The 57,671-nt window shown below is 56.3% G+C and carries 51 protein-coding genes and 1 tRNA gene (1 of these 52 running past the window's edge); 29 read left to right on the top strand and 23 right to left on the bottom strand.

The genetic code is table 11. From position 1 onward, the window contains the following. Both ACODR9_RS11430 and ACODR9_RS11425 read right to left on the bottom strand, forming a co-directional pair. Window positions 1–397: the start of a nuclease-related domain-containing protein gene (locus tag ACODR9_RS11430; protein WP_488809393.1), read on the bottom strand. Its footprint begins 506 nt before the window's first position; the window shows 397 of its 903 coding nt (coding positions 1–397); the start codon lies at window positions 395–397; its stop codon lies off the left edge, out of view. Window positions 398–685: 288 nt separating this feature from the next. Then, the gene (locus ACODR9_RS11425; RefSeq protein ID WP_488809392.1) at window positions 686–1,552 is read right to left on the bottom strand and encodes an AraC family transcriptional regulator; all 867 of its coding nucleotides are present in this window, start codon (window positions 1,550–1,552) and stop codon (window positions 686–688) included. 400 nt (window positions 1,553–1,952) lie between these two features. Here ACODR9_RS11425 and ACODR9_RS11420 point away from each other — a divergent pair, with 400 nt between their 5' ends. The 6 genes from ACODR9_RS11420 (at window position 1,953) to ACODR9_RS11395 (ending at window position 9,493) form a co-directional block, all read left to right on the top strand. Continuing rightward, window positions 1,953–4,640 carry a type VI secretion system Vgr family protein gene (locus ACODR9_RS11420; protein ID WP_488809493.1) on the top strand — a complete coding sequence of 896 codons (2,688 nt, stop codon included), beginning with the start codon at window positions 1,953–1,955 and terminating at the stop codon, window positions 4,638–4,640. Continuing rightward, complete coding sequence (locus tag ACODR9_RS11415; protein ID WP_488809391.1) at window positions 4,640–6,364, top strand: esterase/lipase family protein; 1,725 nt, start codon at window positions 4,640–4,642, stop codon at window positions 6,362–6,364. The genes ACODR9_RS11420 and ACODR9_RS11415 overlap by 1 nt, the downstream gene beginning before the upstream one ends. An 84-nt stretch (window positions 6,365–6,448) precedes the next feature. Beyond that, a complete protein-coding gene (locus tag ACODR9_RS11410; RefSeq protein WP_488809390.1) occupies window positions 6,449–7,363 on the top strand; it encodes a T6SS immunity protein Tli4 family protein in 915 nt (304 codons plus the stop codon). 120 nt (window positions 7,364–7,483) lie between these two features. Beyond that, window positions 7,484–7,663 (top strand): hypothetical protein, encoded by a 180-nt coding sequence (locus ACODR9_RS11405; RefSeq protein WP_488809389.1) that lies wholly within the window; start codon window positions 7,484–7,486, stop codon window positions 7,661–7,663. Window positions 7,664–7,879: 216 nt separating this feature from the next. Next, window positions 7,880–8,086 (top strand): hypothetical protein, encoded by a 207-nt coding sequence (locus tag ACODR9_RS11400; RefSeq protein WP_488809388.1) that lies wholly within the window; start codon window positions 7,880–7,882, stop codon window positions 8,084–8,086. A gap of 225 nt (window positions 8,087–8,311) precedes the next feature. Continuing rightward, window positions 8,312–9,493, top strand: a complete 1,182-nt coding sequence (locus tag ACODR9_RS11395) for a type VI immunity family protein (RefSeq protein WP_488809387.1) — start codon at window positions 8,312–8,314, stop codon at window positions 9,491–9,493. A 95-nt stretch (window positions 9,494–9,588) separates the two neighbouring features. Here the strand turns inward: ACODR9_RS11395 and ACODR9_RS11390 are convergent, their stop codons facing one another. Both ACODR9_RS11390 and ACODR9_RS11385 read right to left on the bottom strand, forming a co-directional pair. Continuing rightward, the gene (locus ACODR9_RS11390; RefSeq protein WP_488809386.1) at window positions 9,589–10,473 is read right to left on the bottom strand and encodes a GTPase family protein; all 885 of its coding nucleotides are present in this window, start codon (window positions 10,471–10,473) and stop codon (window positions 9,589–9,591) included. Between the two features lie 81 nt (window positions 10,474–10,554). Further along, the gene (locus ACODR9_RS11385) at window positions 10,555–11,220 is read right to left on the bottom strand and encodes a hypothetical protein (protein ID WP_488809385.1); all 666 of its coding nucleotides are present in this window, start codon (window positions 11,218–11,220) and stop codon (window positions 10,555–10,557) included. A gap of 131 nt (window positions 11,221–11,351) precedes the next feature. Between ACODR9_RS11385 and ACODR9_RS11380 the strand changes: the two genes are divergently transcribed. After that, complete coding sequence (locus tag ACODR9_RS11380) at window positions 11,352–11,702, top strand: helix-turn-helix domain-containing protein (protein WP_488809384.1); 351 nt, start codon at window positions 11,352–11,354, stop codon at window positions 11,700–11,702. On the opposite strand, the gene ACODR9_RS11375 is transcribed toward ACODR9_RS11380, so the two are convergent. The 4 genes from ACODR9_RS11375 to ACODR9_RS11360 all read right to left on the bottom strand — a co-directional run bounded on the left by ACODR9_RS11375 (window position 11,689) and on the right by ACODR9_RS11360 (window position 15,169). Beyond that, window positions 11,689–12,588: a recombination directionality factor gene (locus ACODR9_RS11375; protein WP_488809382.1), complete on the bottom strand. Its 900-nt coding sequence runs from the start codon at window positions 12,586–12,588 to the stop codon at window positions 11,689–11,691. The genes ACODR9_RS11380 and ACODR9_RS11375 overlap by 14 nt on opposite strands. After that, entirely contained in the window at window positions 12,585–13,568 is a 984-nt protein-coding gene (locus ACODR9_RS11370) for a YqaJ viral recombinase family nuclease (RefSeq protein ID WP_488809380.1), read from the bottom strand. Before ACODR9_RS11370 ends, ACODR9_RS11375 begins: the two co-directional genes overlap by 4 nt. 178 nt (window positions 13,569–13,746) lie before the next feature. Then, a complete protein-coding gene (locus tag ACODR9_RS11365) occupies window positions 13,747–14,208 on the bottom strand; it encodes a hypothetical protein (RefSeq protein ID WP_488809379.1) in 462 nt (153 codons plus the stop codon). Window positions 14,209–14,212: 4 nt separating this feature from the next. After that, the gene (locus tag ACODR9_RS11360; RefSeq protein WP_488809378.1) at window positions 14,213–15,169 is read right to left on the bottom strand and encodes a DUF932 domain-containing protein; all 957 of its coding nucleotides are present in this window, start codon (window positions 15,167–15,169) and stop codon (window positions 14,213–14,215) included. 1,424 nt (window positions 15,170–16,593) lie between these two features. On the opposite strand from ACODR9_RS11360, the gene ACODR9_RS11355 reads away from it, so the two are divergent. The 4 genes from ACODR9_RS11355 (at window position 16,594) to ACODR9_RS11340 (ending at window position 18,999) form a co-directional block, all read left to right on the top strand. Beyond that, entirely contained in the window at window positions 16,594–17,142 is a 549-nt protein-coding gene (locus ACODR9_RS11355) for a hypothetical protein (RefSeq protein ID WP_488809377.1), read from the top strand. A 427-nt stretch (window positions 17,143–17,569) separates the two neighbouring features. Next, window positions 17,570–17,788 (top strand): DUF6500 family protein, encoded by a 219-nt coding sequence (locus ACODR9_RS11350; RefSeq protein WP_488809376.1) that lies wholly within the window; start codon window positions 17,570–17,572, stop codon window positions 17,786–17,788. A 175-nt stretch (window positions 17,789–17,963) separates the two neighbouring features. Then, window positions 17,964–18,404: a GNAT family N-acetyltransferase gene (locus tag ACODR9_RS11345; protein WP_488809375.1), complete on the top strand. Its 441-nt coding sequence runs from the start codon at window positions 17,964–17,966 to the stop codon at window positions 18,402–18,404. Between the two features lie 145 nt (window positions 18,405–18,549). Then, window positions 18,550–18,999 carry a RidA family protein gene (locus ACODR9_RS11340; RefSeq protein ID WP_488809374.1) on the top strand — a complete coding sequence of 150 codons (450 nt, stop codon included), beginning with the start codon at window positions 18,550–18,552 and terminating at the stop codon, window positions 18,997–18,999. Between the two features lie 235 nt (window positions 19,000–19,234). On the opposite strand, the gene ACODR9_RS11335 is transcribed toward ACODR9_RS11340, so the two are convergent. The 3 genes from ACODR9_RS11335 to ispB all read right to left on the bottom strand — a co-directional run bounded on the left by ACODR9_RS11335 (window position 19,235) and on the right by ispB (window position 21,668). Continuing rightward, the gene (locus tag ACODR9_RS11335; RefSeq protein WP_488809373.1) at window positions 19,235–20,437 is read right to left on the bottom strand and encodes a tyrosine-type recombinase/integrase; all 1,203 of its coding nucleotides are present in this window, start codon (window positions 20,435–20,437) and stop codon (window positions 19,235–19,237) included. 176 nt (window positions 20,438–20,613) lie between these two features. Next, a tRNA-Arg gene (locus tag ACODR9_RS11330) sits at window positions 20,614–20,688 on the bottom strand. Window positions 20,689–20,699: 11 nt separating this feature from the next. Further along, window positions 20,700–21,668, bottom strand: a complete 969-nt coding sequence (gene ispB, locus ACODR9_RS11325; protein WP_488809372.1) for an octaprenyl diphosphate synthase — start codon at window positions 21,666–21,668, stop codon at window positions 20,700–20,702. 193 nt (window positions 21,669–21,861) lie between these two features. Here ispB and rplU point away from each other — a divergent pair, with 193 nt between their 5' ends. The 7 genes from rplU (at window position 21,862) to ACODR9_RS11290 (ending at window position 27,414) form a co-directional block, all read left to right on the top strand. Beyond that, entirely contained in the window at window positions 21,862–22,173 is a 312-nt protein-coding gene (gene rplU, locus ACODR9_RS11320; protein ID WP_059284477.1) for a 50S ribosomal protein L21, read from the top strand. Window positions 22,174–22,185: 12 nt separating this feature from the next. Beyond that, complete coding sequence (gene rpmA, locus ACODR9_RS11315; RefSeq protein WP_181835277.1) at window positions 22,186–22,461, top strand: 50S ribosomal protein L27; 276 nt, start codon at window positions 22,186–22,188, stop codon at window positions 22,459–22,461. Between the two features lie 149 nt (window positions 22,462–22,610). Continuing rightward, window positions 22,611–23,813 (top strand): GTPase ObgE, encoded by a 1,203-nt coding sequence (obgE, locus tag ACODR9_RS11310; RefSeq protein WP_488809371.1) that lies wholly within the window; start codon window positions 22,611–22,613, stop codon window positions 23,811–23,813. A 406-nt stretch (window positions 23,814–24,219) separates the two neighbouring features. After that, window positions 24,220–24,999 carry an ABC transporter substrate-binding protein gene (locus ACODR9_RS11305; protein WP_199103945.1) on the top strand — a complete coding sequence of 260 codons (780 nt, stop codon included), beginning with the start codon at window positions 24,220–24,222 and terminating at the stop codon, window positions 24,997–24,999. A gap of 227 nt (window positions 25,000–25,226) precedes the next feature. After that, window positions 25,227–25,916, top strand: a complete 690-nt coding sequence (locus ACODR9_RS11300) for an ABC transporter permease (RefSeq protein WP_488809370.1) — start codon at window positions 25,227–25,229, stop codon at window positions 25,914–25,916. Further along, the gene (locus tag ACODR9_RS11295; protein ID WP_488809368.1) at window positions 25,913–26,626 is read left to right on the top strand and encodes an ABC transporter permease; all 714 of its coding nucleotides are present in this window, start codon (window positions 25,913–25,915) and stop codon (window positions 26,624–26,626) included. The genes ACODR9_RS11300 and ACODR9_RS11295 overlap by 4 nt, the downstream gene beginning before the upstream one ends. 20 nt (window positions 26,627–26,646) lie before the next feature. After that, window positions 26,647–27,414 carry an ABC transporter ATP-binding protein gene (locus ACODR9_RS11290; protein WP_488809367.1) on the top strand — a complete coding sequence of 256 codons (768 nt, stop codon included), beginning with the start codon at window positions 26,647–26,649 and terminating at the stop codon, window positions 27,412–27,414. Window positions 27,415–27,479: 65 nt separating this feature from the next. On the opposite strand, the gene ACODR9_RS11285 is transcribed toward ACODR9_RS11290, so the two are convergent. The 6 genes from ACODR9_RS11285 to ACODR9_RS11260 all read right to left on the bottom strand — a co-directional run bounded on the left by ACODR9_RS11285 (window position 27,480) and on the right by ACODR9_RS11260 (window position 35,066). Beyond that, window positions 27,480–27,794: a hypothetical protein gene (locus ACODR9_RS11285; RefSeq protein ID WP_488809366.1), complete on the bottom strand. Its 315-nt coding sequence runs from the start codon at window positions 27,792–27,794 to the stop codon at window positions 27,480–27,482. 414 nt (window positions 27,795–28,208) lie between these two features. After that, entirely contained in the window at window positions 28,209–28,628 is a 420-nt protein-coding gene (locus ACODR9_RS11280; RefSeq protein WP_488809365.1) for a hypothetical protein, read from the bottom strand. A 307-nt stretch (window positions 28,629–28,935) separates the two neighbouring features. Further along, on the bottom strand, window positions 28,936–30,195 hold the full coding sequence (locus ACODR9_RS11275) for a hypothetical protein (RefSeq protein ID WP_488809364.1): 1,260 nt from the start codon (window positions 30,193–30,195) through the stop codon (window positions 28,936–28,938). Beyond that, entirely contained in the window at window positions 30,192–31,400 is a 1,209-nt protein-coding gene (locus tag ACODR9_RS11270) for a DUF2515 family protein (protein WP_488809363.1), read from the bottom strand. The genes ACODR9_RS11275 and ACODR9_RS11270 overlap by 4 nt, the downstream gene beginning before the upstream one ends. Then, window positions 31,397–33,934 (bottom strand): type VI secretion system Vgr family protein, encoded by a 2,538-nt coding sequence (locus ACODR9_RS11265; RefSeq protein ID WP_488809362.1) that lies wholly within the window; start codon window positions 33,932–33,934, stop codon window positions 31,397–31,399. The genes ACODR9_RS11270 and ACODR9_RS11265 overlap by 4 nt, the downstream gene beginning before the upstream one ends. Window positions 33,935–34,160: 226 nt before the next feature. Further along, window positions 34,161–35,066, bottom strand: coding sequence for a LysR family transcriptional regulator (locus tag ACODR9_RS11260; RefSeq protein WP_488809360.1), 906 nt, complete (start codon window positions 35,064–35,066; stop codon window positions 34,161–34,163). 121 nt (window positions 35,067–35,187) lie between these two features. On the opposite strand from ACODR9_RS11260, the gene ACODR9_RS11255 reads away from it, so the two are divergent. Beyond that, complete coding sequence (locus tag ACODR9_RS11255) at window positions 35,188–36,627, top strand: M20 family metallopeptidase (RefSeq protein WP_488809358.1); 1,440 nt, start codon at window positions 35,188–35,190, stop codon at window positions 36,625–36,627. Beyond that, the gene (locus tag ACODR9_RS11250) at window positions 36,620–37,897 is read left to right on the top strand and encodes an MFS transporter (protein WP_488809357.1); all 1,278 of its coding nucleotides are present in this window, start codon (window positions 36,620–36,622) and stop codon (window positions 37,895–37,897) included. The genes ACODR9_RS11255 and ACODR9_RS11250 overlap by 8 nt, the downstream gene beginning before the upstream one ends. A 272-nt stretch (window positions 37,898–38,169) precedes the next feature. On the opposite strand, the gene ACODR9_RS11245 is transcribed toward ACODR9_RS11250, so the two are convergent. Next, window positions 38,170–38,751, bottom strand: a complete 582-nt coding sequence (locus ACODR9_RS11245; protein WP_488809356.1) for a phosphatase PAP2 family protein — start codon at window positions 38,749–38,751, stop codon at window positions 38,170–38,172. 494 nt (window positions 38,752–39,245) lie between these two features. On the opposite strand from ACODR9_RS11245, the gene ACODR9_RS11240 reads away from it, so the two are divergent. The 9 genes from ACODR9_RS11240 to tpx all read left to right on the top strand — a co-directional run bounded on the left by ACODR9_RS11240 (window position 39,246) and on the right by tpx (window position 50,441). Then, window positions 39,246–40,529, top strand: coding sequence for a hypothetical protein (locus tag ACODR9_RS11240; RefSeq protein WP_488809355.1), 1,284 nt, complete (start codon window positions 39,246–39,248; stop codon window positions 40,527–40,529). 3 nt (window positions 40,530–40,532) lie between these two features. Continuing rightward, window positions 40,533–41,312, top strand: a complete 780-nt coding sequence (locus tag ACODR9_RS11235; protein WP_488809354.1) for a hypothetical protein — start codon at window positions 40,533–40,535, stop codon at window positions 41,310–41,312. Next, on the top strand, window positions 41,312–44,131 hold the full coding sequence (locus ACODR9_RS11230; protein ID WP_488809353.1) for an ATP-binding protein: 2,820 nt from the start codon (window positions 41,312–41,314) through the stop codon (window positions 44,129–44,131). Before ACODR9_RS11235 ends, ACODR9_RS11230 begins: the two co-directional genes overlap by 1 nt. A gap of 74 nt (window positions 44,132–44,205) precedes the next feature. Beyond that, entirely contained in the window at window positions 44,206–45,435 is a 1,230-nt protein-coding gene (locus ACODR9_RS11225; RefSeq protein WP_488809352.1) for a DUF2399 domain-containing protein, read from the top strand. A 79-nt stretch (window positions 45,436–45,514) separates the two neighbouring features. Beyond that, window positions 45,515–46,378 (top strand): MBL fold metallo-hydrolase, encoded by an 864-nt coding sequence (locus tag ACODR9_RS11220; RefSeq protein WP_488809350.1) that lies wholly within the window; start codon window positions 45,515–45,517, stop codon window positions 46,376–46,378. A gap of 1,026 nt (window positions 46,379–47,404) precedes the next feature. Then, on the top strand, window positions 47,405–48,307 hold the full coding sequence (locus tag ACODR9_RS11215) for a DMT family transporter (RefSeq protein ID WP_488809349.1): 903 nt from the start codon (window positions 47,405–47,407) through the stop codon (window positions 48,305–48,307). A gap of 42 nt (window positions 48,308–48,349) precedes the next feature. Next, window positions 48,350–49,408: a histidinol-phosphate transaminase gene (hisC, locus tag ACODR9_RS11210; protein WP_488809348.1), complete on the top strand. Its 1,059-nt coding sequence runs from the start codon at window positions 48,350–48,352 to the stop codon at window positions 49,406–49,408. Between the two features lie 37 nt (window positions 49,409–49,445). Next, entirely contained in the window at window positions 49,446–49,835 is a 390-nt protein-coding gene (locus tag ACODR9_RS11205) for a carboxymuconolactone decarboxylase family protein (protein ID WP_488809347.1), read from the top strand. A 108-nt stretch (window positions 49,836–49,943) separates the two neighbouring features. After that, complete coding sequence (gene tpx / locus ACODR9_RS11200; RefSeq protein WP_159874800.1) at window positions 49,944–50,441, top strand: thiol peroxidase; 498 nt, start codon at window positions 49,944–49,946, stop codon at window positions 50,439–50,441. A gap of 95 nt (window positions 50,442–50,536) precedes the next feature. Here the strand turns inward: tpx and ACODR9_RS11195 are convergent, their stop codons facing one another. The 5 genes from ACODR9_RS11195 to ACODR9_RS11175 all read right to left on the bottom strand — a co-directional run. Continuing rightward, window positions 50,537–52,123, bottom strand: a complete 1,587-nt coding sequence (locus tag ACODR9_RS11195; protein ID WP_488809345.1) for a methyl-accepting chemotaxis protein — start codon at window positions 52,121–52,123, stop codon at window positions 50,537–50,539. A 180-nt stretch (window positions 52,124–52,303) separates the two neighbouring features. Next, window positions 52,304–55,552, bottom strand: a complete 3,249-nt coding sequence (locus tag ACODR9_RS11190) for an ImcF-related family protein (protein WP_488809344.1) — start codon at window positions 55,550–55,552, stop codon at window positions 52,304–52,306. Window positions 55,553–55,582: 30 nt separating this feature from the next. Continuing rightward, complete coding sequence (locus ACODR9_RS11185) at window positions 55,583–56,272, bottom strand: hypothetical protein (protein WP_488809343.1); 690 nt, start codon at window positions 56,270–56,272, stop codon at window positions 55,583–55,585. A 173-nt stretch (window positions 56,273–56,445) separates the two neighbouring features. Then, window positions 56,446–57,201, bottom strand: a complete 756-nt coding sequence (locus ACODR9_RS11180; RefSeq protein WP_488809342.1) for a hypothetical protein — start codon at window positions 57,199–57,201, stop codon at window positions 56,446–56,448. 1 nt (window position 57,202) lies between these two features. Beyond that, on the bottom strand, window positions 57,203–57,671 hold a 469-nt coding region (locus tag ACODR9_RS11175), incomplete at its 5' end, for a hypothetical protein (RefSeq protein ID WP_488809341.1).

Below are 57,671 nucleotides of genomic sequence, written 5' to 3'. Positions count from 1 at the left end.
CAATCTGGAGCTTGTCGAAGAAGCCAGGATTCTTGGCAGCAATGCCCAAGGCTTTACGGAAGAAGCGCTCTTGCAAACGAGCTTGGGTGAGGGGGGAGGCAATGCCTTTGGATTGGTTGGCTCCAAACCAACGGATCCATTGACCATCATCCTTGATCTGGATCTTGCCGTGGACGCTCTTGCTTTCCACGATGGTCAGCCCGTAAGAGTGGATCAGCAGATGATCGATCTGCGCTGCGTCACCATCTTCTTCCAGCCGTACGCCATTGAGTACCAGGACGTCAGAATCGGTAGCAAAGAAACGCTTCAGGTAAAAGGCCATCTGCTCTTCGGCAGCCCTACCTGACTTGGCCAGCTTGTCTTCCGACTGGAACGGATCCAACTCCTTAACAATCACGTCAGTACCTGTATGTGGCAGTGAATGACAAGATTTTACATCATTGGGTATGACTATGTGCTAAGTCGGTTGGCTAGATATTGATCGGCAGCCGCTCGGCCTTTACCGACATTCGGTCAGTAGGGTATATCAGTCAGTAATGTGTTGCTCAGCGGCCCGTAGCCTGCGAGTCGTGCTGAGCGACTTTGCTGAAAGTATTCATACAGCTCACTCCAAGCCTTTCGACAGAACTAGCTATGGTGGATCTTTTGTCCAGATCCACCACACCTTTGGGAGATGTCTTATCCATTATTTCAATGGCAAGTAGATATCTGTCACCAGCTCATTCTCCGGCGTTTCTGGCATCAGGTTCAAGTAATGGAAATAGAGAGGAAAGTCGCGTAATTCTTCGCTACTTTCGGGCAGCCAGTTCCGATACAACGGGTAGATACTCTCACCAATCCGGGTATGGGAACCGTGATGCCGCACCCTGGCGCAACGGCCCCCGGGAATAGTCTTCAATACCACCCCTTGGGGGTTGGATGGAATCTCAGCTGCCACTTCGCCGCAGATGTCAAAACGGAATTGAGCGGGCTCGGTGGTATCCGGGTTGTCGTAGGCGATACCGAAGGTGCGGCTGCTCTGTCTGGGAGAAAGGTGGCTTTCCTTACGCCAGGCAATGAATTGAGCAACCGAGTCGTTAACCCTCTGGCTAGGTCCGCGATGTTCTAGCACAGCGATAAAGGTAGTTTCAAAATTGACGATCTCAATCTGCATGGATTGATTCCTTTCTGGTAATTGGAACCGGTAGCGCTCATGCCAGGATTCCCAGTTCGGTTGCTTTCTGAATTGGGAGGGTGACTGACCGAAGATGTTCCTGAAGGCACGGGTAAACGATTCCGGGTTCTCGAAGCCGGCCTCCAGAGCGATGTCGATGATCTTGGCGGCGCGATCGAAAACGAGCTGCTGTGAAGCTCGTCGCAGTCGCAGAAGCAAGACGTATCGAGCTACGCTGGTGCCAATGTAGTTGGCGAATTGCCGGTGGAAATGGAACTTGGAGAAGTTGGCGACCTGGCTAAGTCGTTCCACGGTCAACGTTTCGCTCAGGTGTGCCTCGATGTAGTCGAGTACCGTGCCTAATCGTGCCGCGTACGCCGTTGTCCGAAGTTCGTTCATCTGTCTTCCTCTGTCCATGGGAAGCACTATGCGTGATAACACTCACAAAATCCTGACTACGATTGCTCAGTCAGTGTATTAACCACTCCCAGAAACCATCAGCCAACAGCGCCTCTCTACGGTGGTTTGTTCAACCTTTCTGGACCGTGCCAGGGCATGTCCGAAACTCTGTGTAAACCAGTCGTACAATAGCCATGCGACTACTGACCGCTTTGGCCGACGAACTGCCCGTTGTGAATGCATTACGTGATCCTCTGTTCCCTTCCTTCTGTATGCAAGGGCATCCGTAGAACTACGCATTCATGCCATCCCACCTTGTTCGTGGCATGTTAGACGCATAAACTGTTGAACTTTCAACAGATTGTGAATGATCACGTCAGCCGACGTGACAGCCCGCCGCATGGATTTCTCTGCTCTGCTCGCCAGCTTCGCCGCCGCCTTCTCCCAGCACCAACGCCTGCTCACCCTGCAGCTGGATGGCGGCAACATCGCCGCCGAGCAGTTGCTGCCCCACACCCTGGACGGCAGCGAGGGCGTGTCGGAGGCCTATCGTTATCAGCTCAGCTGTTTGTCGCCCGACGGCAATATCGAGCTCAAATCGCTGCTGGGTGTGGCCGCTCGTCTGGGCGTGCTGGATGCCGATGGCAGCGAGGTGGTGCGTTGGGGGGTGGTGTCGCGGGCGGAGTTGTTGGGGTCGGATGGTGGCTTTGCCAAGTATGGTCTCACCATTGAGCCACCGTTTGCCCTGCTGCGCCTGCGCCGCACGTCGCGGGTGTTCCAGGATTTGTCCGTCCCCGATATCGTCAAGCAGATTCTGGCCGAGCATCAGGCCAATAACCCGGTGTTTGCCCAGGTGCAGACGCTGGAGTTCCACACCGCCACGGCCAGCCCGCGCAGTTATTGTCTGCAGTATCGCGAGAGCGATTTCGACTTCATCGTGCGGCTGCTGCACGAAGAGGGTTATGCCTGGCGCTTCGAGCATGTTGATGGCGAGCATCCGCAGGTGAAACTGGTGGTGTTTGACGATGCTTACAGCCTGCCGCCCGCCGCCAGCGAGCGGGTGCGCTTTCATCGCAGCGATGCAACAGAAGAGGAAGATGGCTTTACCGATTGGAGCGCCGCGCGGCAGGTGGTGTCCGGTGCGGTGGCGCTGGCCAGTTTCGATTACCAGCCGGTGGCCACCCAGCATACCGGTGACCAGACCCGCATCCAGCAAGGCCGCAGTGGTGATGCACTGCAATCCACCTTGCAGGATTACGACCCACAGTCGCTGTACTACGCCAGCGATGCCGAGCAGCTGAGCCAATACGCCCAGCTGCGTCAGCAGGCGCACGATGTGCAGGCCAAGCAGTTTAGCGGGGCCGGTTCGGTACGCAGCCTGCAAGCCGGGCAATGGTTCCGCCTGGACGAACACCCGGCGCATGAGGGCGACAGCAGCGAACAGCGCGAATTCGTGGTCACCGGCCAAACCTTCCGCGCCAACAATAATCTGCCGGGCGATCTGGCCAGCAGCTTGCGTGGCTTATTAGGAAATAGCAGCACGTCAACTGACGCTCAGAACAGCAGCCCCTTCCAGACCACCATCACCGCCCAGCGCCGTGGCATTCCGCTCACCCCGGCTTACGCCAACAGCACCCAGGCCAAGCCGACATCTAAAGGGGTACAGACCGCCACCGTGGTGGGGCCGGAAGGCGAGGAAGTGCATACCGATGAACTGGGTCGTATCAAGGTGCAGTTCCACTGGCAGCGTGCGGACGAACACCCCAATAGCGGTGCCAATCTGGACGACAAATCCTCCTGCTGGCTGCGCGTGGCCATGCCCAGCGCCGGGGCGGGCTGGGGTCACCAGTTCATCCCGCGCATTGGCCAGGAAGTGCTGGTCGACTTTATCGAAGGTGACATCGACCGCCCGGTGATTGTGGGTGTGCTGTACAACGGCAGCCACGCCACCCCGGCCTTTAGCGGTGCCGGTGCACTACCGGCCAACAAAACGCTGTCCGGCATCAAATCCAAAGAACACCAGGGCGGCCAGTACAACGAACTGTTGTTTGACGACACCCCCGGCGAAGTGCGCGCCAAGCTCAGTTCCGAACCCGGAAAAACCCAGCTCAATCAGGGCTTCCTCACCCACCCGCGCAGCAATGGCAAAGCCCAGGCACGCGGCGAAGGCTTCGAACTGCGCACTGACCTTTCCGGCGCACTGCGCGCGGCTCAAGGCTTGCTGCTCAGCGCTCATGCCCGCCAGGGCGCGAGTGGCAATCAGCTGGATCGAGAGGAGCTACTTGGCCAGTTACAAATGGCCCTGTCCATTGCCCAAGAGCTGGCTAAGCAAGCCGAAACGCACGAAGCGGAGAGTACGGATACCCAGCCACAGCAACAGCTGCTGGAGCATGTCCAGCAGTGGGAAAACGGCAGCAACACCGCCACTCAAGCCAAGGCAGGTCATAAAGCCATCATGGCGCTGGGTGCGCCGGACGGCATCGCGCTTGCCAGTGAGGCCAATATTGCGGTGGCCGCTGGCAGCAACCACGACCTGGTGGCCGCCAAGGACAGTAACGTTAGCGTCGGGCAGATGCTACGGATGCGTGTCGGCCAATCACTCTCTATTTTTGTGCAACAGCTGGGCATGAAGCTGATTGCCGCCGCAGGCCCTATCCGGGTCCAGGCACAAAGCGACGGTGTGGAAATCGGTGCTGCCAAATTGCTGCACTTGTACTCGCTAGAAAAAATCATCATGGAAGCGCCAGAGGTGGAAATCCGGGGTAAGAATGGCAGCGCGACCTACAGCAACGGCATCGTCACCAAGACCTCTGCCAGCCACACCCAGCACGCAGGTAGCCACGTCATGGACGGGCCGACCAGTGTCAGCGCGCAACTACCCGGCATGCCGCAAAGCGCGCTAACTACCAATGAACAATTTGGGGTAGCCGGCCGTTCCGGTAAAGCGCAGCCCTCGCTCCCACACGAGGTTCTCAACAGCGAGGGTAAGCTGGAAGGTTCCGGCAGTACCGATGGCAGCGGCGCGACCGCGACCTTGAGCGGCAAGCTCATGGATCAGTTAAAGATGACCCTTAAACGGAACGGATGATGGCAGACGTCTTGAACAGTGCAACCCGCCGCATACCCCTGCAATTCGACAAGCAGGGCAACCCGTGTTTCGAATCGGTTAAAAGTCCGGACAGCTTCAAGCAACGCGCGTTGTGTGTAAAGCCACCGCACAACGTAATCCCGGTGATCTTTGTGCCTGGGATCATGGGGACGAATCTGCGGCTCAAGGATAAAAAACAGGTCCAGGCTTGGGCCCCACCAAATGGCACCTTGGCAGGGATAGGCGCCGCATGGAACGGAGCAAGGCAAAGCCCTGCCGTACGCCAAATGCTCTTTGACCCCAATGGAACCGAAGTCAACCTCGATGGCCCGTGCAAGATCTCTGGCGACCTGCACTGGGTCACGCCTGAAGAGGCCAAAAAGCGGGGCTGGGGGGCACTGCACGCTGATAGCTACCACTCTATCTTGCAGCAGCTGGAAATCAGTCTCAACGACCAGTACAGCAAACCCGGTCGGCCACAGGAACATGGCAATTTCCTGCTTCCTGAAATCGGTCTGCTCAGCCATCTCAATGGCGGAGAGCAGGCGGCACCTCGTGCGCCAGGTGAGCCCGACTATGCCGCGGTGGCGGCAGCCGCCGTGAAGGCCTGGAACACGGCCCCCCCGTCTTTATCCAAAGAGGAAATTCTGCGTCTGGACGATTATTACTATCCAGTATGGGCGCATGGTTACAACTGGCTGCAAAGCAACGAAGACTCGGCAAAATCCTTGGTAGAAAAAATCGACCAGGTCATCGAACACTACCAAAAGACAGACTACTTTGATTGCGAAGGCAAGGTGATCCTGGTCACCCACTCAATGGGGGGCCTGGTAGGTCGCCGTGCCGCCCAACTTGCCCCTGACAAAGTGTTGGGCGTAGTGCACGGCGTGCAGCCTGTAGCCGGAGCACCAGTGGTTTACCGCCGCTTCCGGGCGGGTACCGAAGTCGGTGGTTTCTTCGACATCGAAGGCGCGGCGGTTGCCTCCATCATTGGCTGGGACGCTGCCGACATCACCCCGACCTTGGCTTGCTCCCCCGGTCCGCTAGAGCTACTGCCAACCCGACACTACCCGGCCGGTTGGCTGAAAGTTGCCAAGAAAGGTAGTGAGGAAGTGCTGTTCAGCCTCCCGCAGACCGACCCTTACGAGGAAATCTACAGCAAGACCACCGACGACTGCTGGTGGGGGATGCTGGATCCGGCGCTAATTGATCCGGCCAACAAGTTAACTTCAGAAGACAGCACGCCTCTACAGGTGCACCGGAATGCTTTAGACCGCGCTAAAGATCTCCACGATACCCTTGATCTTTATGCCCACCCGCAGACTTATGGTTATTACGGTATCGACGAGAAGAAATTCCGCACCTTTGGTCATATCCATTGGCAAACCTCCGGCGACATACCCAATGACGATGCGCTGCCATTGATTTACCAGCAAGACAATCAGCGGTCTTTGACTGGTAAAAGCACCGTACCTTTGTATGGCGAGACCGGCTCTCCTGAAGTCAAATTCAAGCTTGGCAATGATCGTGACCAAGGTGGGGACGGTACGGTGCCACTGGATTCAGCTAAAGTGCTGGCCCAACTGCAACCGACACCGAAGGTGGTGTTTCGCATTGCGGGCTTCGATCACCAGATGAGCTACAAGAACCCTTACGCCATTCAGGCCACGGTCTATGGTATCGCCAAGCTGGTGCAGTTGGCCGCACCGGCTACCCCTTTATGAGAAGCGCCAACCATGCCTAGCCCCCGATACTTTCTCGCGCTAATGCTGCTGACCAGCATTCCTGTTTACGCTGCGGAGCCCCAAATGTTCGAAAAAATGAAAACCTACTGCTTTGGCCGTTACCTGGTGGATGTACCTTATGAGGCTGAGCTGAAGGGGCAAGGAAATACCTACCTGAGCACAACGATAAAAACTGAACATGGTGGTGAAACTTTGCTTCGGCAGAAAATTGAAAATAGATTAAATGAGTTGAAAGAAGGAAAAACTGCATCAGAGCGGTTTCTACTAAATCGAGAGATTGAGCCAAGCAAAACAAGCCATTTGTTGCTTGGCTACAAAGAAGCATTTGGTAGTCCGATGTACAGCATTGACTCATTCAAGTGGGATCGAGGGTGGATCTTTACGACTTCAAGAGCCCCTTATGACGACAAAAAAATCGATTCAATTATTGCCAGATTTAATGATTACTTGAAAAGTGTTCGTTATCGTTCTGACCGGGAAGTTCCAAAGGAGCCTGGGTTTTGCATTGAAAATGGCTTCATTGCCAACAATGGAAAAACGCCGCAATTTGAAAGAGCATCCATTACATTTTCGCTAAAAAATAATCCAGATGTATGGTTTAGTGTAGAAAGTATTGTCCTGTCCAAGAGTCAACCGTCCCTGCTAACCCGTATCAAAGAAAGTAAAATTGATTCAAGGCTCCAAGGAAAGATCAAGAGGGTTAGAGAGAGTAAACTCACTATAAATGGAATGATAGGTGAAGAATCTCTAGTCTATTTTCCATCAGATGATGGAAGAGGAGAGGCGCAAAGCTTCACATGGGAAACACAAGGAGAGATTGGTAACCCTCTTAAGCCCAATATTGAATTGGCTATCACTTCAGGTGAAGGTGTCGCTGGCGTAACCGGTGTATCTTCTATGTCCACCAAACAAATCCAAGCCCTATACGAAGCTATCGTCAAGACCATCCGCCTGCGGCCAACGACAGAGGCACGGTAAGGTATTTGAACTACAGCTAGCCAGGTACTGGCCACCCGGCTGGCAAAAGCCATCAACTACATCGCCAAGTTACCAACCATGAGACAAGCGGCGGTACGTAACGCACTCAAAAAGCTTTGATTGGCCGATAGCCTGGAAACCAGGCCGGACGCCATCAACCCCGACAACGGCAAAGATGGCAACAAAGATAGCGGCCACCTGCAACACCACGCCGCCGCACTCAAAGCCTGGGAAGCCGGCAGCAATACCGACAAAGAAGGCAAAACCGCCACCAGCGGCAGCAGTACACAAACCGGCTAACAGCCCCTGCTCATCCTGACCACCCTTGCCAGCCTCACCGAACAAAGCCAAACCGTCAGCGTCTGCACCAACCTCAACCTCATCGCCCAATGTGACGCCAGGCGGCACGATGACCATCGTGGAAGAGCGCCCTGAATACCAGCACCCATTTATAGCCCGGTTCCGGTTTCCACCCCAGGCTACATCCAGGATTGGGGTCTACAGCTGCAGCGCGAGTTGAATGAAATGTGGGCTAGCGCCAAAAAAGGCATGGCCGGACTGGCACAAGACACCCAGGCTTGGCTGGCCAGTGAGGCAGCTTGGCTGTTAGCGTCCGGCCGCTGGGTGCGCGACCAGGCAAGCCATTCATGGACCTGGGTCAACGAGCAGGGACAGGTGCTGGCGCGTTGGACCGAAGAACAGCTGAAGGCGGTATGGGCCTAAATTGAGCGTTACTGCGACATCGCCTGGAATGAGATTCGCCAGATTGAGTGGGGGCAGATTTTGCTCAACGTGAGCAAGGTTGTCGTCGGCATCGCGCTGGTGGTGGCTGGTGCCGTGGTGCTGGTCCTCGCCTTACCGGCAGAACTGGTCGCGGGTTTCCTGGCCTGCGTAGGGATACTTGGTGGCGCCACAGTCGCGTCAGCCGGATGATTTAGGAATTGCACAATGGAACAAAAAGAGATGCTGCAGCCACTGCGTCGGCTGCATCAGTATCAAGATGAATTGACTTGGAATTTGGGTTCTGATGACAGTATTGTCATTCGACCGGGTTTGATTGCTACATTTTTCTTTGAAAAGGGTAGCACCCCAGAGGTTAGGAAAAAACTCATTGCGTGTTTTGATAAGTTTTATTCACTCTTTGGAGGGAAACTAAGGGGGCAAAAATACATGGATGCCAAAACTAAAAAGATGGGGGCATCCGACTATCAAAAGTCCAGAAATAAGATATTGGATATCACTGATCCGCATGAGCGGATTGAGTGGTTTGTAAGTAGCGAAGCCGTGCCTGACTTGGCACCGGAATACTCGGTTTCCTGCTTGACGCAGCAAAGTATCCATGAGAGCTGGGGCAACAAATCGTTTTTCAAGATCGTGTTGCCTGCCACTACGGTGTTTGACGAAGCAGAACTTGGCCAATACCAGGAGTTGGTCACATTTATATGCGAGGCTTTGCAACCTGTCCATGGTTATGGCGGTTTGTCTCCCATTCTGCCCTATGACTATCATCGGTATTTACCGAATGAATATGAGCTTGCCCAGCGCTTCATTGGCTTAAATATCGATACCCGCTCATTTAGTGCTGGCGGGTTCGAGCTGAAGAACCGCATTAAGGGTGTAGATTGGTACACATTTCTGGGAAATGAGTTCGTACAGCAGCTCAATAGTGAAGAGACAATTCGAGCTGCACTTGCACCTTGGCCAGATATCACCTTTAGTCACTATGCTGGTGGCTTGATTATCCAGGCCGGCAAGTATCCCGACCTGGGTGCCCCGGAAGATGGCGCGCCCATCCCCTATGTGGCGGTAAGTCGCGTGGTGAAGCCGGTGCGTACCACTGAGCCGGGCTCGCTCCACTATTACTTGCCGCAGCAGAATGGTTTTGACACAGCAGATACGGTGAGTTGGTACGAGCGCTTTGATACAGTACCGTTGCCCATAGCCCCACCTAAGTCAGCCCCCGTTATCGAAGGAAAGCGCTGCGAAGCCGGCCAACCCTGCCCGGAAAGCGGTACTTGGTGGACGCCGGCTAAAGAAAACGCGCAGCGCTATTTCGAGCAAGGTGAGTTGATGCCTGATTTCCCTGACTCGGTTTATGGCAGCACCATCTGGTATCTGCAGTGCGAATAACCGAATTCTGATCTGTTACCAAGTTTCCCACAAAAAAAAGAAATCCAGTGCTAGTACAGCATAGCGGGCAAGGCCGAAGCCTTGCCCGCTATGCCCTACCAGTTGAACAGCCTGTCCAGCCAGCTTTCCACCTTGCTGGAAATCACTGACCAGCCTTCCCGCAGGATGCAGGTGGCGGTTTCCTTGATGGTTTCCCACAGCCCTTTGCTTGCCGTCTGGTACGCATGCCCTGACACGTACTCAGGCTTGGTTTCCCGGGCAATCGCCCACTTTTTTTGATTAGGCAGCAGGGTGACGATTTGCTCGACCAGCCCGGTGAGACCATAGCCTTCTTCTGCCGAGGTGACACAGATATGGTCGAGGGCGATGTCGAAGGTTTGGGACAGCTGGATCTGCTTGCGGCTTAGATTGCTTTGCTGGCTGCTGCTCGGTAGATGCCGTTCGTGGTCCCACTCCCAACATGGGGCGACTTTGTCCACCTGGCTGATCACAAACAATACCGGGATGTCCCGATCTGCCAGGTAAGGGCGGATGACGCTGTTGAACACCTGCTGGTCAATGGCTAAGGCCCTGTCATCGGCTTTGACCACCCACAGGATCAGATCCAGCTCTGGGAGTAGCCGCTGGTACAGCTCGGTGTATTCCTGATCCCGACCGATACTTTCCCCGACACCCGGCACATCGATTAAGGCAATTCCTTTCCCATTTTTATACGCCAGGGTGTATTCCTGTGGGTAGCGGGTACAGGCGGCAATATCATCCACTTCGGCAATCTCCTGACCGAACAGGGCATTGCACAAGCTGGACTTGCCACCCCCGGTTTTACCCATGATGCCGACCACGGCCTGATAGTTGACCAGCTGTTCGATACGCGCCTGCAGTTCTTCACGCTGTGCCTGGGTAAAGGCCTGGCCATGTAGGTTGAGGGTGTTGCTGAGGTAGGCGAGCATCTGCTCGCCATGGCTTATTGGAAAAATCATGGTTTGCTCCACGTCTAGAAACGACAACGCCCATCCCGTGGTGACGGCGATGGGCGCTGGCTGATGTAGGGGGTGGATGGCTTACTGTTGTGCCATCCAGCCGTTATCGGTCTTGATCATGATGTAGCTGTCACTGAATGGCACATCCACATCGCTGGTGTATTGCTCGATGGAGGCCGGGTGTTGAAACAGCTTGTTGATAAGTGGGATGCCCAATTTAGGGCAGGTTTTCCAGAGATTCTGCGCCAAAGTGGTTTTTCCACTCGACGGCATGCCTTCAGTTAATCGTTGCTCGGCACTGTCACCTACCCAGCTAATATTGGCGTAGTAGTCATTGGCGATGTCCGGGTAAGCCTTTTCGAAATCCGTGACCGATTTACCAGGATTCGCCGCCATGAACTGATCCAGGCTGGTTTCGTACTTCTGGCGTACAGCCTTGCCGTGCTCCACTTTCTCTTTGAGATCTGCATAGAGCTTGGGATAGGTCTCAGTAATGTATTGCTTGTTCTCCGGGGTCGGTGAGATGCGGACGTTGTATTTCACCTGAACTACATAGCTGCCATCGTTTTGGGGGATGCCATTGACGCGCTCATAATCCACTACCTTGAGCTGATCGCAGCCACTAAAAATGCTTTCAGTGACCCGCAGTGCATCACTGGTAGAAGGTGCATCCGAGTTGCAGCCGGTCAGCATGGCACCGGTCAGCAGCAGGAGGGGGAGGGTGAGTAGTGTCTGTCTGGATTGCATGGTATTTCCTTTGTTAAGCATTTTGTCATCCTGAAATGTCTGAAAGCATCTCAATGAGATGATGTTCATCTTTTAAGGATGTTCATGTCAATGGGGTGATTTGCCACCATTCGAGTGGAATGGAGAATGCGATGGCAAAAATGAAGGTGGACGCACTGGCGCTGAGCGTTGGCAAGGCGATTGCGGCACGACGGCAAGAAGCCGGATTGACCCAGGAGCAGGTTGCAACACGACTGGATATTGGCAATGAAGCGGTATCGCGGATGGAGCGGGGGCTAGTGATGCCGACGGTGGCCCGCCTGCTGGAACTAGCGGGCCTGTTTAACTGCGAGGCCTCATCCCTACTGGTGGAATCCAGCAATCGACCGACCGAGCAGGCACAGCACCTGGCACAGATGCTGGCCCGCCTGGACAGTGCGGATCGGGAGATGGTGCTGGCGATGGTTGAACAACTGACCCACCGCCTGGCTAAGCCGTCTTAACGGCACCCAACTTGGAAGTGAGCCGGGTAGGGCGCGATACCGCCTTCGGCTTCTCCTCCTGTTCGCCAGCACTGCCTTCCACTGCTGGATAAAACTCCTCCAGCAGCTGCGGTACTTCCTCCTCGGTATCCTCGAACTGACCGTTCTGCAGCAATAGCCGGGCGGCTTGCTCCAGTTCGGCAGTGTCGATGCCAGCTTCCAGTTGTTCATCCGCTGCCTTGCGTGCCGCACTGACGGCTTCGGCCAGCGTCTGGCCATCGCGTAGTGTCAGATCGACGTAGTACACCGGGGTACGGTGCGACTGGGTGGTGCTCTTGGCGCGTAGACGTAATAGCAGCGGCAGATGCTTGGTGTGACCGCCACTGGCGGCTTCGTAATACTTCAAGCGTGCGGCCAGGGTGCGTACCGAGTTGTAGCCGGTAGTACGGAAGATGAAGCTGCCCAGCTCATCCTGCTGTCCTTCTACCTGCACATTGAGCCGGCCATACAGCTTGCAGCCCAGCTCCTTGGCCAGCGGACAACGGTCCGGACCTGCACACCCGATCTCTTCCATGCCCTGACTGGTTACCCGCCGTGCCGTTTCTCCGTTACCGACACACACTGGCCGACCGTTATTTCGGTCGAAGGCACTGTATTCGGCGCGCAGGTTCAGCTCGCTATCGTTGAACAGCAGCTGGATCGGAATAGCCCGGATCTTACCGTTCTGTGCCTGCTCCGACAGCGCTTGGTGTAAGGGATGCAGCAACCAGCCATCCCGGCTTTGTACCTGGGTGGTTAACGAAAAGCTGTCATCCTTCTCCGGCAGCCACCGTTCCTGCTTCTGCACCAGCTTGCCAATGCTGATACGCCCGATCACGGGCGGGGTAATGGCGAGACCCTTGATCATGTTGATTTCCTTTCAGTCTGAATGACAAAGCGCCGGGAACCGGCAATGGACTTGCTGTACTGGGCGATTAAGGTGGGGTGGTCTTGCGACAGCCGTTCGACATCAGGGGCAACGCGATCCTTGGCGCGCTTCCAGGTAATACGGCCAGACTCGAACACGGCAGCAGAGGCATGACCCAGAACGTTCTGGATCTGCTGGCGGATGGCTGCCTCTTTGGCTTCGGCATCCTCCTTCCTTTGCCGTTCAGCCAATAGGGCAGAGAACAGCCGGTTTCCTTCAATCGATTCCGACAGATCGATGGTCTGGCCATCGTCACGAGGGAACAGCCACGACAGCGCAGCACCTGCATCATCCGAACCATCCGGTGCTGGCTGGGTATCCATCAACACGTGCTGCCAGAACACCGTTTCCCGGGCGATCAAGTCGGCGATCTTGTCTTCATCCCGATTCACCCGATAGATCCGGAAATCCTGACCACCAATCAACACGGCGACGTCGGCCCAAGCGTGTCCTGTTACGGCCAACTGATGCAGCACTTGGCATTGATAGGCAACCGGAATGCCTTCTTCCCACTGTGGGGCAGAATGGTAGCTGGCTGTCTTGATTTCCAGAATGCCCCAGCCCTCATCAGGACAACGCACCTCCCGATCCAGATTGGCCAGCATGAAACGGTGTGTTGGGTGCTGCAGTACCGCATTCACCCGCCGTACCTTGCGACCGGTACGCTCGGCATAGACCCGGGCCAGGATGGGTTCCAGAATCGTGCCCCAGATGACAGGCTCTTTCTCCGACAGATCTTCCGGCTCCTTGCGACCTGTCTTCTCCAGCCACAACGATAGCGGGCACTTGTACGGAGACAGCCCAATCGCCGGGGCGGCATCAGACGAACCAATGCCTAGCTGGCGAATGCGCAGCCATTCATCACGAGACAACTTCAGGGTAGAGGCCAGACGAATGGCCTGTGCGTAGCGTTCAGCCATGGCGAAACACTCCTTATAAAGGCATAAAGCCCGGCAGCAAGGCTGACCGGGCGATGAATGAAATAAATGGGGGAGCAGAAGCAAGAGAAACGACAGCAGAGAAAACGACAAGGGAAATCAGGCAGAACAGTAGAAAGGCAGAAGAGACCAGTAGCAAAAAATCAGACCAACAACGGCTTCACGATGGCGCAGCCGGCACAATCACCGGTAGCTCTGTAGAGAGCGTCAGCAGGATCTGGCGGATGGCGGGCCACTGTTGTGGCTGACTGCGTAGCATGAACTCGCCAGCCAACCTCACCAGACAGGCTTTGACCCAATCGAGGGAAGGGGGCAGACCATCATGTAGCACGATCCACTCAGCAATAGCACTTCCCAGAGTTTCGGTCACTTCGTAATGCCACACCCCGGGTGGGACCTGATCCAGTTGGTCGTACAAGGTGTCAGCCAGTGCTGCCACCATCGGTGCGTACTGCACCAGTTCGGCATGCAGCTCCAGACAGCCAGCACTCCAGATCACCAGCAGACTGCGCTCGGCATCGGGACCGTCGTATGCCACACCCAGGCTGTTCCAGGTGCAGAAGTCCCGCATACCTGCCGTCAGACAGGCAGCGGTCAACGCAATGCATTGCACGGATGCCATGGCTCTACTCCACCAGGGCCAGTGCATGCTCCAGCGCCTTGCCCTTGAGCTGGGCCCCCTGGCCGAACCAGGCGGAATCCAGTCGATAATCCTGGCTTCGCGCACGACGGCGATGATCGACATACTCGGTCATGGCATTCACCAGGCCCCAGGCAGTACCACGAGTACCGGCCAACAGCGAGCCCATGCCCCCACCGCTATACAGCGCTGATACCTGCTGCAGGGCTTTGGAGGTCACCGCATCCTCAGTCCCTGCCAGCAACGGTTCGTCCAGGACTGCACGGAAGAACTGGCACGCTTCTTCCGGTGACACCGTACGCTGCGACAGCTGCTTGATATTGCCGATGAAACGGTCCCAGGCGGACAAGCCAAGGCCCAGTGCATCCTTTACCTGCTGTGGATCGAACACGGTGGAGTGGGGCACCTTCACTGCACCGGTTCTGTCCTTCACCGCCATCTGCAGTGTGTTGTTGCACACCACCCGTACCGAGGTGAACTGGGCTGTGGTGCACAGCGTGCCGTCACAACTGGTGGCCAGCAGCAGATAGGCCTTCACCCGATCACCACCTTTCAGCAGGGCTTCCTGCCCAGTTTTGGCCAGTGCCCACAACTTACGCCCACCCTTCAAGACGCCAGCTGTTTCCAGCTCAAAGCCACCGGCACTGACCAGGTCGCGATAGAACTCCAGTACTTCAGACGGCTGCACGACCTTGTAACGCGGCGAGACCACCGACAGTGGTGCTAGGGAGTCTGACCGATATAGCACCTTGGAATCAGCAAACGGCCGGATGTGCATGCCGTCTTCAGCCACGTTGAACAAGACATCACTCTGTTCGATACGCCAGTCCATGCCGGCTTCAGTCAGCCACACTTCCAGCGGTTGCTGCGGAGACAAGGGATTGCCCAGACCATGCCAGGGCGTGGCTCCGACGAAAGCCATGGATTCGATGAGATGGGACATGAGATCACTCCAATGAAAATGGCCCCGTCAAAACGGAGGCCAGGGCATAAAGGACACCCGAAGTGGGTGTCGCTGTGCTGGTTCAAGGGGGTGATATAAGGCTGAAAAAATCTGGATTACATTCTCTTCGGATCGGCGGATGTTCGGCCTAAGCGGTCCTTCCCCAGCTTGCTAGGCAACGGCCGGTTTACACGGAACTTCGGACAGGCACGCACTCGGCAGCCATTCAACGGGGGAGAAACGAGAGAGAATTGTGATGGAATTGCTAATCGTCAATGGTATGACATTGTAGTAAAATAAGGCTTTATAATTGCACGAGTTTGCCATGCTTGCTCTCAAACTCACTTTAGTTCCTATTTTTCTATTGCTCGTTTCTATGTCGGGAAAATGGTGGGGGCCATCAATCGCGGGGTGGCTCGCAGGATTGCCAGTCGTCGCGGGCCCCATCCTATACCTTTTGGTACTTGAGCACGGCCCAACTTTTGGAGCACATGCCGCTACGCTATCACTTTCTGCGATCCTAGCATCTGAGGCCTTCAATTTTTCCTACGCATGGGTGTGCCGTTCTCGATTATGGCCTAGCGCTCTAACTGCCGGCCTAGTTACATGGCTTGTATCTGCGAGCGCTCTATCGCAAATTCCGACATCCCCAATATGGGCGCTAAGTATCGCCCTAGTTGCAGTATTGTTTGGTCAATCCTTTTTGCCCCGTAGTTCTGCTGTTGCTGCAGGGGCTCCGCTCACTCGCACCGATCTTATAGGGCGGATGTTGGCCGGCATGATGCTCACATTGTTGGTAACGTCAGTATCTGGCTGGGCGGGGGCAAAGTGGAGTGGGCTACTTGCAGTATTCCCTTTGCTTGGAATTGTCCTATCGGTATCGTCTCATCGCGCCCATGGAGCAGACTTCGTTATCTCGCTGCTACGGGGTATGGTCTTGGGCAGGTTTTCTTTTGCGGCCTTTTGCCTGTTTCTTTCGCTCACTTTACCTCATCAACAACCAATCCCAGCCTTTGTCGAAGCGGCTACCATAGCAATGTTCGTACAGTGGTGTAGCAAACGACTAGCAACTGCACATCGTGTACAAACACAAACTACTGCTGCAATATCACCAGAATAGGCCGCCGTGCACGTTGTTATTGCTTGTTTAGCGACTCTCTCCCATGTCCAATTATTTATCGGCAGAGGGTCGTTTTAATACATTGACGGTGGGCCGCTCTCGGCCAGATGCAGCCATTGCCGAGATACGAAGCCAAAGTCTCAATTTATGCACTAGAAATGCTTACTCAAAGATAAAGACAAAGCCAAAGCCAATGCAACGCCAACGCCCTCCATCCAGGTTCTGCAAGTTATTTGCTTGGACATTTCTACTCCCCATTCAGAGCCATGCGGACACAGGATCCTTTGGTTCTGGCATTCTGAACATGCTTTGGGTCATCTTAGGCATCTGGGGTGCACTTACCGTGCTGCTATTCAATTTACTTCGTGGTAAGCCGCAATTAAGGCGGAACATTATTACTGGACTATTTTTTCTCTCACCATTATTGATAATGGGCAGCTCCATTTTCATCGAACAGTCATTCCAAAAAAATAATGATCAACCCAAAGTTACAATCCAAACACAGAATGTATGCGGCGTAGTCTTTCCTCGCGGAAGTAAAGCGTCTTATGATGAAAGTGGGAATCTAGAATCAATTTACAGCCCATCTCCAGTTAAACTCGGCAACATTCTGATCAATAGTTTGATTTTCATCGAAGATAACTGTCGCAGTGAAATTAGAGCTGACGTTACTGCCGGCACGATCCTTCATGGATGGCCGTGCGGAGAGTCGACATTCTCCCCATCTGCGGAGGGCCCAATACTGAAAGGATGTTTTTTAGCAGCGCCAGTCCAAAAGGGACAACATATATGGGAAGCCGGCGCCTATATCGAATTCGATGCAGACTTCCAGCCAACACCTTTGTCGATGTAGCCACATCGACAGACTGTGTAGCACCCATTCGGGACATGGGTGTGTCTGGAATTTAGTGTTAACCAACCGTTCTTAACTCAACTATCGAAAGACCGTTTCAGCCGAACTACGGTAGTTTAGTGGACGCATCCAAGATGACGGCTTTGGGTCGTTTAATACATTGACCGTGAGCTGCTTTTAGCCAGGAGCGGCTATTGCATATATACGAAGCCAAATACCTAAATTCGACAAAATTCGCTGTTTAGTACAGCTGCGGCTAATGACCTGTTTGTAAAGAACTCTAGGCGTGCCAAATGCATCGCTGGTGCTAGGCAGGTGCATTATTTCAAAATCATGATAATGAAGATATTGGCAGGGCAAAATGCATTATCGGTCACTTTTTATATAATCAAGCAATAGTCCGTCAACCTAATAGGATCTAGTTATAATGCGGGTATCGTTGAGGCAAAAAATAATTCAGGTTTGCGAAAGAAAAATCAGTGAGAAGGGAGCTGATGTTGGATTGTCTTTTTATGCATTTTTTTCCAACAAAAATAGCGATCCAGAACTTTTGATGGAAGCCGCAAAATGGTGGATACAAACCCACAAGCTGGATCATTTCGAAAAAGCATTAAAAATAAAAAAATTGATTGAACAAGGTGCATGAAGCATCTGGAAGTTAATGCTATTTATTTTTTATTGTTGGTGCGGCACATAGGTCTCATATTAAAAACAACTTTATTCATTGTTGATAATTATCAATACGATCGCTTCTGCGATTAATCAATATTTTTTAGTCATCACTAATTATGGCTGGTTAGTTATTTATTTCTGGAGATTTCATGGTTTGTGAAGAAATTACATTACGGCAGGCTCAGCTCGCCGATGAAAATTTTCTCCTTGATCTGCGCAAGCAAGTAATGACTGAACACTTGGCGCGCGTTGGAGAACCGACCGATGATGATTCGCATCTTCAACGTGTACGCTATCAATACGATGGAGCCAAGATTGTTCTCATCAATGGCAATGCTGCAGGGCTAGTGAAAGTTTTCAAAACTGAAAAAAAATGGAACATCATTCAAATTCAAATCCTGCCAAGGTTTCAGGGAAAAGGGATTGGCCAGTTTATTATTTACACCTTGCTTGAGGATGCAAAGCGAAATGGGGTTGTGGTTCGTCTCAGCGTCTTACGTGGCAACCCAGCTAGGCGGTTATATGAAAAGCTAGGCTTTTGCCTAGAATCCGAAACTGGCAAAGAATATTGCCTTGTATTCAAGTCCTGATGGGTTCTCAACTAGATAACTAAAATCAATGGCAGATTGCCTGAATGTGGCAACGCCAGCTAACAGTGGCATTGCCGCCGCACAGGACTGCAACTGCCAACAGACGCTCAAGCGGAACTACGGTAGTTTAGTGGACACATCCAGAATGACGGTTCTGGGTCGTAAGCTACCATCTGGAAAGTCAATAAATAAGCAAGGGAAAAACATGCCGAGAGAGTTTGTAAGGTGCGATTTATTTCAACCAATCGGCCCATACAGTCATGCTGTCAAGTCTGGCAATATGATTTTCGTCTCTGGAACACCGGGAGTTGATCCGAAATCAGGAGAATTGGCTGGACATACTGCATATGCGCAGGCAGCGCAGGAAATACGAAATGTAATTGATTGTATTGTCGCCGCAGGTGGGAGCGAAGCTGACATCACGATGGTCCAAGTGAATTTGGTTCATGTAGACGATTTTACTGAAATGAACCGTGCGTACTCAGAGCATTTTTCTGAGCCATTTCCTGCTCGAACCGTCATCGGCATTGATGCGCTCCCCAAACCCGGAGCCCGGCTTACCATCAACGCTATGGCAGTATTGCAACCCAAGTGATGCCCCAATGCACAACATTCGAGTATGTCCGAAGTTCTGTGTAAAACGGCCGTTGCCTAGCAAACTGGGGAAGGACCGCCTCGGCCGAACTACCGCCGACCAAGCGGATGTATCGTAAGTGAGCAACCAATTTTACAAATCGACCAATTTGAGCCACCCCAGCCATTCAGGTTAAGCTGGAACAGGTATCCAATATTTGATGGAAAACCTGTCCTGGTTGCTCCGGAATGCGCGCTTATTGGTTCTGGTTTGCCAGAAATTCAGCCCACCACTCCATCATCTTAACTCGTTCCTCCATGTACTCCGCACGGTTGTAGGCAGCACGTACCTTGTTGGTTTCGACGTGAGATAGCTGACGTTCGATTGCATCAGGGTTAAAGCCTGCTTCGTTCAGGATGGTGGAGGCTGTAGCTCGGAAGCCATGTACATCAGCTTTGCCTTTGTAGCCCATGCTGTGTAGGGCTCTGCGTAGGGTTTCTGGTGACATGGGGCAGCGTGGGTCGTTGCGGTTGGGGAAGATGTGCTCACGCCCTCCGCTGATCTCTTCCATGCTGCGCAGGACCGCTATGGCGCGGCTAGAGAGCGGTACCAGGTGTGGCGGTGCGGTGTTCTTGAATTTTTCCTGTAGCTTGCGATGCTCTGGTGGAATGGTCCACAGAGCTTTATCGAAGTCGATCTCTTCCCATCTGGCCTGTGATAGTTCACCCACTCGGGTGAAAGTGAGTAGGGCCAGCTCCATCATCAGTGCGGTCTGCTTGTTGCCATCAAAGCTACCCAAGGACTTGAGAAAATCTGGCAAATCGTCCTGATGCAAGGCACGGCGTGGCGTTGATTGCTGGGTACGCAGGGTCTTAGCAAGTGGCGCTGCAGGGTTGGTGTCGCAGCGCTCGGTGCGGATGGCTAGGTCAAAGATGGAGGCACATCGCTGCTTTAGTCGTAGGGCAGTGTCGATCTTGCCTGCACGTTCAACCTTTTGGAGGACGGCCAGCAACTGCATCGGCTTGATCTGCGAAATCGGCAGTTCGCCCAGGAATGGGAAGATGTGTGTTTCAAGGGAGGACATCACGCGCTCTGCGTGATCTTTGCTCCACTCATGACTGGCACTGGCGTGCCATTCTCTGGCAATCAGTGCGAATGTGGTGGCTTTGGAAACACTAGCATTAAGCTTGTCGACTTGCTTTTGTAGGCTCGGGTCCGTGCCTTCAGCCAAGAGACGCCGTGCACCTTCCAGCTTGGAGCGTGCTTGTTTGAGCGTAGTTTCGGGGTAGGTGCCGAGAGCGAGGGTTTTTTGCTTGCCTGCATGGCGGTAGAAAAAGCGCCAGTACTTGGAACCATTCTGCATCACGATTAGATGCAGGCCTTTTCCATCAGCCAACTTCAGCTGCTTGCCATCTTCACTAGGCTTCAAAGCCTTTATTTGCGCGTCTGTCAGGGGCATGGTGGCCTCCTTTTGCTGGTATCTCATTTGTCATTTTTTAATTGTACCAGCAACTGTACCAGCAAAACCACTGGAAGTGGCTGGCCCTCCTCGGACATTATAGGCATAAAAAAAGCCGCAAACCCTTGCTGGGTGCGGCTTTGGTGGATGTTGCTGGACTTCTCTGGAAGTGTAAGTGGTGCCCCCGACAGGAATCGAACCTGTAACTGCCCCTTAGGAGGGGGCCGTTATATCCATTTAACTACGGAGACCTAAATCCGGATCAGGCGTTGCGGTTTACCGACAGGCGGGCCAGCTCAATTAGTGCCTGTTTTACCGGGGTGTCCGGCAGATCGGCAATGGCGGCCACGGCTTGTTCGGCGGCCTTGATGGCTTCGTTTTTGGCGTAGTCCAGCGCGCCGCAGGATTGTACCGCAGCCAATACCTCGTGGAAACGGTCACGGCTGGCGTTTTCCAGTGCCTGGCGCACCACCTCGGCGGCGGCGGCAGGGCCTTGGCGCATGGTGTAGATCAAGGGCAGGGTTGCCTTGCCTTCGGCCAGGTCGTCGCCCAGGCTCTTGCCAATGGTGTCGGCGTCGCCGCTGTAGTCCAGCACGTCGTCGATGATCTGGAAGGCGGTGCCCAGATACATGCCGTAATCAGACAATGCCTTGATCTGGGCTTCGCTGCCGCCGGCAATCAGCGCACCGACGCGGGCAGAGGCTTCAAACAGTTTGGCGGTTTTGTACTGGATCACCTGCAGGTAGTCTTGTTCGGACAGTTCGGTATTGCCGATATTCAAGAGCTGCAGTACTTCGCCTTCGGCGATGATGTTGGTGGCTTCGGCCATCACCTGCAGAATCTGCATATTATTGGTGGTCACCATCATCTGGAAGGCGCGGGTGTACAGGAAGTCGCCCACCAGCACACTGGCGGCATTGCCGAACAGGGCATTGGCAGTTTCGCGGCCACGACGCATGTCGGATTCGTCCACCACATCGTCGTGCAGCAAGGTGGCGGTGTGGATGAACTCGATCATGGCGGCCAGTTCGTACAGATGTGCGCCTTCGTAGCCCAGTGCCTTGCCGGACAATAGGGTGAGCACCGGGCGCAGGCGCTTGCCACCCGCAGAGATGATGTATTCCGCCACCTGGCGGATAAGCACTACATCGGAATGCAGGCGCGTGCGGATGACGCCATCTACGGTCTGCATGTCTTCAGCGATCAGGGTACGGAATAGCGGGGTGGACACGGTTTTAGCCAGTTGTTGGTTTTAGCGGAGCCAGAAGCGCGGAATGTTACCAGAAAAGCCTTGCAGACAGCCATGCCCTGCTTGGTTGTACGGCTAAACTGATGAAATTATTGACAACTTTTTGTGGCTTGCGTATAGTTTCGCGTTCTTCTTCGCGTGATGCGAGGAAGATCCCTCTTTAGGAGCTAAGCGAATGTATGCGGTCATAAAAACCGGCGGCAAGCAGTACAAAGTTGCCATCGGTGAAAAACTCAAAGTAGAACAGATACCTGCAGACGTCGACAGCCAAATCGTACTCGAAGAAGTGCTGATGGTCGCTGACGGTGAACAGGTTGTTGTAGGCGCCCCGCTGGTAGCTGGTGCCACCGTTACGGCTACTGTCGTTTCCCACGGTCGTGGCGACAAGATCCGCATCTTCAAGATGCGTCGTCGTAAGCACTACCAGAAACACCAGGGTCATCGTCAGAACTTCACCGAAATCCGCATCGACGCGATTTCGAAGTAAGGATAAACAGTCATGGCACACAAAAAAGCAGGCGGTAGCTCCCGCAACGGTCGTGACTCCGAAGCCAAACGCTTGGGCGTTAAGGCTTACGGTGGCGAACTGATTCCGGCAGGTTCCATTATCGTACGTCAGCGTGGTACCCGTTTCCACGCTGGTGAAAATGTTGGTCTGGGCAAGGATCACACCCTGTTCGCCAAGGTTGACGGCTACGTTAAGTTCACCATCAAGGGTGCTCTGCAACGCAAGATCGTTACCGTGGTACCGTACACCGGTGTAGACGGCGAATAATCGCTTTCTGCAGACAAGAAAGCCCTATCCTGCGAGATAGGGCTTTTTTTTATCCGGCTTGCCGTGTTGGCAGGCCTGGCGAGGGGCAAGGCGTGAAGGCTGGCGCAGCACATGGCCAACCTTGACGCCTGACTCCTCAAGGAGGATCTATGAAGTTTATCGACGAAGCCCGGATTGAAGTGTTTGCGGGCAAGGGTGGCAATGGTGCCGCCAGTTTCCGCCGGGAAAAATACGTACCGTTTGGTGGCCCGGATGGTGGCGATGGCGGCAAGGGCGGCAGCGTGTTTGCCGTGGCGGATGAAAACGTCAACACCCTGGTGGAGTACCGGTTTGTCAAAAAATACCTGGCACAGCACGGTGAACGTGGCCGTGGTGCCGATTGCTACGGCAAGGGCGGTGACGATATCGAACTGCACATGCCGGTGGGCACGGTGATTACCGACCACGACACCGGCGAGCTGGTGGCCGACCTGACTCACCACGGCCAACGGGTGATGATTGCCCGTGGCGGCAAGGGTGGCCTGGGCAATATCCACTTCAAGTCCTCCACCAACCGCGCGCCGCGTCAAAGCACGCCGGGTGAAGAAGGCGAGCAGCGGACCCTCAAGCTGGAGCTGAAGGTGCTGGCCGACGTGGGCCTGCTGGGCATGCCCAATGCCGGTAAATCCACCTTCATCCGTTCGGTATCGGCGGCGCGTCCCAAGGTGGCGGATTATCCGTTTACCACCTTGCACCCCAATCTGGGCGTGGTACGCATGGACGATACCAGCAGCTTCGTGATTGCCGATATTCCCGGCCTGATCGAAGGTGCGGCGGAAGGCGCGGGCTTGGGGCACCGCTTCCTCAAGCATTTGCAACGTACCGGCCTGCTGCTGCATATCGTTGACGTGGCCCCGTTCGACCCGGATGTTGATCCGGTACGCGAAGCCCGCGCCATTGTGGCCGAGCTGGAAAAGTACGATGAAGAATTGCACGGCAAGCCCCGCTGGCTGGTGCTGAACAAGCTGGACATGCTACCGGAAGAAGAGCGCGCGTTGACCGTGACTGCCTTCCTGGAAGCCTACGGTTGGCCCAAGACCCAGCCGGATGACAGCCTGGGCTTCGATGTGGACACGCCACGCGTGTTTGCCATTTCTGCACTCACCCACGAAGGCACGCGCGAACTGGTACGTGCCATCGACAGTTACCTGCGCATCATGCGTGCCCGCGCCCGTGCCGCTGCTGAAGAAGCCGAGCGTCAGGCCGAAGAAGCGCGCCTGGCCCGCAAGGCTGCGGCCCGCGCTCAACTGGAGGCGGCTGAAGCGGCCAAGGCGGCAGCGGCTGCGGCCAAGGCTGCAGGCGAAGAAAACTAAGCCAGAAACTGCCACAAAAGCCGGTTTTCAGAAGAAACCGGCTTTTTTTTCGTCTATTGCATGGTTGTACTTTGAAAATTTGATGTCGCACTGCAAAATACGCTACGTAGTTTTACGTGTGTTTGTTGTATTTTGTACTCAAGAATACAATCGAATGCGACTTGCTTTTCCAGATATGGGTGCATGCGCGCCCGGCTGTCCTCTCCGGTCAGGATGGATGCGTTATTTATCCTGTATCCGGAGTCGTGCTTCTGGACAATTTGCGCTATTCATATAACCATTGCTGCCAGTCAGTTTGTTCCGCCCACAAGGCAGGCGAGCTGATGCAGCGTATCGAGTATGTTGCGGTGGCAGGGGCTGCCCGGCATGGTGTGAACAATAAAACCAAGCAGTAAGGAGAAGTTTGATGAGAAAAGTGATTACCGCCGTTTCTCTGGCACTGATGGCCACTTCTTTTGGCGCTTTCGCCAAGGACTGGAAAGAAGTTCGTTTTGGCGTTGACGCCAGCTATGCACCGTTTGAATCCAAGGCGCCCAATGGCCAGCTGGTGGGTTTCGACATCGACCTGGGCAATGAAATCTGTGCACGCATGAAAGCCAAGTGTGTATGGGTGGAAAACGACTTCGACGGCATGATCCCGGCCCTGAAGGCCAAGAAATTTGATGGCGTGCTGTCTTCCATGTCCATCAACGAAGCACGTCTGAAAGAAATCAACTTCTCCGCCAAGCTGTTCAATACCCCGACCCGCATGGTGGCCAAGGCTGGTTCCGGCCTGCAACCGACTGCTGCGTCCCTGAAGGGCAAGCGCGTTGGTGTTGAGCAAGGCACCATCCAGGAAGCTTACGCCAAGGCTCACTGGGCTCCGGGCGGTGTAGAAGTGGTTCCGTACCAAAACCAGAGCCTGGTACTGGCTGACTTGGCATCCGGTCGTCTGGACGCCTCCCTGCAAGACGCCATCCAGGCTGATGAAGGCTTCCTGAAAAAACCGGAAGGCAAGGGCTTCGCCTTCGCCGGCGGCAACCTGAACGACCCGAAAACCCTGGGTACTGGTGCCGGCATCGGCCTGCGCAAGGAAGATACCGATCTGAAAGCAGCCATCGACAAGGCAATTGCCGGCATGCTGAAAGATGGCACTTACAAGAAAATCGAAAAGAAATACTTCACGTTTGATGTATACGGCAAATAAGTCGTAACACCGACAGAGGCACCGCGCCCCGTTGCAATTTGCCGGGGCGCGTTTTCATCACGGCTGCGGAGGAGATGCGTAACACCCACTGTTACGTCCGCCGCCAATCGCTGACACTTACGCCAAGGCTGTAAAGATATGTTTTCGCCAGCTCCCGTCGGGATCGGGCGGTGGCAGTCTGCGCCCGGGCCGTTGGGCAGCGATAACAACATACAGGGGAAACGGCCATGTTTCTGGATGGATTCGGGCCTATCATCCTGGACGGTGCATGGGTCACACTGGAACTGGCAGTCATGTCGTTGCTGGTGTCCTTCATCATCGGTCTGGGTGGCGCTGGCGCCAAGCTGTCGAGCAATCCTGTGCTCAAGGGCATTGCCACGCTTTACACCACATTGATTCGCGGCGTACCAGATCTGGTCCTGATGCTGCTGATCTTCTACAGCCTGCAAATCGGCATGAATCATCTGACCGAATGGCAGGGGATGGAACAGATCAACCTCAACCCCTTTGTGTCGGGTGTGTTTACCCTGGGTTTCATTTACGGAGCCTATTTCACCGAGACTTTCCGTGGTGCTTTCCTGTCTGTGCCCAAAGGCCAGATCGAAGCCGGCATTGCCTATGGCATGAGCAGTTGGCAAACCTTTTCCCGCATCCAGTTTCCCCAGGTGATGCGCTTTGCCCTGCCGGGTATCTCCAACAACTGGCAGGTGATGCTCAAGGCGACTGCGCTGGTGTCCATTATCGGTCTGTCCGATGTGGTGAAGGCGTCGATTGACGCGGGCAAGAGTTCGTACAAAGTGTTCTTCTTCACCGTGGTGGCTGGTGCCATCTATCTGATTCTGACCACGATTTCCAGCTTGGTGCTGATGTGGCTGGAACGCCGTTATTCCACCGGTGTACGGGAGGCAGACCTGTGATCGACATCATCCAACAATACTGGAAAGCCTTCCTGTGGACGGATGGCTATCACCTGTCGGGCCTGGCCGTCACCATGTGGCTGCTGGTGATTTCCATTACCTTCGGCTTCTGCGCCTCCATTCCGCTGGCCATTGCCCGCGTGTCCAAATCCAAATGGCTATCCAGCCCGGTATGGCTGTTTTCCTACGTGTTCCGTGGCACACCGCTGTACATCCAGCTGCTGTTCTTTTACACCGGCATGTACAGCCTGGATGTGGTGCGTGAGGTGGGTTTCCTCAATCATTTTTTCCGCGAAGGGTATAACTGCACCATTCTGGCCTTTGGCCTGAACACCTGCGCCTATACCACCGAGATTTTCGCCGGAGCCATCAAGGCCACACCGTATGGCGAGATTGAGGCTGGCCGTGCCTATGGCATGAACCGGTTCACCCTGTACCGGCGCGTGATTATTCCATCCGCGCTGCGCCGCGCCCTGCCGGCCTACAGCAACGAGGTGATCCTGATGCTGCATGCCACCACCGTCGCCTTTACCGCCACCGTACCGGACATCCTGAAAGTGGCACGTGACGTAAATGCCGCCACCTACGACTCGTTCAATGCCTTTGGTGTGGCGGCATTGATCTACCTGTGTATCACCTTTGTTCTGGTGGCCCTGTTCCGCAAGGCGGAAAGCAAGTGGCTGGCGCACCTGCGCCCGATGAAGGCCTGAGTTACCCGCAAGGATAAAAGATGGAAAAGCTAGTCGTTAAAGACCTGCACAAAAGCTATGGCAGCCACGAAGTACTCAAGGGTATTTCGCTCAAGGCCAAGGCCGGCGATGTAATCAGCATCATCGGTTCATCCGGCTCGGGCAAAAGTACCTTTCTGCGCTGTATCAACTTCCTGGAAAAACCCAACGCTGGCAGCATCAGCCTGGGCGGTGAGGAAATTCGCCTGCAAAAAAACAAACAGGGTGAACTGATACCGGTCGACCAGAAACAGCTGCAAGCCATGCGCTCGAAACTGGCCATGGTGTTCCAGCACTTTAATCTGTGGGGCCACATGACGGTACTGGAAAACGTCATCGAAGCTCCCATCCACGTTTTGGGCCTTTCTCGCGACGAAGCCATTGCCCGCGCGGAAAAGTACCTGCGCAAGGTAGGACTGGATGCCCAGGCCCAGGCCAAGTATCCGGCGCATATGTCCGGTGGCCAGCAGCAGCGCGTGGCCATTGCCCGTGCGCTGGCGATGGAGCCAGAGGTGATGCTGTTTGACGAGCCCACCTCAGCACTGGACCCGGAGCTGGTGGGCGAAGTACTCAAGGTAATGCAAACCCTGGCCGAAGAAGGTCGCACCATGGTGGTGGTGACGCACGAAATGGGCTTTGCCCGCAATGTGTCCAACCACGTGATGTTTCTGCACCAGGGCCGGGTGGAAGAAGAAGGCCACCCGGACGAAGTATTCGGCAATACCAAGAGCGAACGCCTGAAGGCCTTCCTGTCCGGTAGCCTGAAGTAAGACGCTTTCTGGCCAGATCACAAGCGGCTCCCAGTTTGGGGGCCGCTTTTTTATACAAAACCCAGTTATGAGAAATTTAAAAACACAATAAACAAGATGAAAATATCAAATGAGCTAGATAGTAATACTTTGGAGTAACTTATATTTTTCTTGCCATCTAGCCACGGTAAAATGATTAAATAGGTAGTTGCGATTGCTGAGAGGCTAAATAAAGCATCTTTTATTGAAAATAGGGTGTTAATTAGATCTTGACCGCCGCCACTCCCAGATACTGAAACGCCGGCTATCATAAGTCCGAAAAATCCACATGCAATTGCGGAGAAAAACATTATATAGCAAGCAGTTCGTAATGTTAATGTGATTTTGTGTTGTTTTTGCATTGCCATGTCCTGATATGGTTGGTTTGGTCTTGAAATGTGTAATATTTAAGACTGTTATTTATTGCTGGACTTTGCAAGGAGTCGTTTTCGTGCAGCACAACTTAAATATTTCTCGGGGGATGGCTGGTCATCACAGCGTGCCAGTATATTAGGATCTGCATATTCCAGATGGATAAAAGAGCCGGCCTCCCACGTTACACCTTGCCAAGTAACTGGCTTAGCCAAAAAACATGATATCAACTCTGGACGTTTTGTTGAGGAATAAGAAAAAGTCGCCTCTCCACAGGGGAGGCCGTAGATAAGAGTACCAGTACTGATAATGGCCCTGGCCTCGTTATTGGGACAGTAATCGCTAATGAAAATAAATTTGTCGATAAAAGCATCACCAAATGGTATAGGGTCAGGACTAGTAATCTATACCAGAGTCCGTTTTGCACCCCAGCCAAAAAATCCTCCTTCTCCATCGTATTTTGCATCGCTTCCACTTGGGAAGTTAGCTCCACAAACCTCTAGTGCCTTGGTGGTAATCTCTTGACGACTTTGATATCCACTCGTTGCGAAATCTGCTAGTAAAACTATGGCTATCCACAATATAGGTAGAAATAAAAATAATAGCGTCAATTTTATCCTCTTTTGTGGAGGTTTCCGACGAAGCAAGTATGCTACCCCAATCGTCAATCCAATCCATATGATCGCAATGAAGGTAATTAAATAAATAAAAAATTCTGCTAATCCCGCCATATTTGCGGCGTTGCTGTTGATGGGAAATAATATGAACGGCAGCGCAGCTAAGAATCGCTTATTGTCACGGAGGTGGATATGTTGGAATTTCATCTTTTCAATCCTAAATGAGTAGGAATAATTTATGAGCAATAATTAGGAGGTGCATAAGGTTGATATCGCGGGGGGCGAAGTTTCACTGATATGGCACACAGTGGCGAGGGATAGAGGTATCCGGGCTGGGCCCGGTGGTGCTTGGTTCCAGCAGCGTGTCTGCTGCATTTTGTTCGACGCACTGGCGTTGCAGCCACCCGGCAAAGTTGGGGTCGGTATAAATCAGCTTTTGCAGCACAACCCGCTGTTTGTAAAAGCTTGTCATCGTGGATTGATACCGACCAGCGATACTGTGCAGTCATCGCGCTTACGACGCCCGTGGCCATGGCGGTACAAAGGGCTTGGGGGCGGGCGTATATGACACTAACTGCCACTCCACCACTTCCTCGCTGAATACCGGGCCGCGCAAGGTCTGCCACAGGCGGTAACGGCGCGCGCGTGGCACGTTCATGCGGGGAAATACCTGGCCTTGCTTGATGTGCTGCTGGCCGTACATATTGGGCCGGCCCGCCAGCATGCTGTCTCCCGGCCACTGCACTTGCCATATCCCGGATTGTGGGCAGGTGTCGCCGCTACGGCAGCGGGTACCGATGGAGGGAGAATCTCGGCGTGGTGGCACTTGGTCGGCTGGTTTGACTATGGGATGGGCCGGGCGGGTGACTTCCGGCGGCAGCTCCGGGTTGCGCTGGCCGGGCGGCGGTGGCGGTAAGGGCGGGTCCTGGTAGTGCAGGTCGATATGCTTGCCTTCCTTGTGCAAGCGGATTTCCGCGCTATCACGCCGGTCGCGGTACCACTTGGCCTTGGCAGGCCAGAAGGCACGCCAGTTGGGGCGGTCTTTGTCTTCGATTTCTTCCCGTAAAAAACTTTCCATGCTTTGGAAGTCGATGGTTAGCAAACCGGTACCGGGCTGCTTGGGGTCTTCCCAGGTGGGGGAGCGGCTGAAATTGATTTCGGCAAGCACATTGTCGGCGTAGAACATCCAGTAGGGGCTGGCGATCCAGTTGATGCGCTGCCAGTTATGCGGGCTGAGATCCATCGCGCCGTCTAGTACAAAGCTGTCCTCTGACTCGGCCAAGGCATAGTCAAATTGTTCCTGTCCCCGTAGTCGTGGCGCATCATAATAAAAACGTGGTTGCCAGCCTTTGGCGCGGAATTGTTGCAGCAGGCTGTTGATATACACCCGTACCGCCTCATCGCTTAAGGTGTCTTGATCGGTGAGGGCGGCAAACAGACTAAATTTTTCTAACCCTGCTGATAAATAATCAGTATTCAGCGTCCCCATTACGCTAAGAACATAGGGAATAGTCAGACTAAATTTACCTTGCGCTAGCTGAACAGTCACTAATTGATGTGGGTCTCGATCTATTTGATAAAATGTCAGCCCGGCTGGTTGGACATTCAAGTGCAATAGATCCGCATTGCGCTTGGAAAATGTATCGGCGTTTTCACCGACTTTAATGGTGATTTCAATTGGATTGATGGCATTAGACATGGGCTTCGAATCACTCCGGCTAGGTTGGCAGGCAGTAAGAAGTATGAATAGCAGGCAAGACAGGAGTTGTTTCATCGCATGCACCATGGATCGTGTTGGCGTAATACCAGCTCAGAGGTGGTCATCGTCGGTTTATGCCAACTGGCGATACTGCGTAATTGCTGGTCCATATAGGCAGCTTGCGTCCCCATCAAGCCATGAAATTGTTTCGCTGCTAAACCAATCCACCGCATTCGACTGTTTTCGTTTTCCAATATGGTGTCTTTGGTAGCCTCGGATTTTAATGTGGGGTCCTTGGTTTCACAGGCGGCGGAAAACACCAGTTCCAAGGGGGGCAGTATGGTTTTGACGAGCAGAGCCAGAGCCCGGCTGGTTGCATTCACGTTGAGCGGAAGCCAGGTGGTGTTTGGTTTCAGCAGCATGTCTGCTGCGTTTTGCGCGGCGCGTTGGCGTTGCAGCCACACGGCAAAGCCGGGGTCGTTATAAATCAGCTTTTGTAATACCACCCGCTGTTCGTGATTGGCGATGGCCAATAAATGGGCGAGTTGTTTCTTCCGGTAGTCTTCTGTTCCAGGAGAAAGCTTCTCAATCTCGCGTACCAAACGCATGCCAGTCTGTACATAGGACGACAGTTTCAGGTGTTGCAATACCGGTAGCGCCTGCTCGGCCCAGGGGAGCTGCGTGAGCTGGTTTTCCATCACCCCATACAGTTTTTCGCCACGCGTATTGGCGCAATAGAAGTAGGAGCTAAAGTCATAGCTGTGCAGCCAGTGAATGGGGGCAATGTCCTGAAACAGCCAGAAATTGCCCTTGCCCAGGCCATCGGCCACAGTATCGATGCCCACCTTGGCGGCGATTTTGACGACGCGGTGTTCCAGGGAGCAGGCCACGGTTTTGCTGGCGAATGCCCCCAGTGCCATCCAGTAGTAACGGCCCTTGCGCTTGGGGTCGCCAAACTCTTCGGTTTCCAGATAAAAGCGGGCATAGGTGGCGGCTACGATGCGGGCGCGTACCGACTTGGTCTTCACATCGCCTTTGATGGGGCGATATATGGTAGGACGGATGGGTTTTGTCCGGATCCTGAACGGTGGCGGTGGTCGGCCTGGCGGGGTGGAGGGCGACAGCCGCACGATGGCAAACTGCTGCGCCAGGCTCCAGGCGGTTTGGCACGTCCCCTCCAGATAACACACCGAGTTGGGCTTGCTATTGAGCATGCTGGTGGCAGAGAGATTGTCTTTGCTCATGATCTGGCTGCGGGTGAGCGGATTGCCCTGGCTCATGGCTGGTCTCCTGCTTGGGGGGTGGGTGGCGTGCTTGTTGGTGTTTCCGGCGTCTGCGTGGCGGCCGCTGGCGCTTGCGGGGTGGCCCAGTCAAACCACAGTAAGCCAGCCTGGGCCTGCTGCTGTTGGCCAGCATGCAGTGGCGGGCTGGCTCCATTTCGGTCGCTCCCTTGTGCCCACTGGCTAGCGGAGGTGTGGATACCAACGGGCAAGTTGTGCCACTCCTTGCGTTGCGGACCGCGCAGGCGGAATTGCTCGCCAAACAAGCCGACCGGGCCGGGCAGGCCCGCCACGTCTACCGGCTGGCTGCTTTGCGCCGTGGTGGCAAATGGGCCATACACCGTGGTCTTGCCCAGGGTGCGGATGCCCTCGGCGGTAATGCGCACGGCGTTGCCGCCCACGCTCAGTACGATTTCCTCCTGCGCCGCCAGGCTGATCTTCTGCAAGCTGCGGATTTGCGTGTCCTGGCGCGAGGACAGCAGCACGGCCCCGCCTTGCGCCTGGAGATCGACATTGCCCTGGTTGGCGTAGAGCTTGATGCCCGCCTTGGCGGCAAACAGGCTGATGGCCTGGCCGATGTTCACCATCAAGGACTTCATGGCCGATACGCCCACATTGCGCTGGGCGGTGAGCGCCATGTCCTGCCCGGCAGCGGCGTGCAGGCTGCCGCCGCTGGTGAGGGCCATGCCGGCGGGGGCGCTGGCCAGCAGCACCGCCTGCTGCAGGTCTTTGACTTGTTGGCTGAGCAAATCCAGCTGCGCTTGCAGCTGTACCGGGTCTGCCTTGGCGCTGCTGGCGGCGGCGTTCAGGCTGTCGATGCTTTGATTGGCGCGCTCCAGCTGCTGCACGGTCTGTGCCATCTCGCGCTGCAGGCCGCCGGCCCCCGGCTGGGCGTGGGCAGACAGCAGCAGGCCTTTGCCGGCACGTATCGCCCCCCACTGGTCGCTGCGCAGCTCGAAACCCTCCCCGCGCGGCTGGCGCTGGGCGTCTACCAGATGGCCGATATTCAGCTGGGCCTTGCCGTATTCGGTGGCCAGCTTGATGTGCTCCTTGCCCTGCAAATCCTCCATGCGCAGCTTGTTGTGGGAACGGGTAAGGATGACGTTGCGGGTATTCCAGCCGCTGTTGATGTGATCGGGTTTGCTGCTGTCGTGCAGCACCGAGGCGATATAGGGGTGATCCGGATCGCCATCGTCAAAGCCCAGATTGACGCGGGTGCCGGCATGCAAGGGCAGGTGGAAGCCAAAGCCGCCACCGGCAAACGGCTTGGCCAGCCGTACCGGGCGCGAGTCGCCACCGGGGCTCCAGCGGTCCAGATCAAACAGAAAGCGCACCCGGTAGCGGCCCAGCTCATCCAGAAAGGGATAGCGGTAGCTGTTGTCCGCCGGGCTGACCACCATGGCCGGTAGCGTGCCGTGGATGCGTGGCTTGGCTTGCAGCGCCGGTCGCCAGATGCGGTCGGCCGGAATGGCCTGGAAGGTATTGTGATAGGCCTGATCGCGCGCGCCCTGATGCCGGGCGGCGATGATCAGCCAGCCATGCGGTGCTTCATCAAACGCCTGCAGCAGTCGCAACACCTCGCCCGGACGGATGTGCAATACCGTACCGCTGCCACTGGCCACACACTGGCGTGCCTGCGACGCCTGATGGCGCAGCTGGGCGATGCGGGCGGTTTCTGTCGCATCACGCCCGCCCTCACCCCAGGCATAGTCCAGCCCGTACGCCGCTGCTTGTTGCGGGCCGCTAAAATCTTGCTCGGCATCCAGCACGGTATCGGTAGTCAGATAGTTGAAATCGGTACGGCGCACGCTGTGCAACATGCTGCGATGGTGAATCTGCCATTGCTGGATAGCCGCGTCGTCGTCATGCCGCAGCCCACCGGCCTGCCGCAGCGGAATATCCAGCAGCCGCCCGCGACCGTAGTGCTCCAGATTATCGCCAAACAGCAGCAGCTCCTTGTCGGCCTCCTCCGCCACAAACTGGTAAAACAAGCCGGCTTCGGCGGCTAGGCGGGAGATGAACTGCAAATCCGACTCGCGCCACTGGGTGAGGTGGGCATGCGTCGGTAGCGGGCTGGTGAGCTGAAACCGCACTTCACTGGCGGCAAAGCCATGCTGCTGCAACACCGCGCCAATCACCTGCTGCACTGTGCTGTTTTGAAACAAGCGGCAGGTACAGCCATCTGCCAGCAGGCTCAGGCGTGGGCAGATGGCAAAGCGATAGCGGGTTTCCTGCACATTGCAGTCCTCGCGCCAGGCCTCGTACACCAGGCCATGCCACACGCGCTGCAGCGCCGGGTCGGCTGGTGGGCTGGGCAGGCCCGGAAAGGAAGGCAGCGGGTTGAGGGATGGCGGGGTGATGGTGAAGCTGACCGGCTGATGGATGAGGGATGCCAGTGGCAGCGCGGGGTCGGCGCTGGTGACGGTGACGTTGAGCAGATAGGGGGTATCGAGTGCTTCGTCGAGGGTGAAGTGGTGAACGGAGAGATCCAGGCCCAGGTGGGAGGGGAAGCGTAGCTGGTAGGGGTTGGGCATGGGGTGAATCCGCGCAGAAATGATGACGTTGGCAATCATCTAAGTGCGCACGGCGTGATGCCAATCAGATATGAAGGAGTCTGGGTGGCGAAAGATCGAATTATTGGTTTTGCTGGTGCGTCGAGCGGGGAGCACAGCAGGTGGTCCGGCGGCGATGCTGCTGAACCGTAATTGCCTGCTGTTCGATGGTGTGACTTGGTCTATCTGCCTCCAATGATTGTGTAACTCAGGCGTCCAGCACCACGCGCAATTGTTGTTCCAGCAACTGCAAAAAGTGGCTGACGGCAGCGGGCAGGCGGCGGGATTTCATGATCATCAGCTGCAGTTGTCTTTGCTGCAGTAGCGGTTCGTCAATTCTTTTGGCGAGTAGCTGGTTGCATTCGGGCAGCCCGTGAATGGCCAGGCGACTGCCCAGCGCAATGGTGTCGCTGTGGGCGGCAAAGCGATGCAGGGTGCTGGTATGGCCGCTGCTCAGCAGCGGGCTGAATACCTTGCCTTGTGCAGCAAAGCTCCATTCCAGCAGTTGGCGTACCGTGTTCCCGCGCTCCAGAATGGCCAGCGGATAACGGGCCAGTTCGTCCAGACTCAGCACCTCTTGGCTGGCCAGCGGATGGCCGGGGCGTAGCAATGCGCATACCGGCAGTGAGTGATGCAGCACGACTTCAATTTCATGGGTGCTGGCAATGGCAAAACTTAGGCCGATGTCAGCCTCGCCGGTTTCCACCCAATGGCGGACTTGCTCAGGGTTGCCGCTTTCGAGGATGAAGCGTGTTGCGGGGTGTTGTTGGTGGTATGTCAGCATTACATCCGGCAAGACGCCATGGACAAAGCCATCGGTGCAGGCCAGTCGTACCAGCCCTCCCGAACTGGCATGTCGAGAGGAAATTTCTCCCAATACCAACTGGGCATCCAGCAAGGTGCGGCGTGCATGTTCTGCCAGCAATTGCCCGGCTTCGGTTAGCACCATGCCACGTGGCAGGCGTTCGAATAGTACGGTACCTGTCTCTTGTTCCAGTTTGGTGATTTGCCGGCTGATAGCGGATACCGCCACATGGAGTTCTTCTGATGCAGCAGCCAGTGATCCCGTGCGTGCCACTTCGACAAAATAGCGGAGTGCTATGCCATGTATCACCTTGATCTCCCTTGCTTTTTAGGCAACAAGCCTGGCTTTTTTTGCAATTGTCATTGTTGTTTTGTCGCTTCTAGACTGCGCAAACCATCACACCATAAGCAATTGCACAAGGAGAAACCAGATGACACAGGGGCAGGCTTTGCGTAGCCAGGCCATTGATAGGGCACAGAACTATTTCGATCATGGTGGCCTGCTAAGCGATGTACAGCGGCGGGTTGCCTTTCATACCGAAAGCCAGGAGCCGGGGCAGGCGGCAACCCACATGGCGTATTTCCAGCAGGAGATCATTCCCACCTTGGAACGCATGGGCTTTCACTGCCGTCTGCTGGATAACCCGGTGGCCCCGCTGGCTCCTTTTCTGTTGGCTGAGCGGCATGAAGACAAAGCGTTGCCCACTGTGCTGAGCTACGGCCACGCGGATGTGGTGCGCGGCGATGACACACACTGGCATTCCGGACGGAGCCCCTGGTTGGTGAATGTAGAAGGTGAGCGCTGGTATGGCCGTGGCACCGCCGACAACAAGGGCCAGCATTCGATCAACCTGGCGGCGCTGGAGGCCGTACTGCAAACCCGTGGCGGTCAGTTGGGCTTTAACTGCAAATGGCTGTTTGAAAGCGGGGAGGAAATTGGCTCTCCCGGTTTGCGGGAAATTTGCCAGTCAGAGCAGTTGGCCTTGCAGGCGGATGTGTTTATTGCCTCGGACGGGCCACGGGTAAGTGCCATGCGACCAACGCTGTTTCTGGGTTCGCGTGGCAGTGTACTGCTGGAACTGCAGCTGCTGTTGCGCAAGAGCGGACATCATTCCGGTAATTGGGGTGGGGCCCTGCGCAATCCTGCCGTGGTGCTGTCCCATGCGCTTGCTAGCCTGGTCAGTGTACATGGGGTGATCAAGGTGGAGGGCTTGCGACCACCGCCGTTGAGTGCTGCGGTGCGCGACGCACTATCCGGCCTGACACTGGCTGGCGAAGCAAACAGTCCAGCGGTGGATGCCGACTGGGGCGAGCCGGGGCTGAGTCCGCTGGAGCGTGTGATCGGCTGGAATACGCTGGAAGTGCTGGCACTGCAGGCTGGCAATGCACACAAGCCGGTGAATGCCATTCCGCCCATGGCCAAGGCGGTGTGCCAGCTGCGCTTTGTGGTGGGAACCGACTGGCGCCATACGCGGCAGCACATCGAGTCACATCTGCAGCAGCATGGGCTGGAGCAAGTGCAGGTGCGTGTTTTGTCCAGTTCTGCGGCCACCCGGCTGGCACTGGACAATCCCTGGGTGCAGTGGGCGCTGGATTCCATACAAGGCAGTACCGGCCAGTCTGCCGCCTTGCTGCCCAATCTGGGCGGCACCGTTCCCAACGATGCCTTTGCCGACATTCTAGGCTTACCCACGCTGTGGCTGCCGCACTCCTATCCCGGCTGTGCACAACATGCGCCTAATGAACACCTGCTGGCCCCGGTGGCGCGTGAGGCGCTGGGCTTGATGGCTGGTATCTGGTGGGATCTGGGTGCAGCGGGCAGCCAGGTCTGTGCACAAGCGGCGGCACACGCAGGAGAACATCATGTCTGAACGTAAACCGCTTAGCCTGACGCAAATTGTGCTGGCAACTTCCATCGGTAATGCGCTGGAATGGTTCGACATTGCTATCTATGCATTTTTTGCCGTTTACATTGCCCACAACTTTTTTCCGGCAGGTAACGAAACCGCTTCCATGCTGCTGACTTTTGGCTCGTTTGGCGCATCGTATCTGGTCAGGCCATTGGGTGGGGTGGTGCTGGGCAGCTATGCCGATCGCCATGGCCGCAAGGCGGCGCTGATACTGACGGTGAGCCTGATGATGGTGGGCACCGCCATCATCGCGGTGCTGCCCGGTTATGCACAGATCGGTATTGCCGCGCCCATCGGCATTTTTCTGGCGCGGCTGATTCAGGGCTTTTCCGCCGGAGGCGAGTTTGGCGCGTCCACCGCCATGCTGATTGAACATGCACCGCACCGTCGTGGTTTTCTGGCCAGCTGGCAGTTTGCCACTCAGGGTCTGTCCACCTTGCTGGCATCTTTGTTTGGCTATGGGCTGGTCAAGCTGCTGACGCAGGAGGAACTGATGGCCTGGGGCTGGCGCATTCCCTTCTTCTTTGGTTTGCTGATTGGCCCGGCTGGTTTATTGATGCGGCGCTATCTGGACGATGCGCCCAGCTTCAAGGAGGCCGTACACACCGCCACCCCGGTGCGGGATGTGTTGCAGAGCCAAAAAGGCATGGTGCTGGCTGCCATTGGGGTCATCACGGTATCTACCGCCGTCAACTACATGCTGCAATACGTGCCCACCTTTGCCGTGCGTCAGCTGAAGATGGATGCCGCCACCGGTTTTGCCGCCAGCATGCTGGCCGGGGTCATTCTTACGGTGGTGACGCCATTCTCCGGTTTGCTATCGGACAAGATTGGCCGCATGAAGCAAATGGCGGTGGCCGGGTTGTTGTTTGCCCTCACCATTTACCCGGTGTTTTGGTATGTGTCGCTGAGCGGCAGTGCCTGGGCGCTGTATGTGCTGGTGGGCTGGCTGGCCTTGCTTAAGTCCATTTACTTTGGTGCCTTGCCTGCGCTGATGTCGGAAATCTTTCCACCTGCTACCCGCGCCACCGGCATGGCCATTGGCTACAACGTGGGCGTGACGGTGTTTGGCGGCTTTGCCCCGGCCATCATCGTGTGGCTGATCAGCGCCACCGGCAGCAATAATGCCCCCAGCTTTTACCTGATGTTCACCACCCTGATCAGCCTGGTGGCGCTGGCCTATATCGCGCAAAGCCGACGCCCACCGCAAGTACAGCAGCATCCCGCTTAACACAGGTTGGCACGGTGGCTTGCCACCGTGCCAACCAGAGGGCATGCACCAGGCACCGTCGGTTGCACAAGGAAATAGCTGCGAGCGAGGCTTACCTTGAAACAGATGGAGATTTTAGGTATTAGCCAGCGCGGTGGGTAATGCAAGGCATTAAATCATCCGGCGGAGCCGCGCGGGTTTCTTTCTGAAGATCAACGCAGTGTTTCCCGGTATTGGGTAAAGCGCCGTAAATACGGCATAAGCTATAAAGCACCGTGACGAGAAAAAGCACGCTAATTGGCAATATAAAATACACCCCAACCCAAGGCAGCACCTGTCGGCAAGTCAATGAGATAGTGCTGCTTAGTGAAAATGCAGCTTAGCGCGATCAGGATTGGAAACAGCAAGCTCCATAGTCCGATATAAGGCATGGCGTAGAGTGCGGTTAGCATAGCCACCGAGGTGTGCATGCTGGGAAAACAGTTGGATGATTTATCGTATTTCTGCACGAAGCGCAGAAATCTAACCGAAAGGCCCTGTTTGCCATCGTACTCGCGCCAATGAGCGGGGGTTTCTACCGGCAGCAGCAAAAAGAATACCATTTGAACCAGTAAAAGGAGAATGAATGAGGCAGCCATATAAGTGAACTCTCGGCTATCGGAAACCAGTAGATTCAGATAAATGATCGCCGGATAGTATAAAAAGCTATAAATCCACACCCACCAAGCTTGAAAGGGGATGGCTTCATCAATCAGCGAGTGATAGTGGCGCTTTTTTACCCAAGCACGGCATTGGCACCAAAAATAGAATTGATAGCAACCTACAATCAAAATAATGGATAGCAGAATATTGATACAGTAGTCAGTAATGATCATTTTTAAACTTACTCAAAAAGGATAATTTTTGGGAGGCAGCATTGTTGAAAAAAACTTTGTGGTGGTCAACTGATCGTGGCCATTTGACCAGTGCTAAGCACCGCTAACAAAACCGCGTAGAGAATCCGGGCCAAGGCGCGCCGACGCAGACAGTACAGCTAGTACGGTAAGGCGGCGCAATGCAGAAGAGGGGGGGTGTTAGCGGGTCTTACTCCCTGACCACGGCCTCTGCACTCGGGCGTAAGGCTCGCAGGTAAAAACTGCCCTTGTATGGCTAAACCGCGCCACCTGCTGTTGCTGCTGCTCCGGAATGACGCACCGGTTCAGGGGTTGGGTTAGGCTGCCGCTGGTGACCAACATCGGCAAGGCATTGCGCGCTTCACCAGCCAGCCCGGCGCAGTAGCGCGCTGCTGCGCCTATCCGGCTATATGCAACATGCGTTGACTTACCCCCGTCCGGCCTTGGACAATCCGCTTTTGCTTCTTGATGCCGGAATGTCATTGGAATCGCTCGCCGACTTTTTCCAGCCGGGCATTGCGCCGGATTCGCTGTCTGCGGTCAATCGCCTGCAACAGGCCTGGCCGTATCTGTCCGTGTTTGTCACGCTGTTTCGCGGTGGCGACGAGGAGGTGCTGATGCGCCTCTTGGTGCTGCGCGAACTGGGCAACCGCGCCGATGCGCCGCGCTGGACGCCGCAGGAAATCGCCCAGCGTTTTGCCTACCTCAACGACACCAAGCTGGCCACCATTCTGGGCCGCCTGCGTGAGGGCGAATTGCTGGTGTACGACAGCGACGGTGGGCAGTACCAATTGTCCGAAGGCGCGCGCGTGGCGCTGGCGGCACTGGCCACCTTGATTGATTTTGCCGGTGACGATGTCGAGCTGGGCTATCTCACCAGCCAGGTGGCCGCCGGGCAGGCGGTGGGACAGTTGTCCGACGATGCCCTCAAGCACCTGCTGGCGCGCTTGAACGAGCTGTATGGCGAGTTTGAAGAAGCACTGGAATCCCAATCCGAATTCCGCATCCGCGCCGCCCAGCACCGGCTGGAAGCCGTGTGGCGCTGGGTGGCCAAATCCACCGAAGTGATCCGCAGCCTCACCGCCGACGACACGCTCAGCCTGTCCGCGCTGAATCAGGCGCAGGCGGTGGCGCTGGCGCAAAGCCGCATGCTGGCGCTGGCCGGTACCTTTGAGCGCCGTCTGGCGCAGCTGGCCGCGCAGCGCGTGCATCTGGGCAGCTCCGGCCTGACTTCCACCGATATTGCCGACTGGCTGCGCCGTCAGGCGGTGGGTCAACTGGCTGATCAACTGACCGGCTGCCTGTCCATCAACCCGGAACCGGCCTTCATCGCCACGCCGGAGCTGGCCGACATGGCGGAATTCGAGCTGCTGGCCCGCGAACGCGCCAAGGCAGGCAATACCACCTTGCCCGGCAGCGTGGCCGCGCCCTTGTCCGGCGAGCTGGAAGTAGAGCGCCTGTTTGCCGCCGAAGCCATGTACGACGAACTGCTGACCCTCGGCCTGCAATTGGGCGAGAGCGGAGCCGACCACATCCCCATCCAGCAGGCGGTGCTGGCCGACAGCTACAACGAGACGGCTTACCGGCTGTCCTTGCTGTCGCTGATTGGCGATCCGGAAAGCCATGGCGATGCCAGCATCGTGGCCGCACTGGCCAAATTGCCGTTCACCCTGCACGGCGGCGAAGCCGTGATTGAACCCGAACACCCGGAGGTAGCCACGCTGTCTGATGCGCGCCTGCTTCCTCATCTGCCGAAATAAGCCATGGAACAGCAACTGAAAACCCTCACCGCCCGTCTGCTGGCGCACCGTGTGGTGCCGCGCGGCGATGCGCTGGCGCGCAAGGCGCTGCTGGACGATATTTTCCGCCAGGAGCTGGACAAGCGGCTGGCCGATGTCGGCCTGCGGCTGGTGGAGAACCCCTATGCCGAGCACATTGCCGTCGCCCTGTTGCCGGAAATGACCGAGCCGGTATTCGGCAGCGGTGAAGCCTGGCTCAACAATAATCTGGGCCTGCCGCGTGACGGCGTGGCGCTGCTGGTGATTCTGTGGGCGCTGATCATCCTGCCCAAGCGCGAACGGCAGATTGCCCGCGTGGAAGCCGGGCGCGAAAACCAGAGCGATATGTTTGGCGCACAAAAACCGCTGGAAACCGGCGAAGGGGTGTCCACCGGTGTGTCGGAAGACGCGCTGTACGCCGACTTTGGCAAGGCGCTGGGCGGGCGTACCCGCTTCAATGCCAACCTGGGTCGGCTGGTGAACCTGGGCTTTGTGGTGCGCCGTAACAAGTGGCTGGACGAAGGCCCGATGCTGGATTTGATGATCGACTACAGCCAGTTGGCCCCGCGCATTATCGAAGGCGCGCTGTCCGAGGTGCTGGGCCAGCGCCGCAGCCAGGCCGCTGACGCCCTGGCCGACAAAACCGCCAGCGCCATCGCCCAGGCGGTACAGCCCACGGTGCTGGATGATGGCTCCAGCCTGTTTGCGGATGCTGCAGGCCCCGAAGACGACGCACAAGACCCCGCGCAAGAGGAAGACCGCTGATGTTCCAGATGAAATCGGTAGAAATGGTGCACTGGGACTTCTGGCAACGGCTGGCCGTGCCGCTTGACGCGCAGATTGTCACCATCATCGGCCCCAATGGTTCGGGCAAAACCACCTTGCTGGATGCCATGCGCACCCTGCTGGCCATCAAATGCTCCGGCAAGCGCGACTACAAGCGCTATGTGCGTAACAACCGCGAGCCTTTCGCCTACTTGCGCGGCGTGGTGGACAACCCGCGTCGCCCGTCTGGCGGCCTGTATCCCACACCGTTTTTCCCCATCGTCAGCGATGCCGTGACGCTGCTGTGCCGCATCAAGAAGCAGGGTGGTGACTGGGTACGCCATTACGCCATTCTGGATGGTGATGTGCCGCTGGAACTGGCCGAAGCCCAAGCGCAATGGCTGGGGGTGCAGGAATACCGTCGTCGGCTTGAAGTGGCTGGCCTCACCCCGGCGGTGGGCGAGGTGCTGGCGCTGGAGCAGGGCGATACCGACAAGCTGACCGAATACAGCCCGCGCCAGTTGCTGGACCTGGTGTTTCAGGTATTCGGCGACAAGGACGTGCTGGACAACTACCAGCGCGCCCGCGACGAACAACGCGCCACCGAGCTGGAATTGGAAGCCCTCACCCGTCAGGAAGAAGCCCTGGAAGTGCGGGTGGAAACCATGAAAACCCGCGCCGGGCGTTATCTGGAATGGCGGCAGCTCAGCCAGACCATTAGCCGTCTGCAAGACGAAGCCTTGCCGGTACTGGCGTATCTGGATGGCAAAAACACGCTGGGCCAGACCTGGCAAAACTACCGCGCTGCCTATGGCCAGCTTAGCCGCACCCGGCGCGAACATCACGACACCCTGCAACTGGTGGCCAAGCTCAAGGCCGCCGAAGTAGCCGCTGCCGAGGCCCGCGCTGCCGCAGAGAATGCCCGAGTACAGGTGCAGGAGCAGTTCATGGCCGCCAAGGCCGAACATGCCAGCGTCAGCGGCCAGTTGAAGGAGCGCGACCGTCTGCAAGCCTTGGCCAGCCGTGAATATGGAGCCGATGCCGCCGCGCTGTCCGACAAGCTGTCCGGCTTGCGCGGCGAGGCCGAGCAACTCAAAGACGGCCTGCGTGATTTGAACCGCCAGCGTATCGACCTGAAGAACCATGTCGAGGCGCTGGAAATTGGCCGTGGCCGCTCGCCAGAAGAAGTACGCCAGTTCAAGGCCGCGCTGGACGAAGCCAATATCGGCCACGCCATGCTGTCCGACATCATCGAGGTGATGGACGCTGGCTGGCAGGGCGCGGTGGAAGCCATGCTGCGCCCTTACCGCCATGTGGTGCTGCTGGAAAATCCGCAGCAAAAGGGCGAGGCCTGGCGCTTGGGCGAAAAACTGCGCTTCCGCCACTTTGTGGTGCCGGAGCGCAGCAGCCCGCCGCCTGCGCGCAAGGGCAGCCTGCTGGAAGTGATCCGCTTTTCCGCCAATGCGCCGGACTGGCTATACCAGCAGCTGAACAAGGTCAGCCGGGTGGAAAACGCCCAGGCCGGTGCCAGTGTGGATGGCGACTGGATCACCCGCGACGGTTACTTCCGCGAGCGCCGTGGCGCGCGCCATATCGGCGTGGCCGCGCATGAGTTTGCCTTTGGCGAGGGTGCGCGCCAGTCACGCCTGCTGGCGCTGCGCGACGAACTGAAGCAGCTGAACGTGCGCATTCTGGCCGACGAAGAACGGCTGGTGACCATCACCCGCGAAGCGGCTGGCTTGGCCGAATACCTGGGCGGCATGGACGCCATCCGCCAGCTGGATAGCCGCGCCGAAGAATTTGCCGCGCTGGCCGCCCGGCTGGCCAGCCTGCAAGCACAGCAGCAAGACTTGGGCGCGCAACTGGCCGAAGCCAGCGCCACCAAGGATGCGGCAGACCATCGTTATGGCGATGCCCGGCTGGAGCACGACCGCATTTGCCAGCGCGAACAGGAAAGCCTGTCGCGCTACGACGGCAAGCGTCAGGAAGTGGAAAACAGTCGCCGCCAACTGCGTCGTTTGCTGGCCGAATTGCGCGAGTGGGCCACGCGTCTGCCGGCGGATGCCTTGGCTGCCGAGCATGTGGCCGCATTGGAAGATGAGTACGAAAGCGCCGCTGATGCGCGCCATCAACTGAATTACCTGCAAGAGCGGCTGCAAGGCGGCGAATGGGAAACCGACGAATCGGTACTGGCGCTGCGCGACAAGCTGGCCGACGACCTGGCGCAGATCGACCGCGAACGCCAGCGCCGCCAAAGCGAGGTGGACCGCTCGCGCGAACTCACCGATGACGCCCGCGCCGCCTATATGGGCAAGCTGCGCGCCACGGTGCGGGCCTATGGTGCCAATATCAAGCGCCTGGGTGAGCTGGCCGGCATCGGCGTGGACGTGGAGCTGCCGACGCTGGAAAACGACGACGCCGCGCTGGCCCAGGCCGGGCTGACGCTGCGCTTCAACTTCGACCAGAAGGGCCTGATGGGCATGAACGACGGCGAGGCCTCCGGCGGTCAGCAGGTGATGAAATCGCTGATCCTGCTGATTGGCCTGATGATGGATGAGGCCAATCCGTCGGGCTTCGTGTTTATCGACGAGCCGTTTGCTCACCTGGACATTTTCAACATCGACCGGGTGGCGGGCTTCCTCAAGGCTACCGAGGCGCAGTATCTGATCACCACGCCCAACACCCATAACATCAATATCTTTGCGCCGTCAGAACTGACGCTGGCCACCCGCAAGAAACGGCCAGGCGAGCAATGGGCACCGCCCATCCTGCAAACCCGCCGCCGCGTGGATGCGCCGCAGTCCGACTCACAAGCCTGATGTTGCTGCCGGACGGGGAAACTTGTTTCCGTCCGGCGGTCTACTCCTTTCACCCTTTACTCTGGCAGAACCCCATGTCCAGCTGGCTTGCCCGTATTTCTCCGGAACTGGTCGAACGCCTTCCCATCGGTGCACGCGGCCACCATTTGTTGCTGCAACCCACGCTTGCTCCCACACCGCTGCTGTTGCCACAAACCGACCAGGCCCTGCTGCAGCGCTGGCTGGCCTTGCGGGTGATGCGTCAGCGCTGGACTACGCTGCTGGCGCAAAGCAGCGATGCGGCCCAGGCCGAAGACTTGCTGCGTCGCCTGCTGGAGTGTGGCTGGTGTGAGGTGGAACTACATGCCGAGCCCGACCGGCTGGGGCAGTGGGAGCCGTTCTGGGTGAGCTGGCGCGAGGTGTACCAGTTGCGCAGCCTGATTGGCCTGCCGGATGCCGACGCGCGCGATGAGGTGGTGCAGCTGTGGCGCGGCTGGCAGCCGCAGAATCCGCAGCTGCAGAGCCTGGCCGACAGCCTTACCCAGCGCGTGCAATCCTCCACGCTGGAGCGGCGCTTGAAGATTGCCCAGGGGCTGGATAACTGGCTATCTGCCGGCCTGTGGGGGACAGAACGGCAGTTTTCCCAATATGCGCTGGGCCGCAGCAAGGCCTTTGGTGAGGCGGACCGGCGCTGGCTGGCTGAGTTTGGCATTGCGCTGGAAGCCTGTGGCATCTCGCGCCATACCCCGCACGTTTTCCTGTCAGGCCCGCTGGAACTCTATAGCGGTGGTCAATTGCTACTATCCGCTGCCCTGTTGCAAAGCGGGCTGGCGCTGGCACCGGAAGCCTTGCTCCAGGTAGATGCCGTACGTGGCCAGCTGCAGATGGTGCGGGTGGTGGAAAACCTTAGTGTGTTCGAAGTGCTGACCCAGCAGGCCGAAGCGGTGTTGAATATCTGGGTGCCGGGTTACCCGCACCGCCGCTGGCTGGCGGCAGTTGGCCATCTGCTGGCGCTACTGCGCTTGCCGGTGCAGGTGGCTTGTGATCTGGACCCCTCCGGTGTGGCCATTGCGCTGCAGGTGGGCGATCTGGCAGGCAAAGCAGGCTGCGCCTGGCAACCCTGGCGCATGCAGGCGGATGACCTGACGCTGGCCTGTGGCGGCCAGCCGCTAAAAGAGGATGATCAGCAGGCTCTGGCGCGGTTGGCACGCCAGCCCTTGCCACCGATGTTGGCCGACCTGTGCGCCGGTATGCTGGAGCGGCAGCTCAAGGTGGAGCAGGAGGCGCTGTTTATTGGTCATGCCGGTGACGTGACGACCAGCTAGCACCCGCTGCTGCACAATGGGTGACAATACCGAGCGCTTGCTTGATAATCATCGACATCGATCATCAAGTGGAGCGCCCATGCGTACCCTGACTTCCCTGCTTGGTAATTCCCAAAAACTGGACGGTGGTGCCATGTTCGGCAATGCACCGCGTGCCATGTGGAGCCAGTGGCTGGCTCCGGACGAGGCACATCGGGTACCGCTGGCTTGCCGTTGTTTGCTGGTGCGTGAGGACGATGGCCGCCGCATTCTGCTAGAGGCGGGGATTGGTGCTTTTTTCGCCCCGGATCTCAAGACGCGTTACGGCGTGGTGGAAGACGGCCACGTGCTGCTGGACAATCTGGCGGCAGCGGGTTGCAGCCATGAAGACATCAACGTGGTGATTCTGTCCCATCTGCACTTCGACCATGTCGGCGGCCTGCTGGCTGCCTGGGATGGCGGCCCGGCGCGGCTGCTGTATCCCAAGGCAAAGTTTGTGATCAGCCGCAGTGCCTGGCAGCGTGCCTGTACGCCACATGCGCGCGACCGCGCGTCCTTTATTCCTGAGCTGATCACGCTACTGGAAAACAGTGGCCGACTGGTGCTGACCGATGGTGAAACGCCAGACTGCCTGCCGGCGGATTACCGCTTCCACCTGAGCGACGGCCACACTCCCGGCATGCTGCTGACTGAAATTCCGCTGGAAGAGGGGCCGGTGGTGTATGCCGCCGATCTCATCCCCGGCGCGCCCTGGGTGCATGTGCCCATTACCATGGGCTACGACCGGTTCCCGGAACAGCTCACCGATGAAAAGCGCCAACTGCTGGAAAACCTGCTGGCCCGGCAAGGGCGCTTGTTTTTTACCCATGACCCGCAACACGCCATGGCCTGGGTCAACCGCGACGCCAAAGGCTGCTTCCACGCCGCAGATCATCTGCCACGGCTAACGGCACTGGCGCGCTGACTGTGGCATTTGTTTAACATTCTGGACAGCGCAACGCTGCCGCTTGCAGGCTGCAACCGTGGTTGGCCCGCACCGGGCCAGCGCATTATTCTGCATGGGGGAAGGGAGCAAGTCTTTGTATTGTTTGATCAAATAATAAGACAATACTATTGATATTTACGACTAAGTTGTTGTTTATATGATTGTATACAATATTATTTGATCAATTTGGCATGTGCATGCTGAACAAAATCATCGACAGCATCCCCTGTCCCGCTTATGCTGCTAGGCAGATTGATACTGATGCACATCGCCCGGAACGGGGTGGTGCGCCATGTTGCTTGCAACATGTTTGCAGTGTCGATGGGGAATACATCTCGTGGGGGATGTCGTTGACCGGGGCTGCGGCTCCGGTTTTTTTTTGCCTGGTCTGTGATGCAGACAAAAGACGTAGTGTCGAAACCAACAGTGATGTGATGCGCCCCAATCTCCGTGGCGCGCGGCGCGTGTTTACGTGGCGGGGCTGCCCGCCATGCCGGCGGGACTGATTTTTTTGATTAGAGGACTGACACTATCGTTCTGAATGGATGTACTAACGCCAACTGATAGAACGTTGTGAAGCTCCCTGATCCCCGTGGCGCGCGCCGGGTGTTTACGTGGCGGGGCTGCCCGCCGCGTAGGCAGGGGAGCTGCGTCGCCAGCCCCCCTGCACCCCCAGGCGACCCCGGGTTGCGCGAATTCCCGCTCTTTCCGGGCCGGGCAAGGCGCCGCCGAACTCGCCATTCGCTAACGTCGAATGGCTCAAACAGGGCGGCGGCTTAAAACCTTGCCCAATCCCGGCTACAGCCGCGCGCGCCACGGGGGAATGCTGCGTTGGCCGCGTAAATTCTTAGCGACAATATCCTGAGTCGAATATGTCGTGCATTCACCAGCCAGGTAGCGTAAAGCCAGTAAAAGCCTTGTCTGCAGCAGGCGGTTCAGTTTGATTGAAATGTTGCGCCGCAAAACAGTTGCCAGCCTTCCGTCCGGCATGGCATGGTTGAAACCATGACCTCACCGCGTTCTTCTAACTCTGCCGCTTATTGTCTGCTTACCCTGGCCGCCCTGTTCTGGGCTGGCAACTTCGTCTTGGGTCGTGCCGTCCATGCCAGCATTCCACCGCTGACCCTGGCCTTTGGCCGCTGGCTGATTGCGCTGCTGGTGTTGCTGCCGGTGGGCCTCAAGCCGCTGCTGGCGCAGCGCCAGCTGTGGCAACCGTACTGGCGGCGCATTACCCTGCTGGCCTTGCTGGGCATTGCCAGTTTCAATTCCTTGGTTTACCTGGGCCTGCAGTCCACCAGCGCCACCAATGCGGTGCTGCTTAATTCTTTCATTCCCATCCTGATTGTGCTGTTGGGTGCGCTGTTTTTCCGCCTGCCGCTTAACCGTGGCCAGTTGGCTGCCGTGCTGTTGTCCTTTGCCGGGGTGTTGCTGCTGGTGGCGCATGGTCAGCCGGCGCGCTTGCTGACGCTGGATATCAACCATGGCGATGCGCTGGTGTTCTGCGCCATGCTGGCCTGGGCGGTATACACGCTATTGCTGCGTGGCCTGCCCGCCGGGCTGGACCGGCTGGGTTTGCTCACCCTGCTGGTGGCCATCGGCCTGCTCGCCATCCTGCCCTGCTTCCTGCTGGAGTATGCTCAGGGGCGGCGTGCAGAGGTTACCCTCACTACGCTGGCCAGCTTTGCCTATGTTGGTACGCTGCCATCGGTACTGGCTTACTATTTTTACAATCTCGGGGTGGCGCGGGTTGGCGCGGCGCGGGCAGGCAGTTTCATCCACCTGATGCCGGCATTTGGTGCCGTGCTGTCCATGCTGTTGCTGGGCGAGGCCATTCATGGCTATCACCTGCTGGGAATTGCTGCCATTTTGGGTGGCGTATTGCTGTCGGCGCGCAGCGCAGGACGTTAATGTATGCAGGCTGCGCTGGGCGTAGCCGGGAAAGGTTGAATCATGAGTCGTTTCTGGAGTCCGGTGGTGCATCAGCTCACGCCTTATGTGCCGGGCGAGCAGCCCAAACTGGATACGCTGATCAAGCTCAACACCAATGAAAACCCCTACGGGCCTTCGCCCAGGGTGCTGGAGGCCATTCGTGCGGCAACAGACGACAGCCTGCGTCTGTATCCGGACCCGAGCGGCGACAAGCTGAAGGACGCCATTGCCACTTACCACGGTGTGAGCCGACCGCAGGTGTTCGTGGGTAACAGCTCGGACGAGGTGCTGGGCATTGTGTTCCAGGCCTTGCTCAAGCACGAACAGCCCTTGCTGATGCCGGATATCAGCTATGGTTTTTATCCGGTGTATTGCGGCCTGTTCGGCATTCAGGCGCAACAAGTGCCGCTGGATGACAGCCTGTCCATCCGGGTGGAGGATTACCGCCAGCCTTGCGGCGCGGTGATCCTGGCCAATCCGAATGCGCCCACCGGCCGCCTGCTGCCACTCTCGGCCATCCGCCAGTTGCTGGACGATCACCCCGACCAGGTGGTGGTGATCGACGAAGCCTATGTCGATTTTGGCGGTGAAAGTGCCATCGCGCTGGTGAATGATTATCCTAACCTGCTGGTGGTGCACACCCTGTCCAAATCGCGCTCGCTGGCCGGGCTGCGGGTGGGCTATGCGGTGGGCGATGCCACGCTGATCGAAGCGCTGGAGCGGGTGAAAAACAGCTTCAACGCCTACCCGCTGGACCGCTTGGCGCTGGCGGGGGCGGTGGCCTCGTTCGAGGATGACGACTACTTCCGTCACACCTGTCAGGCGGTAATGCGCACGCGCGCACAACTGACTACGCAATTGCAGGCGCTGGGTTTCGAGGTATTGCCGTCGGCAGCCAATTTCGTGTTTGCCCGTCATCCACAGCACGATGCCGCTATGCTGGCCAACGGTTTGCGCCAGCAGGCGGTGATCGTGCGCCACTTTACTGCGCCGCGCATCAACCAGTACCTGCGCATCAGCATTGGTACCGATGCCGAATGCGCACGGCTGGTACAAGTGCTGGGCAGCCTGCTGTCCTGAGCATCCGACTTCATCCCAAGCCCGTAAAGGAGCAGACATGAGCGAGCAAGACCGCGCCGCCGGCAAGGCCCGCCGCACCCAGGTAATGGGTGAGGCCTTTGTCGAGCGTGCCATGAGCAATCTGGATGGTTTTTCCGCCCCCTTGCAGGACTGGCTGAACGAACATGCCTGGGGCAGCACCTGGCAGCGCGAGGGGCTGGATCTGAAAACCCGCAGCCTTGTCACCTGCGCCATGCTGGCGGCGCTGGGCCGCAGCACCGAGCTGAAAGGCCATGTGCATGGTGCCATCAATAATGGCGCCAGCCTGGTGGAAATCCGTGAGGTGCTGCTGCACAGCGCGGTGTATGGCGGCGCACCGGCGGCGGTAGAAGCTTTCCGCAGCGCGCGCGAAGTACTGAACGAGCTGGGACTTAAGCTGGAAGAATAGGCGGATTGGCGTCAGGGTTGATTTTCTGCCGCCAGGCCCCACACTGAGTGCATCCCCACCCCGGCGGCCAGTCACTGCATTGGCCGCTCTTGCTTGAAGGACATGAAGATGGCATCTGTAACTCTGCGCGGCAACCCGGTTGAAGTGGCTGGCACTCTGCCGGTGAAGGGCGACAAGGCCCCGGCCCTGACGCTGACCAATGGCGATCTGGCCGACGTGACCCTGGCCGATTTTGCCGGCAAAAAGAAAATCGTCAATATCTTTCCCAGCGTGGACACCCCGACTTGCGCCACCTCGGTACGCAAGTTCAACGAAAAAGCCGCTGGCAAGGCTGACACCGTAGTTCTGTGCGTCTCCGCCGACCTGCCGTTTGCGCAAAAGCGCTTCTGCGGTGCCGAAGGTATTGAAAACGTGGTAAACCTGTCCACCTTCCGCAATGCCGACTTCCTGCAAGCCTGGGGCGTGAAGCTGGCTTCCGGCCCGCTGGCTGGCCTGACTGCCCGCGCCGTGGTGGTACTGGATGCCGACAACACCGTGTTGCATAGCGAGCTGGTTGCCGAAATCGGCAGCGAACCCAACTACGACGCCGCTTTGGCCGTGCTGTAAGTCACCGCTAGTTGCGGATAGGTAAAAACGGCAGCCCCTGGCTGCCGTTTTGTTTGGCCCGGCGCGTCCGTGCCTGGGCGTGCTGGTGTTGTGTCTTAGTGCGGCTGCAGCCGGAACCAGCTGAGTGCCTGTGTCAGTACCCCAGCCGATTCGGCCAGCTGGCGCATCACCGGATTGGCATCGCGCATCTGCTCGTCGATGCTGCTGGCCAGGTGGGCCAGTTCAAAACCATGCTGGCGAATGCTGTTGCCAGCCTCGCTCTGTTGCTGGCGCACCTGGCTGATCTGCCCCATCAACTGGTCCAGCTCGGCCAGCGATTGGTCCACGCCAGACAGGGCCGCGTCCAGCGCCTGCTGGGCATGCTGGTTGTCATGACTGGCCTTGCCAGCGGTATCAATGGCATCGCCCAGCGACTGTTTGACCGTTTCCACCTTGGCCAGGCAGTCGAAGATGCGCGAAGTGGCGCTGGCGGTGCGCTCGGACAGCTTGCGTACCTCATCGGCCACCACAGCAAAGCCACGGCCCTGTTCACCAGCACGGGCAGCCTCAATCGCGGCATTGAGCGCCAGCAGATTGGTTTGGTCGGCCACATCGCGAATCAGCGTGCTGATCTGGGCAATGTCGCCAATCGACTGGTTCAGCTGCTGCATTTCCTGCATGGCCGAATCAATACGTCCGGCCAGGTCCTGCATGGCGCTGGCATTGGCACTGCCCAACTGGCGCGCTTGCTCGGTGCGCTGCAAGGCCTGTTGCGAGCCAGCCTCGGCCTGGGCGATGAACTGCGCCACGCAGTCGGCCTGGCTGGCAATCTGTGCCGCCGCTTCGTTGCTCAGATTGGCCTTGCCGCTTTGCAGACGGCTGGCATCGGCGGCCTGGCTGGTAATCAATTGCAGCTGCTGGCTGTCGCGCTGGTTGCGGCTGGCGTGTTGATGCACATTGGCCAGTAGTTCGTTCAGCCGCTCCAGAAAACGGTTAATGCGGGCTGCCATTTGCGCCAGCTCATCTTGCCCCTGTTCCGGCAGGCGTGCCGCCAGATTGCCTTCACTCAGCGCATCCACTGCCCGCCCCATGGCTGCCATCTGCAGCTTTAGGCGGCGTGCCAGCGCCAACTGGATCAGCACGACGGCTACGCTGGCCAGCAGCAGCGGCCCCAGGATGAAAAAGGCCAGTTGCTGCAGCATGGCATGCATGGCGGATTCTTCCGCTGCCTGGCTGTGGCTGGCCTGGGCCAGCTGCTTATCCAGCAGCGCCACCAGCGGCACCAGGCTTTGCTGATAGGCCTGTTCGGGAATCGACAAGGCGTCCTGAGGTGCACTTTCGGCAATCGTCAGTGCGCTTTCCAGGTTGCGGGTGTATTGCTGCCACAGTGCATTGCTTTGCTCCTGAAACGGCTTGGCTTCGGCCTCTGGCAGGGCGGTGGCAATCTGGCCGCTTAGCTGTTGCACTTGCTGTTTGACCTGTTGCAGATGCTTGGCCGTTTCCGGCTGCAAGGGGTCGGCACGCGACAGGCTGAGTACGCTGGCTTTGAACTGGTAAAGATTGGCCGACAGCTGCTGATGCTGGCTGTAGTCGTCCACATGCCGGGTAAGGGAGAACAATTGCTGACTGGTAACGGCCAGCACAATTAGCAGACTTGCCACGGTAAACAGGATGGTCAGCCATAAACGCTTGATAAGAGACATGATTGCAGCTTCTGCACAATAGATGCTGCGCAGTGTAGACCCCGTGAATGACAGTTCCATGACATGACTTAATGCCAAGTGCTTAGAATTGCCGATGAAATTGCGGCATCATTTACAAGCAGGTCTTGGTAATCCGGCGCGCGCTCTGCCGCGCCGTATTGCTGTGGCCGGTTCATTCCCTCAGCGTGTGGCGCTGATGTTTTCTTTGGCGGCAGTTGAGGGTGCGGGCAAGGCAAACACCCGTGACGGCAGCTTGAACTGCAACAGCTTGAGCAAGGCCAGTGGCCCCTCGCCAGCGTTGGTACGCAGGATATAACGTGCGGTCAAACCATCTGGCAGGGCAAAGTCCAGTTGAAAGCGTGCTTTGTCCAGTTGCACCACCTTGGCTTTTTCCAGCAAGCGGATGAAAGCCCAGCTGCCGCTGAATTCCAGCGTTTGCCGGGTGCCGGTTGCCAGCGACAGCCACTGCAAATACGTGCCACCGGGCTGCCCGGTTTGCGGCCAATGCATGGCAAGCCAGGCCTCGTGCTGGTTGAAGTACTTCAATGCCTGGCCATCAATCATCAGCGTGGTTTCGGCCAGGCCCGGCATGGCAACCGGGCGCAGCTCAAACGGATAAGCGGCATCGCCTTCGGCATACAGCAGGCTGGACAGGCGGCTCAGTGCATTCACCGCATTAAGGAAATCGGCATCAAAGGGTGCGGCATTCTGCAAGGTGGGGCTGGGCAGCCACTGGTCGCCTTCCTGCACCAGCGCACCGGCCAGTGTATTCCCCAGAAAGCGGGCAATCGCGCCTTGTTCCGGGGCCAGAAAGCCGGTCAGCACCGGAATGGAGCTGTCGTTATCGCTGGCATTGAAGGGAAAGCGCCCGGCCAGCTGACTCCCCCAGGGCAGGTAGATGCTACGGCGCCACAAATCGTTGATGTCAAACGCCGCTGGCAGCATCACCACCTGATTGGCACTATCCAGCGGGCTGACAAACAGCTGCTGGGCAAAGCCGGCCCATTCTGCGCCCAGGCTGGCAGCCAGCATGGCCGCGTACTCCTGGCCATGGGCCAGCGCATTCTGTTCGCCTTTGAACAGCGCCTGTGCCAACTGGCGGGATGCGGCATCGGGATTGGGCGAAGCTGCCAGTTGTTGCAGCTTCAACCGCACCGAGGTGACGGATTCCAGATAGCGCGCCAGGCTGATCGTGTGGCTGGTTTGTGCATCATCCGGCGCAGTCAGCCGCAACAAGGGGCCAAAGGCACGGGCCAGCGGGTCGGAAGGCTTTGTCTCCTGCTTGGCCGCCTTGTCGCCGGACTTGCCCACCAGTGCGCGGGTTTTGTCCAGCAAGTCACTGGCCAGGGATTTTTCCGCCGCGCCAGCCTGCCCCTGATACTGGATCATGCTCATCAAGGCCAGCAGCGGCGAGCGTTGCGGGTCGGCATAAGTGCTTAATTGCTCTACGGTGCTGGACAGGTTGTTGGCAGATTGCCAGCGCAGTCCGTTCAGCCAGCGTTGCCAGGCGGCGGCGTAGTCATTGAAATAACGCTGCTGCAAGCGGGTTTTAAGCAGGCTGCCTTCACTGCGCGCAGCTTCTGCCCCCATCACCCATAGCGCCTCGCCGCCTTGTTTCGGGTCGGCATGTTCGATGGCGGTGCGGACATGGCCTTCCCATGCTTCGCGGGTATAGGCACCGGGCAGGGTGCCGGGCAGCAGGAATAAACCACGGCTATCCACCCCCGGCAGCAGGCTGCTGGCAGTACGGGCCGGATATTTGTCGGCAGCCTGTTGCAGGATGGACTGGTAAATCGTTTCGTCTCCATGCTCCACGCCATTGAGGCCAAGCAGTGTCTGGCGCGCACCTGTTACGACCGTTGGCAAGGCTGCCAGCTTCCACTCCGGGTGTGCTGCCAGATGCTGCGCATAAAAGCGCATGATGTCTGCTTGCGGCTGGCCGTTGAAGCCACTGCGCAGGCCTAGCTGATCAGACAGGAATACCGCCTGCGTGCGCGACGGCGTGTCCAGCATCAAATAGGCTTTCAGGCTGTCAAACCCCACCTTGCTGGCCAGCGCAATCGCCTCGCCCCCGCCGGACAGGGGCAGCTTGTTCAGCTCAAGCAAAACGCGCTGGATATCCTGTTGCGCAGGCGCAATCACCCACTGCCGGGCGGCCTTGCCGTAAGCCGCAAATAGCGGTGCCTGCACCCTGTCATTCAGGTTCAAGCCAAAGCGCGACAGCAGTGGTAATCCTGCTTTTGCTTGCTGTGACAGCTGCTGCAATAGCTGTTGGCTGCTCAGCAAGGCTGGCACGGCCTGCCTGATGGTGCGGGCGGCATTCAGCTGCGCAATGCGGGCCTGGGCATCCCCCACCAGGGTGTGATTGCGCACGGCGGACACCCCCACACCTGCAGCCAGCAGCAGCGACAGGACAAACACAAGCCAGCCGATGCAGTCGGTCAGCGTAAGACGATGGCGGCGCGGCGCACTCTGCACGCAATCCTCCACCACATGGCCTGCAATATGCGATAAGTCAGAACCGGCAATCCACGCCAGGCGAATGATGTGCTGCCCGTCTGGCAGGTGGCGGCTGATCTGCGCCAGGGATTCGGCCAGATCATTAATCACGCCGGGTTGTTCCAGCGCAGCGGAAAAGGCCAGCGTGCCCGGGCCTTGATGCGCCAGCAAGGCTGCCTGGCCGTCAATGGCGCTCTGCCAGACCAGCTGGCGTAAGTCGGCCCGCGTTTGTGCCGCATCGCCGGGTTGGGTCAACAGGCAGGAAATGCCCTGCTCCGGCACCGTCCAGCCAGTAAGTGCAAGGCAAACCGGTAGCCGCCACTGACAGCGTGCATTCAAATCCAGCAGCTGTTGCAGCTGTACGCTCCCGGTTTTCGGCAATGCGTCCGCCACCAGGGTGACGGCATCCAGCGGCACACGCCAACGGCCACGCAAACGGGACAGCAGCTTTGCTGGCTGTTCCGGAGTGATACGCAGCAGCAAGGCATCCGGGCTATCCCGCCAGAGCGGTGCCGGGGCCAGGTCGACATCCGCCAGGCTGGACATCGCCTTCTGCGGCAACAGCGTTGCCACCCATGGCTTGATGCTGCGCCACTTGCCCGGGTACTGATGGCGCATGTATTGCAAGACGGAATCCAGGCTGGCCGAGGTGCCATCCAACCCGGTGTTGGCACGGTTCAAGCGTGGTGCCGCCAGTGCGGCAGGCCCCCGGATCAGCAGCAATAACCAGACAAACACCGCCAGGGTTGGCAGTAACACCGCCCAGAAGAAAAGGCTGGTTTGCAACAAGAAGCCATCCGTCGGCCCCTGAACAAGCGTTTTGCCATACAACCAAACCAGCAACAGCGCCAGCGCGCCAATTGCAAACAGGATGAGAGGTATCCAGTAAACGCGGCGTGGGGTAGGGGAGGCGGTTGGCAGGCTGGTCATGGGGCTATGTCCTTTGCTTATAAAAATATTTCATTTCAACTGCGGAAATAACGATCGGCATTTTTTATTGCTATCAGGGCCGTTAAAAATAACCTGCTTCCAGTGCGTGGTTTCAAATACACCAGGGTAGGCACCTTTCTTGCAGGAAATGGCGCTGGATTTCAATGCGAGATATTTTCCATCTGGTGAGAAAAATGCCTTGTCAGTGCTAAGGGCATTGACAAATGAATGTTTATCTAATTCTATCGAGTCTGTGCAGGTTTTATTATAAAATGGCTTTCTTTTGATTGTAATAATTCTGTATAAATCTTTCATATCTACCAGTGCAGCCATGAACGTAAATTTTTCACTTCTTTCAGGTGCATATGGCCACCCAAATAAAGGGTCTACATATAAAACTATTAGATTTTTTTGCTCGTTGATGTCTTCAATATTATAATAATCAGGATCAATATTTAATTGACCGATTGTGTCTGTGTTTAAATTGCAATATTTGATATCTCTCCAATTTAAAAATAGTTCATTGTTTAAAATAACAAATTTTTTGTCGGATGATATTTTTGCAGAAGTCAAAAATATTGTCTTGGGGAATGTGCAAACATTTCCATTGTGAATGATATTCAGATTGACATCTTCTCCGGAAGATAACTCAGTTTTTTTTAAAATCAAAGTATCTAGACCGTCAATAGAAATGGTTGCTGCATGAGAAATATTAATCAAAGCACAATGTATTGCTAACAAAAAAATGATTTAATAAGTCGAAATGCATCATGCATTTTATTTCTCCTTGAGCGCAAGGCCAAATTTCTTGGCATATATTTCCGCTTTAAAATTTTTTGGTGCGTCGATGGCGTCCCGATTTCGTGCAGGGTATATTTATATGAAAATTTACGTCACTTCAGTTGTGGAAATAATGCCCGGCATTTTTTATTGCTATCAGGGCCATTAAAAATTACCTGCTTCCAGTGCGTGGTTTCAAATACGCCAGGGTAGGCGCCTTTCTTGCAAGAGATGGCGCTGGATTTTAATGCGAGATATTTTCCATTTGGTGAGAAAAATGCCTTGTCATTATATCCTGCAAAAAGAGAACGATCTAAATCTACATTGGAAGTTCTATCGTATGAGAAAAATTGTTTTTGATTTATTTTTAATGGATTTGGAAGGGTTCCATATCCATTTATTGCTTCATTCGCAACCACTCCCACAAGATAATAAAACTTACTTTTCTTTTCATGTGCCATGCCGAAGGAGGGTTCAATATATAGTGCAATTAAATTGCGCATTTCATTGATGTCTTCAATCTCAAAGCTATATGAAATAACCGATGCATATTTAACTAGATCTTCTTCTTTGTTGCATTTTTTAATATCTTCTAGATTGAGAAAAATTATGCCGTTTACAATAAGAAATTTCCCATCTGATGATGTTTTTGCATAAGTTAATTGCATTGTGCGTCCTGTGTCACATTGTATATTGTTGTGAAATATAATCAATGGATTGTCGCGCTTGGTATCTTCCTCTATTTTTGTGATAATTATTTTATCGGAACCCTCTGTATAGATAGTTCCAGCCTTTGTGATGTTGAAAATATTAATACTAATTAGCAATATTGTAATTTTTTTCAAAATGTAGCGATTTAATTGATGCATTTTATTTCTCCTTGAGTGCAAAGCCAAATCTCTTGGCGTATATATCCGCTTTAAAATATTTTGGCACGTCGATAGTATCTCCGATGATGTAATTGACACGATATGTATGCGCTTGTCTATTTGCTAATCCGTTAGTCTCGCCATTGATTGCACGGGTAACTGCTTCTATTGTATTGTCGTTGACAGTATTCATGACTGGCTTTGTTTTTGATCTGGAGCACGCTAAATAGAAGCCACCGCTATCGATGCAGTAATGTGGGTTTGTTGAAATGATCTCTGGGTTGTCAATAGAAGGCACCTGCTTCGTCATTGCGCCCTTGTTCTTGGATATATATCCAGGATCCTTATGCCAATCCAGCTGTTCTCGCTTTAATTTTAACCATCCCATAAATACCCAATAATCGACATAGTTGGATAAAAATGTTAGTTGCTTAAAGCCCCGACCTCTGAATTTTTGCGCATCGTCACCA

It is taken from the genome of Aquitalea sp. FG25, assembly GCF_057809375.1.
This window is presented reverse-complemented; position numbering and strand designations above follow the sequence as displayed.

Excerpts from the sequence above, each read along its gene's own strand:
- ACODR9_RS11250 (WP_488809357.1), top strand. The coding sequence starts at position 36,620 with ATGTCTGAACGTAAACCGCTTAGCCTGACGCAAATTGTGCTGGCAACT.
- obgE (WP_488809371.1), top strand. The coding sequence starts at position 22,611 with ATGAAGTTTATCGACGAAGCCCGGATTGAAGTGTTTGCGGGCAAGGGT.
- ACODR9_RS11345 (WP_488809375.1), top strand. The coding sequence starts at position 17,964 with ATGGTTTGTGAAGAAATTACATTACGGCAGGCTCAGCTCGCCGATGAA.
- rpmA (WP_181835277.1), top strand. The coding sequence starts at position 22,186 with ATGGCACACAAAAAAGCAGGCGGTAGCTCCCGCAACGGTCGTGACTCC.
- ACODR9_RS11360 (WP_488809378.1), bottom strand. The coding sequence starts at position 15,169 with ATGTCCCATCTCATCGAATCCATGGCTTTCGTCGGAGCCACGCCCTGG.
- ACODR9_RS11235 (WP_488809354.1), top strand. The coding sequence starts at position 40,533 with ATGGAACAGCAACTGAAAACCCTCACCGCCCGTCTGCTGGCGCACCGT.
- ACODR9_RS11265 (WP_488809362.1), bottom strand. The coding sequence starts at position 33,934 with ATGCCCAACCCCTACCAGCTACGCTTCCCCTCCCACCTGGGCCTGGAT.
- ACODR9_RS11180 (WP_488809342.1), bottom strand. The coding sequence starts at position 57,201 with ATGCATCAATTAAATCGCTACATTTTGAAAAAAATTACAATATTGCTA.
- ACODR9_RS11415 (WP_488809391.1), top strand. The coding sequence starts at position 4,640 with ATGGCAGACGTCTTGAACAGTGCAACCCGCCGCATACCCCTGCAATTC.
- ACODR9_RS11335 (WP_488809373.1), bottom strand. The coding sequence starts at position 20,437 with ATGCCCCTGACAGACGCGCAAATAAAGGCTTTGAAGCCTAGTGAAGAT.
- ACODR9_RS11220 (WP_488809350.1), top strand. The coding sequence starts at position 45,515 with ATGCGTACCCTGACTTCCCTGCTTGGTAATTCCCAAAAACTGGACGGT.
- ACODR9_RS11380 (WP_488809384.1), top strand. The coding sequence starts at position 11,352 with ATGGCAAAAATGAAGGTGGACGCACTGGCGCTGAGCGTTGGCAAGGCG.
- ACODR9_RS11290 (WP_488809367.1), top strand. The coding sequence starts at position 26,647 with ATGGAAAAGCTAGTCGTTAAAGACCTGCACAAAAGCTATGGCAGCCAC.
- ACODR9_RS11195 (WP_488809345.1), bottom strand. The coding sequence starts at position 52,123 with ATGTCTCTTATCAAGCGTTTATGGCTGACCATCCTGTTTACCGTGGCA.
- ACODR9_RS11395 (WP_488809387.1), top strand. The coding sequence starts at position 8,312 with ATGGAACAAAAAGAGATGCTGCAGCCACTGCGTCGGCTGCATCAGTAT.
- ACODR9_RS11215 (WP_488809349.1), top strand. The coding sequence starts at position 47,405 with ATGACCTCACCGCGTTCTTCTAACTCTGCCGCTTATTGTCTGCTTACC.
- ACODR9_RS11385 (WP_488809385.1), bottom strand. The coding sequence starts at position 11,220 with ATGCAATCCAGACAGACACTACTCACCCTCCCCCTCCTGCTGCTGACC.
- ACODR9_RS11390 (WP_488809386.1), bottom strand. The coding sequence starts at position 10,473 with ATGATTTTTCCAATAAGCCATGGCGAGCAGATGCTCGCCTACCTCAGC.
- ACODR9_RS11230 (WP_488809353.1), top strand. The coding sequence starts at position 41,312 with ATGTTCCAGATGAAATCGGTAGAAATGGTGCACTGGGACTTCTGGCAA.
- ACODR9_RS11300 (WP_488809370.1), top strand. The coding sequence starts at position 25,227 with ATGTTTCTGGATGGATTCGGGCCTATCATCCTGGACGGTGCATGGGTC.
- ACODR9_RS11190 (WP_488809344.1), bottom strand. The coding sequence starts at position 55,552 with ATGACCAGCCTGCCAACCGCCTCCCCTACCCCACGCCGCGTTTACTGG.
- ACODR9_RS11270 (WP_488809363.1), bottom strand. The coding sequence starts at position 31,400 with ATGAGCCAGGGCAATCCGCTCACCCGCAGCCAGATCATGAGCAAAGAC.
- ACODR9_RS11285 (WP_488809366.1), bottom strand. The coding sequence starts at position 27,794 with ATGCAAAAACAACACAAAATCACATTAACATTACGAACTGCTTGCTAT.
- tpx (WP_159874800.1), top strand. The coding sequence starts at position 49,944 with ATGGCATCTGTAACTCTGCGCGGCAACCCGGTTGAAGTGGCTGGCACT.
- ACODR9_RS11420 (WP_488809493.1), top strand. The coding sequence starts at position 1,953 with ATGGATTTCTCTGCTCTGCTCGCCAGCTTCGCCGCCGCCTTCTCCCAG.
- ACODR9_RS11425 (WP_488809392.1), bottom strand. The coding sequence starts at position 1,552 with ATGAACGAACTTCGGACAACGGCGTACGCGGCACGATTAGGCACGGTA.
- ACODR9_RS11365 (WP_488809379.1), bottom strand. The coding sequence starts at position 14,208 with ATGGCATCCGTGCAATGCATTGCGTTGACCGCTGCCTGTCTGACGGCA.
- ACODR9_RS11370 (WP_488809380.1), bottom strand. The coding sequence starts at position 13,568 with ATGGCTGAACGCTACGCACAGGCCATTCGTCTGGCCTCTACCCTGAAG.
- ACODR9_RS11280 (WP_488809365.1), bottom strand. The coding sequence starts at position 28,628 with ATGAAATTCCAACATATCCACCTCCGTGACAATAAGCGATTCTTAGCT.
- ACODR9_RS11225 (WP_488809352.1), top strand. The coding sequence starts at position 44,206 with ATGTCCAGCTGGCTTGCCCGTATTTCTCCGGAACTGGTCGAACGCCTT.
- ACODR9_RS11255 (WP_488809358.1), top strand. The coding sequence starts at position 35,188 with ATGACACAGGGGCAGGCTTTGCGTAGCCAGGCCATTGATAGGGCACAG.
- ACODR9_RS11340 (WP_488809374.1), top strand. The coding sequence starts at position 18,550 with ATGACGGTTCTGGGTCGTAAGCTACCATCTGGAAAGTCAATAAATAAG.
- ACODR9_RS11305 (WP_199103945.1), top strand. The coding sequence starts at position 24,220 with ATGAGAAAAGTGATTACCGCCGTTTCTCTGGCACTGATGGCCACTTCT.
- ACODR9_RS11355 (WP_488809377.1), top strand. The coding sequence starts at position 16,594 with ATGCTTTGGGTCATCTTAGGCATCTGGGGTGCACTTACCGTGCTGCTA.
- hisC (WP_488809348.1), top strand. The coding sequence starts at position 48,350 with ATGAGTCGTTTCTGGAGTCCGGTGGTGCATCAGCTCACGCCTTATGTG.
- ACODR9_RS11350 (WP_488809376.1), top strand. The coding sequence starts at position 17,570 with ATGCGGGTATCGTTGAGGCAAAAAATAATTCAGGTTTGCGAAAGAAAA.
- ACODR9_RS11240 (WP_488809355.1), top strand. The coding sequence starts at position 39,246 with ATGTCATTGGAATCGCTCGCCGACTTTTTCCAGCCGGGCATTGCGCCG.
- ACODR9_RS11275 (WP_488809364.1), bottom strand. The coding sequence starts at position 30,195 with ATGAAACAACTCCTGTCTTGCCTGCTATTCATACTTCTTACTGCCTGC.
- ACODR9_RS11410 (WP_488809390.1), top strand. The coding sequence starts at position 6,449 with ATGTTCGAAAAAATGAAAACCTACTGCTTTGGCCGTTACCTGGTGGAT.
- ACODR9_RS11205 (WP_488809347.1), top strand. The coding sequence starts at position 49,446 with ATGAGCGAGCAAGACCGCGCCGCCGGCAAGGCCCGCCGCACCCAGGTA.
- ACODR9_RS11245 (WP_488809356.1), bottom strand. The coding sequence starts at position 38,751 with ATGATCATTACTGACTACTGTATCAATATTCTGCTATCCATTATTTTG.
- ACODR9_RS11375 (WP_488809382.1), bottom strand. The coding sequence starts at position 12,588 with ATGATCAAGGGTCTCGCCATTACCCCGCCCGTGATCGGGCGTATCAGC.
- rplU (WP_059284477.1), top strand. The coding sequence starts at position 21,862 with ATGTATGCGGTCATAAAAACCGGCGGCAAGCAGTACAAAGTTGCCATC.